The following is a 57,671-nucleotide window of genomic DNA, read 5'->3' on the forward strand; positions in this document are numbered from 1 at the left end:
ATGACAGGGCTCTTTTAGCTTCTTCAAAAATATAGCCTTTTTTTATAGCGAAAATAGTTTGGAAAAAATCCAAAGTATGATAAACATCAACATCCAAAATTATAAAATGAAAAAGGGGCTACCCTTTTGAGACAGCCCCTTTTTTTATTTTATCTTATCAATAGGAAGGTATGGATTCTGAATGATTTGGTACAGTTCCATCAGGAAGATCCAGATTACCTTGAGGAGGATTCGCACTCATTCCAGTAGGATATATTAAATTTATAAGATGCTGATAACAATACCCGTAAGCGTCTCCCGTAAGCAAGCGGGTCAACCAATATAAATATACTAAATTAGGGTAGTAGTAACGGACGCTGTAATAAAAATTACCTGCTTGTTGTCCTCCCTTGCCATAGAAAATATTTTTTGATTTTTCAAAGCTACCAAAACTGGCAAAGGTTCTATATCCTGCAATGTTGGGCGAAAACGAACAAGCCGACCTTTTTAAAGATCCTGCTATGCTAAAATTTAGTATATAAAACGCTCCCCGAAAAAAGAAAAGGAATGCCTACTCACTACTGTTGACCACTTTATTAAAGCAAGCAAGATTTCTTCGATGTAAAAAAAAACGCCAAGCTGTAAGCCTGACGTTATTATTTAATGTAGTTCTTTTAAAGGTGGCGGTCCTTCTTTTTTAACTTTATCAACCGCTTCCAACCAATATTCCCAAAAGGCACTATCAGCAGGTTTATTTACTTCTAACCAATATTCGCCACCACTTAAAATATCTGTCAAGTCATTTGAGCCTGTTGCTTCCAAATACGCTTTAAGCATATACAACATTGCTTCATACCCTTCTTTCTCAGTAATCAATTCATTACTGGAAATTATACCGTCTTCATTTATTTTACCGTCACTTAATAATTTCATTGTTTTTACTTTAGACCATATTTAGCAATCATTTCAGCAGGTGTCATTGTCGCATAACCTGCTCCTTTGACAACCCCATTTTGTGTATAAGTGTAAACTGATTTACCTGCTTGTTGTCCTCCCTTGCCATAGAAAATATTTTTTGATTTTTCAAAGCCACTTAATCGGTGACTTTTGCTTCTCTTATCAAGGGCGTAATCCAAAATGCATTCTCTACTTCGGAATCAATAGTCCAATACTCTATCAAGTCTCTAAAAACTTCTTTTTCTGACTTTAATATTTTTTCAATTTCATACCATCTATAATCTCTGTCTAATTCTTTATCATTTAAAAAATCATCATAAGAAGCAAGTATAATGGACATTATAGCATATTTCATTTCAGCAGACAAATCATTATCATTATAAAAAGAAATAAATTCATCAACTCTATTTTTATCTGCCAATTCCACATCCCAATCCTGTTCAAAACCCATATAGGGCAATGACAACTCCTTGCTTAATTGCTCTATTATTTCCTTTCTTAAAATCATAGTAATAGCATTTAAGGAATTAATGGATAAGCTGTTTTAACCCCGCCACCACCTGGTACTAAACATATATTTGTTGCAGCTTTGAACGCGCCGTCAGGCATAATAATTCTTGCAGGAAAGCCATTAGGTATAGGAATATTCACAGCTCCATTAGCTGTTTTTCCTACATTATCTAAAATAAATTGAGCCGCTTTTTGATTGTCTAAAAATTGACCCTGTGCCATACCTGAGCCTTTTGCTCTATTAACTAAAAAGTTCGTCATATCATCCCCGTAAGCATCCATTGTATCTCAACAAGTGGGTCAACCGATATAAATATACTAAATTTAGGGTCGTAATAGCGGGTGCCGTAATAATAATTACCTGCTTGTTGTTCTATCTTGCCATAGAAAATATTTTTTGATTTTTCAAAGCTACCAAAACTGGCCAAGGTTCTATATCCTGCAATGTTGAGCGAAAACGAACAAGCCGACCTTTTTAAAGATCCTGCTATGCTAAGATTTATTATATAAAACGCTCTCCGAAAAGGAAAGGAATGCCTGCTCACTACCGTTGACCATTTTATTAAAGCAAGCAAGATTTCTTCGATGTAAAAAAACGCCAAACAGAATACTTGGGCTTTTTGATTTATGCAAATTCTTGTGGAATATTTTTAAACTGCTCTTGCATATCCCATTTTTCGGGCTTTTCCTTTGGCTCAAACCAATTTGCACCTTTATTTATCCATTTTTCCCTATATCGTTTTACTGCTTCGATTGTGTAATCTTCGTTTCCAAACTCTACACCACAACAAGGGCAAATTTCATACGTAGGGCAATGACCGTCTTCACCCCAAGGCAAATCGTCAATATATAGTCCACAAACTCTACAATTATGATTACTCATTTGTACGTAGTTCTTTTATTGTCCTAGCCAATACTTCATACCATCAGTAGGCCTAAACATAGTTCTTGGAACACCTGATGCATCCATTGTATGCTCAACAAGTGGGTCAACAGATATAAATATACTAAATTTTGGGTCGTAATAGCGGGCGCTGTAATAATAATTGCCTGTCTCTTCATCAAACTCTTTACCATTATATTTAAACGGGTTGTTAATATAGTTTAAGTGTTCATAAACAAATGTTTCGCCAAACGGCAGGTATTCAATATGCTTATTGAAAATAAAAAAAGTATACAATTAAGTACACCTCTTTCAAATTCTATTTAAATTTTAATTTATTGAAAATCAACGAAAAAAGCACCTTTTATTAACTATCAACTAATTTGAACCATTACCGTTTTTTTCGTATGTAATTAATTTTAAACTTTTTACCAGTTCGAGATATTCTGTTATATTTTCTTCTTTTATATTGAATAAAATAATGTCTATTTTTCCATTAGAATACTTCTTACTTACTCTATTTGTATTTTTTAAAGATAAATATTTTGAATTGTATCTCCTTTCTTCCCAATACCAGAGAAAATGTCTATCCTTATCAATATTATCACAACAATAATCATAAATCATCCAATTTTTCTCTTCTTTAGAGTTTTCATGAGCCGATTTTATCCAGATGATTTGTTTAGAATTATATTCAAAAAAGAAATTGTTATCCGAAGCTCCCCATGTTATAATCTTTTTAGGCAGCTTAATTTTGAAGTGGTTAGGATAATAAATGGCTTTCCCCGAAGTACCATAAACCTTTGAATAATAATAGAATTCATTAAAGTCATTATAGAAATGAAATTTGTAGGAATCCGTAAAATGGCTAGATTGACGAATATCTATATAAGTTTTACACGACATAAGACTTATACAACATAATATAAGAAATATAAATTGTCTCATTTTTATAAGGTTTATATTCATGTTTGTTCATTCTCTTTGCGGCATCTTTGAACTTACTATAGTCTAGCGAAATTATATGTTTATTATTACTTATAAAAAAACCGATTGTAGGGATATATTTATTTTCACGCTATCCACTTGTATACATATTATTAATACTAATATCTAATCCATAATAAATGTACTGTTAAATATTTTATACTATTTAAAATGAAGATACCAATCGCCACCAGATTCTCTTTTTATAGTTTCTTCTGATTCAAATCCTATTTTTACATCATTAATAGAGCATTCCGGATAATCAACATAATAAAATTTTACTCGTAGTAATTTTTTTAATACTTCATTATTCTTTAAATCATCTCTCACTTTATCAGATTGCGTGATTATCCAAATTACCAAATATTTTGGATCAACGTCATAAGCACCATACCTTAATATGGAAATGTGCTCTTTATTATGAATTTGTTGTTTTGTAACAGTGTTAAATTCTTTTTCAATTTTCCTGATCTTGACAGATAATCTGGTTTTGAAAGTAAATATTTTCATAATATCAAGTGAATGTTATATGTTGACTCTTCAATGTATCATGTTTCTCAGTGATCATAATCTATTATAAGAGTATCACTACTGAAAACCAAACCAATTGGTTTAGTTTTTAAAAAGTCAGTAACCTCATTTACACTTAATAAATTTTTCTTGTGTTGTGGTGACTTAAAGTAATGTGTTGAGCTGCCTATCACAATTATATCTCCTTTTTTCTCAAAATAATCTATGGGAATGAAATTATTACGGTCTTTATCCGGAATAGCATAATATAAAATTTGTTTCAATACTTTATTCTGCAGGCTGTGATACAATAGCTGCTTTTTATCTATTAATTTTAATTTAATGATACCCGCAGAAAACGATTGTTCATTTGGATTATACTCAACATCTATTACTGAAAGATTGTCATTTTGCTGATTTGTGAAATCACATGACATTATAGCTATTAAACAAAGTAAAGACATTATCTCTTTCATTTATTTAGTATTAAATGTTTCTCACCTCTTAAAATACAAAATATTTATTGCAGGCCTCTTTATCGTTGTATTCAAAAGGCGAGTTTATAGATTATTTATAGTAGCTCAATATAATTACCGTAAGAATTATTTTTATCTGCGAGCGTTACTTCTCAAACTACTGAATTATGATGAATTATTTAACATATACATCAGGATTCGACAAGCGTTTGTTGTGGTAATACTTTTCACCTTTTCTACGGTTGGTCGCATTTTCCTTCAATAAAAAAATGTATTTATCATTATTGCTTAAAACAATTACATTCTCATTGTAAGATACAACATCCATCACGTTGTAATTTAGTACCATCACACTATCATTATCCCTTAAGTTCCATTCTCTATTGTAATATAAATCACCATCCTTATTTCTAAGTTCGACCTTCCCATCCTCGTCAATATAGTAACGATCATATAAACCGTCTTTTTTAAACTTAAAATAAATTCCATAATATCCTTCCAAAGAATCATAAAAGCACCAATATTCAGAATCCTCCTGATTTAACAAAGTTTGCTTTAAGCTGGTGTCGCAAGAAACTAATAGAATAAACGCCATCAATATAAAAATAAAATTTTTGATCATCTTTTGGTTTTATATAAGTGAAAGGAGTAAAAAGTATGTATATTTATCTATCTTTTTCTCTGTAATATATAGGCACAGGTTTTCTATCTTTTTTTGTCATTGTCATAGTTAGCTGTCCAATACCTGCAGAAAACGATTGTTCGTTTGGATAATAATCAATATCTATCACTTAAAGAATGTCATTTTTTTATTGTAAAAATACATGACATTATAGCTATAAACAGATTGAAGACAACATCTCTTTCATTTATTCAATATAAAATGTTTTTTTACTCCTGAAGTACAAAATATTTATCGTAAGTTCTTCCAATAAATTATTAATCTGCTGATACTCTTTGCCATTTCGACGCTATCGCTAATCTTCCTTCTCCCCAATAACAAATAAATAAAAAAATCCTTATAAAATTGACATTCAATTTCATAAGGATTACAGAAGCAGAGAGGAAGGGATTCGAACCTATCTCTGTACGGCTAGTATATATTGGGCTTTCCAACTTTCAAAGCTTACTGCACCACGAATGCACCACAAACTTTAAAAAAATCTAGCATTGTATCTTAAATGCCATCTGCAAGAAGGCAACTTGATTTCAGTACAAAGAACTACTGGCAAAGGTAGTAAAATCAGAATAAAATTGGCCGGTATAAACTAGATTTTGTATGCTGGAATCATATCATTATGATGAGGAATTTTTAGGACTTGCCTCGGTCATAATCCTTTGCCAAGACAATCCCTGTAAGCAATATTAATTTCAGAAATCGAGTCGTTTTTTAATATTTAAAACATTATTTTTGTAAAATGGGGAATAATACTTCAAAGTAACCGCAAGGATGACCAGTAGGGAAATCGTAAGGTCTATAGGCCTAGATCGGGCTGTTTCAATCAATTCGGAACGTAAAGAACTTTCCGAAAGCCAGTCTATTATCCTTGACCAAGTTCAAGGATTTAATATAGATTCAGTGTATTTCAACACCGATAATACCGGTAACAGTTTCCCTGCAATATTTCTAAAAAAAGTAATTTCCTTTGAGTCTGAAACTTTGCGGGATGTCGCGGATATCCAGCGCAAGATATGGAACTATAAAAAAGTTTTTTTCTTATATGTATATTCAGACCTGGAACTGCGCATCTATAACTGCTCTGAAAAGCCCCTGGTCATCACTCGTGAAAACTTCGATGAAGATAAGGAACTGCAAAAAATCGAGATAACAAGATACCGTTTTTCCGACAAGGAAAGGCTTAAGGAGTTAAATATGCTTTTCTCAACGGTGGCAGTAGATTCGGGAATAATATGGACCCTTGAAGAAGCCGAATTTGTCCGAAAGAAAATCAATCTGCAAAAGCGGGTAGATAAATATTTGGTGGAAAGCCTCATCAACACGTCTAAACAACTGGAGGAACTAGGACTCGAAATCAACTTGATTCATCGACTGATCCTGCGATCCCTTTTCCTTTTATACTTAGAAGACCGAGAAGCCACCGATGAAAATTTTTATTCCAATATAAAGGCTGGGGCAAAGTCGTTTTTCGACATTCTGGAAGATACTACGTCTACATATACCCTTTTCCAAAGGCTCGAAGACCATTTCAATGGAAACGTGTTTACCATCTCCGAGAACGAGATCATAACGGTCGAACACTTACAGCTAATTAAAAAATGCTTTATCAGCGGCAACGATAACACACCTCAAGTAAATCTCTTCGAGGACTGGCGTATATTTGATTTCAGCATCATTCAGATTGAGCTTTTGAGCGAGATTTACGAGAATTTCCTTTTCAAGACCGATCCGGAACTGAAAAAGGAAACGGGAACATATTATACGCCCCCAGCGCTTGTGGAGTTCATCCTCAACGAGCAGCTGCCTGTAAACAACGGCGAGACGGATTATAATCTGAAGATCCTTGACCCAACATGCGGATCGGGCATTTTTTTGGTCGAAAGCTTTAAGCGTCTTGTAAAGCGCTATGAAAACAGCCATAAACAAAAGCTGACCGACTTCAACGAACTGAAAAAATTACTGACCGAACATATTTTCGGGATTGAGCTACACCCACAAGCCATAAAGGTGGCAGCCTTCAGTCTCTACCTTGCCCTTGTGGATAACCTAAACCCGAAGACAATTTGGCAAAGTAAAAATTATAGGCTTCCGTATCTGATCAACAATCCCGAGGACCCTACCTTAGGGCAACAGGGGAACAATCTGTTCTGTAGGGACACGATTAAATCCAACCAAGAGATTGAAGCAATCGAATTTGACCTAGTGGTAGGTAATCCGCCTTTCGGTACTGATATTACATCGGAGTCTATAAGAACCTATTGCGATCAGCACGGATTCGCAAAAGAAATGGTATTGCCATTTCTACACAAGGCAGCAACTTTGGCTCCAAAAGGGAAAATTGCACTTATTTTCAACACAAAAGTCTTAACTAACACAGGTTCGACTTATCAAAATTTTAGAAGATGGCTATTTAATGATTGCTACGTTGAAAAAGTATATAATTTTTCAATATTGCGTAATGCAAAAAAGAACTTTGGCGGACAACTCTTTGGAGATGCTACTGGCCCGATTAGCATAGTATATTATCAAAAAGAAACTCCCGTAGATGCTATTGATAAAATAGCTTACTATGCCCCTAAGACCTACATTAAGTCAAATATTATTGAAGGACTCAGCATTGACTTTACCGATTTGAAATTTCTACCGCGTAAAGAATGCCAAAAGGATGATACCAAAATATGGAAAGTAGCCATGTACGGAACTTCTTCTGATGTAGTACTTATAGACAGGCTTTTGACAAATAGCCTTAATATTGGTAAATATATAAAGCAGAATCATTTGGCGTTCGGTGTAGGGCTTCAACCTCTAAACAAATCGACTGTCAGGCCTCTTGTTGACAATGAGATAGCAGAACTCTTGTTTATAAGACCTGAAAGAATCAATCGGTATACGACAAGCCCTTCTAGTTTCTCAGGTATTAACTCTCTTCTAAAGGATAAAAAAACCATAGAAACATACCTAAAGCATTATGACGTGGAATACGTGCAGGACTTGCCCACAATTAACGTATTTCGACGATTAGGAAAGAAGCAGGTGTATAGCGGACCTATGCTATTGATTAAGGAAGGCTTTTTGCATAATAAACTCTGTAGCAGTTTCATTGATGCGAAAGTAGCTTTCAACAGTACAGTTTTGGGACTGAAATCCAATGATTCAGACCTACTCCGGTTTCTTTCTGCCATACTAAATTCAGAACTGGCAACCTATTTCCTTTTATTGATTTCCAATAGTTGGGGGATAGAGCGTGAGCGAATCAAACCGAATGAAGTTTACAAATTTCCGGTAATACTGAATGAGCAGATTGTCCGTAGAATTGTAACACTCCACAAGGAAATAGAAACTTTGATCCTTTCTTCAATCCTGACTGTTGATTATAGTATCTTGGAAGAACAAATAAATCAATATATCTATGAGCTCTATGAAATTGACCTCATGGAGAGACGTCTGGTAAAAGATTTTATCAACCTGTCATTTGACCTTTTTACAAAACAGGAAAAATCAGTTGCACTGAATCCCGTTTTAAATGAACAAATTACTGCATATTCAACTATCTTAAGTTCAGAAATAAATGAATTTCTGGAAGGGCAACACCTATTTGCCAATGTAACTTTATTCAACATAGGGAGGTATACACCACTGATGGTTATCAAACTTACATTTGAAAAGAGAATAAAAGAAGAGATTCTCTCTCAAGAAAATGTCCATGATGAGCTTCGAACACTGGATAGTTTTTTATGGGAACAAAAAGGCACCAACATATATTTCCGCAAAAAGCTTAACTATAAAAACGGAAAGGACATATATATTATCCGACCAAACCAACGTAGGTTCTGGTCACAGTCAATGGCAGTCGAAGATGCATCCGAATTAATTCTGGAAATATTAAATGGAAATTAGGATGGCATTAGACACAGAAATTTACAAAGGCTTCAAAAATGCTTTCCACGGTAGATGTTTTCAGCTTTTAGTTGATGCCTATCACACCTCGATTACGGCTAAGGCTATCCAGTTGGATTGGAACGAGAACGATATTTCCTCAGAATTACATGAGCGTATGAAGAAAAACCCATTAAGGGTGAAATGGAAGATCTCAACCAATGTAGAAGCTCACCTGCCCGACGATAGAACCAAGATAAAAGGTTTTTCAGCTACCTTTCCAAGAATCGACTTTCGCCTGACCTCCTTTATTTCCGAGTACGAATATGACTATTTTTTCGAGGCTAAAAATCTTAAGGTTAGCGACTCCGCTCTAAAAAGAAGGTATATCGAAACAGGAATAGATAACTTCGTTTCGGGCAAATACTCTGATGGCAGTATTATCGGTTATATCCTGGAGGGTGCAACGGCAGATATTGTGATAGGCATTAATTCATTGCTTACAAAGGATTATAGGGATTCCGAATCTCTCGCATTAAAGCACCATTCCCTTCACGCCGATTACTATGAGTCCGAACATAGTACGATTGGTTCACTTAGACACTTCATGCTAAATTTCACTACCACCTAATTCCAAGCAAACTTTCCGATTATTTATTTACCATATTTTTTACATAGCTAAGAATTTATAGTTTATATCGACATATAGTCAACAATTCTTAGATCAATACCAAACACTTAAGAGCAGAAATTGAGGGTTAATCATGAAAAAACGTAAAATTTACGACCGTAATTTTAAATTTAACGCCGTCAAATTAGGCGTTGAAAGAGGTCTCCATAAAGTTTCAAAAGAGTTAGGTATACCATCTTCAAATATATACAGTTGGCAAAAGGAACTCCAAGAATTTGGAACGGGAAGTTTTTGCGGAAGTGGTTATTTTAAAAACCCCGAGCAAAAAAGAATTTTCGACCTTAAAAAAAAACTGGAAGAATTGAAACTTCAAATTGAAATTTTTAAGAACGCAAATAAGCATATCGCTGCGGGGAAACCTATGATCTTCCACTTTATTGAGGACAATCTGGACAGATACCCATTATGGAAAATGTGTAAAGCATTAGGAATATTGACAGGAACCTATCATAAATGGAAAAGCCAGGCAAAATCTCCAAGGCAACGACAGAGTCTTTTATTGGAACAAGAAGTAACTGCAATATTTTATGAGTACAAACAGCGCTATGGCAATATAAGAATTTCGGAAGAATTAAAAAGCCGGGGCATTAAATTATCACCGGCTCAGGTTACCTTTTACATGAAAAAATTAGGCCTTGTGAGTAAGCTAAGCACCAGCAATAAATCCAAGTATAGTTCACCATTTATTCCTTACAATCCCTGTATTTTTCCTAACATTCTAAACCGGCAATTTAACGCTGAAAAACCTGATCAGGTTTGGGTCTCGGCTATAACGAGCATTCAAACAGTAACAGGACTTTTATTCCTAACAATTATCATGGACTTATATGACCGGAACATTATTGGATGGAGCCTCAGCGACAGACTAACTATAAAAGAAACGTCGATGCCAGCTTGGGAAATGGCCGTTCAGGGTCGTACAATAGAGAAAGAACTACTATTCCATTCAGACAGAGGACCACAGTATGCGAATAAAGCATTTACCCGTAAACTAGCCTCATATAAATGTATTAAGCGCAGTATGAGCCGGAAGGGAAACTATTTAGATAATGCTATACCAAGGAACTTTTTTACCTCCCTTAAGTCTGAACTTGTACAATCAGACGATCCTGTGACAAAAAAACAAATTGAAGAAGCATTGATAGCCTCCCCCAGAAATTGCTCCAAATAAACTTATAGGGTATAAATCAACACCTTTCAGATGATAAAAAAATATGACCGTGCTTTTAAGGAGTATGCTGTTAAATTAAGTTATGAACGAGGCAAGGGACAAATTGTCGTTATTGAACGAGAACTCGGAATTACACCAAGTTGCCTGAACAGATGGCGGCAGGATTTTGAAAAATATGGGACAGGAAGTTTCTGCGGGACAGGTTATTTAAAATTAACACCCAACCAATCTGTAATTACTGAACTCGAAAATAAAATTAAAGACTCAGAAGTTGCTCTGGAAATTTTAAAGCGAGGCACCGGATCTGTTACTCAGGGAAAAATAGCAACCAAACAATTCATTGAAGAAAATAAAGGTAAATTTTCAATTTTAAAAATGTGTACTGTATTGGGCGTGTCGAGAACTACCTATTACCGCAGGAAGAAACAGGAATTATCAGATACAGAATCCCGAATAATTTTACTCAAACAAGAGATTGTCTCCATATTTAATGAACATAAGCAAACTTATGGATGCAGAAAAATTACAAAAGAGCTTCACAAGCGGGGATTTAAGATACAGAGTGCGCAGGTTACCAGTTATATGAGAATGCTTGGCCTACGTTGTAAAACCAAGAGGAAGTATAAGCCGACCACCGATTCAAATCACAACCATTATACATTTCCTAATGTTCTAAACAGACAATTTACAGTTGATGCGCCCGCCAAGGCATGGGTTTCAGACATCACATATATCCAAACGGTAAGAGGTTTCGTATATCTAACTATTATTATGGACTTGTTTGATAGAAAAATTATTGGATGGAATCTAAGTAATGGAATGACAACTAAAGAAACTACTTTGCCAGCTTGGGAAATGGCGGTTAAAAACAGAAAAATTACGAAGGATTTGATTTTTCATTCCGATAAAGGGGTTCAATATGCAAATAAGATTTTCTGTAAGGCTTTAAATGCTCACAAGTTTGTCAGGCAGAGTATGAGCCGCAAACAAAACCATAATGATAATGCGGTCTGCGAAAGTTTTTTCAGGTCTTTTAAGTTGGAATTACTTAATGGAAGTACACTTATGGCAAGAAAACAAATGAAAGCCGAAGTAGATGATTATATCGAAAATTGGTACAATAAAAAAAGAAGGCATTCATTTTTGGGTTACAAGACCATCGAAGAATTTGATCGAATCAATAATGTAATTTAAGCTTAAAAATCTCAATATAATCGAAAGAGCTTTGCCTTGAAAAGATAGCAGAGGGGAAGGGATTTGAACCTGTCTCCGAAAACATGCATAAATGCTAGACATCGTATTTTTTGGGACTGAATTGCCATGAATTTGCCACAAATCTTGTTAGCCTATCAAATTGATTTAAACAGCGTTATAATTACCACACAAAGATACAGAAAAGATACGACTTTGTGCAACGACACAGTACTTTACCAATATTATGCTTTTTTACAACACCCATCTAGGCCATCGTAAGCAACAGGGTCCGCTTTTACTTCATCAGCATCGTAGCCAAGCTTGCTTATCGCGGTTTTTATTTTAGCAAGATCGGTCTTTTTTGAGTTGTAAGTTACTTTAATAGTCATTGCCTTATCATCAAGAACAACCATCTGAACCCCTTTTTCTTTCAAAAGAGCCTGATTGAATTTTGGCCCACATGTTTCGCAAGCCTTGCAATGGTCGCAATAGATAGCCGTTTTAATTGTCGCTGTCTGGATTGTCTTTTTTTCCTGTGCTGACACTGTGCTAGAACAAAGCAATACAGTGAAGATTAGCAGGAAAGATCTTAGAATTGATTTCATAGTTGCCATAATTTGTCTACAAATATATTATTTGATTTTATAATTTATGCTTTTGGATGCGAACGGCGTTCAATATCGCCAGCAAGGCTACGCCGACATCGGCAATAACTGCCTCCCATAGGTTAGCTACGCCACCGGCGCCTAAAGCCAGTACCAGGACTTTAACTGTCATTGCAAGCACGATGTTCTGCCAAACAATACGTTTGGTCACCTTTCCGACCTTTATAGCGGTAACTATCTTTGATGGCTGGTCATTCTGTATTACAATATCCGCGGTTTCAATAGTGGCGTCACTGCCAAGGCCACCCATCGCGATGCCTGCATCGGCAAGTGCTACGACCGGTGCATCATTGACCCCGTCCCCAACAAATGCAATGCGCTTACCCTGGTCTTTCAGCTGCTGCACTTTTTCGACCTTGCCCTCAGGCAATAGATCGCCGTAGGCATCATCAATATTAAGTTCCTTTGCGACCTGCTGGACTACAGCCTGCTTATCCCCTGAAAGCATTACTGTCTGCACACCTAAATGGTGCAGCTCCCCGATAGCCTGCGGAGCATCTTCTTTGATTTTGTCAGCAATAGTAATATGTCCACGATATTTATTGTCTATAGCAATTACGACAATGGTGTACACTATGCTGTCCACTGCTTTAGGGTATTCAATATTGAATTTCTTCATTAGTTTGGTATTGCCTGCAAGAACTATTTTTCCTGCAATTGTACCCTTAAGACCATGCCCGGAAATCTCTTCAACGTCTGAGATTGAAATTCCCTGCAGTTTTTCTTTGCCCGTGTGCTCCACGACAGCAAGGCCAATAGGATGCGTGGACTGGCTCTCCAGCGCAGCTGCTGTAGCTAGCAGTTCTTCCTCCGAAATACCTTGCGCGGCCACTTCCTGTACCTTGAAAATACCTTCAGTAAGCGTGCCCGTTTTGTCCATTACCACTACATTAACCTCTGTCATAACATCCAGGAAGTTAGAGCCTTTAAAAAGGATGCCTTTACGGGAGGCAAGGCCGATACCCCCAAAATAGCCAAGCGGTATGGATACCACCAGGGCGCAGGGACAGCTTATTACAAGGAATACCAAAGCCCTGTAAAACCATACCCTGAAAACATAATCTTCTACAAAAAAGGAAGGAACAAGGCACACGGCAAGAGCCAGGGCAAAGACAATTGGCGTGTATACTTTGGCAAAGCGGCTGATAAAGAGCTGTGTTTGGGATTTGCGGGACGTCGCATCCTGCACCATTTCCAATATTCTGCTAAGTTTGCTGTCCTGGAATAAGGCAGTAACTTTTACTTCAGCTACTGTATTTAGGTTGATCATCCCCGCATAAATTTTTTCGCCCGCAGCTTTTGTATCAGGCTTGCTTTCACCTGTCAGGGCCGCTGTATTGAATGAAGCTTTCTCTGAAAGGAGATCACCGTCAAGGGCAACTTTTTCACCAGGCTTTACCTGTATTACTTCTCCCTCCAATACCTCCTTTGGGTGCATTAGAGCCGGTATCCCATCGCGTATCACCGTGACCTCCTCAGGCCTTACATCCAGCAGGGCCTGGATGCTCCTTTTAGCCCTGTTTACAGCACTGTCCTGAAACCACTCTCCAATCGAATAGAAAGCCATCACCGCCACGCCCTCGCTATAGGATCCAATGGCAAAGGCACCTATGGTCGCCACGCTCATTAGAAAGAACTCATTAAAGAAATCCAAACGCTTCGCTTTACGCCATGCCATATACAACACGTTGTAACCTGACAATAGGTAGGCTACACTGTAGATGATAAGATTGAAAGGAAACTCAGGCTCATATGCTGCTCCATATTCTAGCCCCAGCATTACAAATAATATCGCTATGGCTATAAGCAGGGGTAGATGTTCTTTCCATGCAGCCTTTTCTTCTTGAATATTCGTTGCTTCCATTTTAGTTTGTGTATTTGTCAAATAATTTTTGGATGTCTGCGGGGATTGCCATTGACTTTAGTGGGGGGACGCTTGCTCCACCTGTATTTCCCACCGGCACCGTCCCTACAAAAGATTTGACCCCGCCGAATAGCAAGCGGGGCAGTTGACCAATAATCTCCTTCACATTTTTTATCCTGAAACCGAACTTTAGCATCTGCCAATGTACAACAGTATGCGGAATCGGATATTTTTGACCGAGAATGTGTGCACGCTCCAGATGCAGCCAGCAACTTGCGATGTCATGGCTGCTAAAAAACTTAGCTCTTGTAAGCTCATGCAGGTAAAATGGAACCAGGCCTTTTGGCATTACGGTATAGAATTTCATAATCTACCTATTTATTAATGTTCATGCCCTCCGCCGCCTTCACTCTTTAGCAAATGGCTTTGTATATAATAAGCGCCTTTAAGCACGATTTTAGCGTCGCTATCAATTTCCTGTAAAACTGTAACCTGCACGTAGCCTAACTGATTTGTCCCGGTCTTCACCTCGACACGTTGGAAATGATAGGTTTTGCCTTCCTCCTCCGTATGCTCATGCCCGTCATCGTGAGCGTGGCCTTCTGTTGCATCATGGTCATGGTCGTGGCCATGACCGTCGTCATGGCTGTGCCCTTCCTGCTCATCATGGGAAGCCTCTTCATGTCCTTCCTCCAGCACAAAGATATATTCCCTGCCGTCGGCCCTTATCACCGCATCAGTCGGCAGCGCCTGGACCTGTCGTGTGCCTACATCGATAAGTGCATTGACATACATGCCGGGTATAAGCGATTTTGAAGGATTAAGGATTTCTGCGTGGACGGCAACCGATTTGGTATCATTTTCAAATGATTTGCTTACATTAAATACTTTGCCGATGATTTCACTGTTATCCTGATTGGTCAGTACAAACCTGATATTTTGCCCTGCTTTAACCTTCTGCAGGTCCTTCTCATATACCAGCAGGTCAACATGTAGCTTGGAATTATCGACAATAGTAAATAACGGCTTACCTACCTCTGCATTGCTGGCGAGTTTCACATTCACTTCTGTGACATATCCTGATAGCGGAGAGGTTAGCGCCATTACTGATGTTGCCGATGATTTGCTCAGGTTAAGTACCGACAACTGCCTGTCCAGGGAGGCCAGCCGTGCTTTCTCAATATCGTAATCTGATTTGGTACGCTGGAAAACCTTTTTGGAATTAACATTCTCCTCGCTAAGTATCTTCTGCCTTTCGTATTCCAGCTTAAGAAATTGAAGATTGCTTTTGGACGTCAGGTAGGCTTCTTGCAACTGCGCGAATTCGGGGCTCTCGAGCGTTGCCAGCACCTGACCTTTTTTGACAAACTGGCCTTCAATGACATTAATGGATTTGACAATACCTGTCATGTGCACAGAAACGTCAGCCTGGTTTTGCGGTGGCAGCTTAGTATAGCCATTGGCGTTAACAACCTCACTGAGGTTTTTCATGGAGAAAGTCCCGAGTTCGATCGAGGAAGCTTTGAACTGCGCCTCGTTAAGCTCTACTTCCTTGATGGCGGACGTTTCTTTTTCATCGCTTTGCTCCGTTTTCCCTTCCTGTTCGTGCTCGTGGTTGTGGGCATCGCCCTCCATTGTGTTGCGCAGCAGGAAATAATCGAAGGCAAATACCGCTGCAAGACCTAAGACTATATATAATACATGTTTAAGCTTTATATTTTTCATTATGATGGGAAAATTATTGGTTTAACAGAAATTGAAGGTAGATCACCGCCTGGTTGTAATTGTTCACCGCATTGATGTAATTCGTACGTATATCAAGCGCTGTTTCTAAACCCTGCATGTATTCCACGTAGGATATATCTCCGTTCATATATGCCTTGGTTGAATTATTTACGATAGTATTGGCATTAGGCAATGCAGTTGAATTGTAGTAACTAATCATTGACTCAAAAGTCGAGAGTTGTTCCAGCTGCTGTGTCAGCTCGCCCTGCAATTGCGCCTGAAGATAATCCGCACTCATTTGCTGCACTTCAACATTGGTTTTAGCAGCCCGCATCCTCGCAGAACCGCTCCCGGCAAAAATGGGAATAGCGACACCTACAGAGAATCCTTGAAACTGTAAGGAGCCGTCATAGCTGACCGGTGAACCATTCACATCCTGGATGCCGCGCATGGACTGAATGAAGTAGCCAGCCGTTATATCGGGCATCAGGGCAGAGCGCTCCACTTTCGATCCGGCCTTTGCTACCTCCAGTTCCTGCAAAGCAAGCTGTACATTGGCGTTTCGCATTATTGAAGCCGTATCACGTACCGTAATGGAAACCAGCGGCACAAAGGCTGTATCACTAACGGTAAAATCATCAAGGTTCAGAAGTATACGCATTTTGGAATGCTCAACTTTGACCATCGCTTCATTCTGTCTGATCTTCTGAAGGAGTTCCTGCTGTTTTGCTACCGCAGTTATGTTCTCGAGCGATCCCGTTTCTCCTGTCCTGAACTTCAGGTCGGCAGCACGCACAAATTTCTGCATGTAAGAATTCTGTTCCTGCAGGATTTTGTTGAGTTCCTGGTAGTAAAGCATCGCATTCCAGGACTGGCGTACCCTGTAGGCGAGCTCCTGCCTGGTAACTGCTACCCTCAATTCAGCAGCCTGAGCTGTTTCATTCAGCAGTTTCCTGCGCGCACCGAACTGGAAAGGGCTGAAGGTTTGTGAAATACTAAAATATTTATCATGTGCTGCCGTATTTACCTGGCCGAAGGTTCCTGTAACTTCTGTTTTAGGCAGGTCAAATGCTGTACCCTTCAGCTGTGACTGCATCCGGCTATCCAGCACTGACGCCTGCACGCCTTTATTATTTTGGACAGCAGTACTGATAGCAGCATTCACATCAAGGCTTTTTGCTGTTTGTGCTTTGCCCGACAGAGAAAAGAGCAGCGCCAAGATTGCTGCGCCACCCATTTTAGGCTTATAGCCAAATCCTCTTTCAAAATAGTAGTACAATATCGGTAGCACTACAAGCGTAAGCAATGTCGCTGTGATAAGCCCTCCTATTACAACGGTTGCAAGGGGTTTTTGAACTTCGGCGCCTGCTCCCGTACTGAGTGCCATCGGCAGGAAGCCCAGCGATGCTACCGCTGCCGTCAGTATGACCGGCCTTAATCTTGCTTTTGTACCTTCGTGGATACGTTTAAAAATATCATGCATGCCTTCAGATTTTAGTTGGTTGAAATAGGCTATCAATACAATGCCGTTCAGTACAGCTACCCCGAAGAGGGCTATAAAACCAACGCCCGCAGAAATACTGAAAGGCATATTGCGTAGCCAAAGTGCAAAAACACCACCAATGGCTGAAAGTGGGATTGCTGTAAAGATGAGCAAGGATTGCTTAATGGATTTGAAAGTAAAATAGAGCAGCACAAATATCAGGGCAAGAGCAGCAGGCACCGCAATCATCAGGCGCTTATTGGCTTGTACAAGGTTCTCAAACTGCCCACCGTAGGTAATGTAATATCCTGATGGCAGTTTAAGGTTAGAGGATAGTTTATCCTGTATTTTGTTTACGACGGACTCCACATCGGCGCCACGCACGTTAAAGCCAATCACAATCCTCCTCCTGCCGTCTTCCCTGCTGATCTGCATCGGCCCATCCTCGTATTTAATATCGGCTACCTGCTCTAACGGAATCTGGCTGCCTGAGGGCAGCGTAACATAGAGCGATTTCAGGTTGCTGATATCCTGTCTGCTTTCTTCTTCCAATCGCACGACCAGGTCAAATCGCTTTTCGCCTTCATACACAATTCCTGCGGCCTCACCGGCAAATCCCATACGGATTACCCTGTTCAGCTCACCTACATTCAGTCCATAAAGTGCCAGCTTATCTTTATTATACCGGATGGTTATCTGCGGGAGCCCTGCAACACGCTCGGCTTTTGCATCGGCCACGCCGGGTATGCCTTTTATCATTTCGGTCACCTCTTCGCCTTTGCTGACCAGCATGTCGATATCCTCTCCGAAGATTTTGATTGCTACATCACTCCTGACACCTGTCATCAGTTCATTCATGCGCATCTGCACCGGCTGCGAGAACTCTGTAGTGGCGCCCGGGATCTCCTCCAGCGCTTTTTCCATTTTTTCCATCAGCTCTTCTTTTGTTTCCGCAGAAGTCCATTCATCCTTGTCCTTGAGTATAATGATCATGTCTCCCGCTTCTATAGGCATCGGGTCGGTAGGTATTTCTGCACTTCCAATCTTGGTGACAATCATCTTAATTTCTGGAAACTTAGCGCGCAGGATTTTTTCCGCTTTGGTGGTTGCTTCAATTTCCTGTGAAAGGGAACTGCCTGAGGCAATAATCAGGTGCGTAGCCACATCACCTTCATCCAGCGTGGGAATAAATTCGCCGCCAAGCGAGTTGAATATCAGCAGTGCGATGGCAAACAAGCCCACCGAAAGGCCGATAACAGCGCCTTTAGCTTTAAGGGCTTTGTCAAGCAGGGGGCGGTATACATTGTAGATCGATGCAATTATCTTCTCGCTGTAGTTAGGTTTATGCCCGGTCTCTTTCTTAAGTACCAGAGCGCTCATCATCGGCACGTAAGTGAGCGACAATATGAAGGCACCCAGGATAGCAAAAGATACTGTTTGCGCCATAGGTCCGAACATTTTCCCTTCGACACCGACCAGGGCCAGTATCGGCAGGTAAACAATAAGTATGATTATTTCACCAAAGGCAGCGCTGCTCCGGATTTTGGAAGCTGCGGTGTAAACTTCCTCATTCATTTCAGCAGCGGAAAGCTTTTGTTTCTTCCTGACCTCAAGCCTGTGAATGATAGCTTCGACAATAATTACTGCGCCATCGACTATGATACCGAAGTCGATCGCCCCGAGGCTCATCAGGTTCCCGCTGACTCCGAAGAGCTTCATCATGGAAATTGCGAACAGCAGGGCAAGGGGGATAACAGAAGCAACGACCAATCCCGCACGCCAGTTTCCCAGCAGCAGAACCAGTATGAAAACAACGATCAGGGCCCCCTCAATCAGGTTGGTCTGTACTGTCCCAATTGCATTGTCAACCATTACAGTCCGGTCAATGAAAGGTTCAATTTTAACCCCTTTAGGAAGGCTCTTTTTGATTTGCTCCATTTTTTGTTTGACACGCTCTACAACCTGCCCGCTGTTCTCTCCTTTGAGCATCATTACAAATCCGCTTACCTCTTCACCTTTACCATCTTTTGTTACGGCTCCATAACGGATGCTGCTTCCGATCTGGACCTTTGCTACATCACGTATCAGGATGGGGATGCCATTGACATTCTTGATAACGATCTTGTTGATGTCGTCAATGCTGCTCACCATGCCAATGCCCCTAATAAAGTAAGCATAGGGTTTTTTATCTATATAGGCTCCTCCGGTATTTTCATTATTGGCTTCAAGCGCCTCAAAAATCTCAGCCACTGTTGTATTCATGCTCTTAAGGCGGTCAGGTTGTACTGCAATCTCGTATTGCTTGAGCAGCCCTCCAAGGGTATTTACTTCTGCTACCCCCGGCGTACCTGTAAGCTGCGGCTTTATGATCCAGTCCTGGATCGTACGCAATTCTGTAGCGTCAAATTTATTTTCGTACCCTTTTTCAGGGAAAACAACATATTGATATATTTCCCCAAGGCCGGTACTGATAGGAGACATCTCGGGAGTTCCGAGGCTTTTGGGAATTACATCTTCTGCCTCTTTAATACGCTCTGATATCTGTGCCCTGGCCCAATATATATCTACATCTTCCTCAAAAACTACGGTAACCACGCTAAGCCCAAAACGGCTAATAGAGCGGAGTTCTACTACATTAGGTATCGATTTGACCGATTGTTCTATAGGGTAAGATATGAGCTGCTCGACTTCCTGAGTGGCCAGCGTGGGTGAGCTTGTTATAATTTGTACCTGATTGTTCGTGATATCAGGCAGGGCATCTATTGGCAGGTTGTACAGGGAGATAGACCCTACTACCACAAGTGCCAGGGTGAATAAGCCAACAATAAATTTATTGTTGATGCTAAAATGAATGATCTTATCTAACATTGATTCGCATTAGTCTAATGATTTTACAAAAGAATAGCCGCATATAAGCATGCGGTAAGGACCGGCTCATCGCCGGCAAATCATTAAACTAACTGGGGCGGCTGCCAAATGGAGCCATGGAAATCGGAAACTACCGAGCGGTAGAAATTGGAGATTAGATGATCGAAAAGGGCTTCGGGCTCTAAAAGCTTATATTCAAGCGGGGCTTGAAGCGCAATTGCTGTTACACAGCTGCCACACACGCAGAACGGTGTACAAAGCGCAGTATCATGACTATGCTTATCCTGGGAGTGGGAGGCTGAGTGTTGTTTACGCGCCTCCATCGCATGCGACTCACTGCAAGGCAATACCATAAGACCCAGCAAATAAACTGAGAATAAGATGGTAAGGATGTGCCTTGCATTTTTCATAGTTCTGTAAAGGTATAAAAAAAATTAAATTACTGCTTTTTTATACCATATATCCATAAATTTTCATCGTTTGAACAAGAGGGGACTTATACTCGAACTTTACTTCATATTTTATTATAACAACAACAGCTGCTATTTATAAAAATAATTTTGCCATGAATTTGTCACAAATCCTTATCCTAATGATTTGATTTATAGAGCGTTTAAAATTTTCACTACATAGATACAAAAGTTATCTACGAGGAAAACGGAATGCAGCAATAATAAATTCTACATACGTTATTTTAGCCTGAGGATTTTAATTGCGCCCCTCGCTACGACAGCGAATACCAATACGCCAATAATAAGATCTGGAATACGTGAATTAGTAAGATATACCAAAACACCGGCCAGTATTACTCCTACATTAACAATTATGTCATTTGATGTAAATATTAAACTGGCTTGCATATGAGATTCTTTGCTTTTTGATTTGACTAATAAATAAAGGCTGAGGGCATTCCCTATAAGCGCAAGCAACGAGATAAATATCATCGTTTTAAATAGGGGGAATTCACCATGGCCAATAAACCTACGTATAACTTCTACGAATCCGGTAATTGCCAGGGCAAGCTGAAGGAAGCCGCTAAATTTGGCGACCCTTCCTTTCCGCATAGTTGTACCCCCTACAGCAAATAGCGCTAATGAATAAACCAAAGTGTCGGCAAGCATGTCAAGGCTGTCAGCAACCAGACCCATTGAATGGGAGATGAAGCCTGTTGTTATCTCAACCACAAAGAGTACAAAGTTGATAATTAGTACCTGCCAAAGCAGCTTTCGCTGTGATGGCTCGTCGCCCTTAAAGGGCAGAACTACGCCATCAATTGTACTCTCTATATTACTGCCCAGCCCTAATGTGCCTATAGTTTCTGTGATTGCTGCAGCATCTCCTTCATGGTAGACGTGAAGCGTCCTGTTTGGAATATTGAAGTCCAAATGAGCAATATTATTAATTCCTTCCAGCTTCATACGGATAAGCTGCTCCTCACTTGGACAATCCATCTTAACGATTTTATAGCTTGTCTTTTTCATATTATAACCAAATCTTTAGCCCTGCATTAACAACAAATCCATCCAGTGGAGCATAAATATCCTTGAAAACAGGATTATCCCTCGATCCGGAATAAATACTATCAAACCTTGTCTGCCTTGTATCGGTAAAGTTTTCGAAGTTTACATAGACTGAAAAATTCTCCCATATTTTCTCAGCCATAAACCCAAATATCCAATAATCTTGTCCTGTTGCCCCGTCATTGAGTTGCTGCTTACCATAATAGTAGGCTTCCAGTCCAACCTTCCATTTATCTTCCAGTTCATACATCAACACATTGTTTATCCTATGCTTTGCTGTTAGCGGATGTTGCATAGTATTGTCACCTTCTCTGATTTTGGCATCGGTGTACGTATAACCTACAAACAAATTGAAATCTTCATAACCGATCTTAATATTGGTTTCGGTGCCTTTAGTATCGATAAAGCCATCCGAATTGATGAATTGCAGATTGCTATCAGGCAGGGATTGGAGAATTAGCGGATCGTTTATATACGTATAAAAAAACAATTGATTTATATTAAGTGAGACCACATCAGCAATCCTCGTTTTATAGTTAATGTCAAAATTCGCGCCGTAACTTTTCTCCAATTTATTAAAATCGCTATCAATAGGCAAGACATTCTGATACTGTACCCTCTCACTTTCCTCTGTAAAAATTGTTGGTGCCTTATATCCTAGTCCACCCCCCAGACGTGATGTTATTTTATCTGTGATTGTAAATTGTGCGGATATTCTGGGTAAGAAAACAAAACCATACTCGGCAACATAATCACCTCGCACTCCTGTTTCCAGGCTCAGCCAATCCGACGCTTTAACCGTATTCTGGACAAATAGGCCGTAGGTAGTTTGGTTATAGTCGCGCACCGGAAAAGCTGACGTTGGCTTCTCGGCAAAATCATCAGTCCATAAGTTCAGCCCGGCGATCCAGTCGGAAACCTCCCCATTACGGGAATAGGTTATTTCAGAGAATGTACTGTTCTGCACGCCTTCAAATATATATCCTGGAATGGTGATTACTCTCTTAAAATTATTAAAGCTGTTTTTAACCGATAACCTACTGTTCTCGTTAAAGCGATGCTGGAAGTTCATCTGTGTACTTATGCGGTCCGTTTTGTTTTTCTCAAAATATCCTTCAGCATTGTCATCTTTAATATAGTCGATGTCTCCACCTATTCTGTCCTCAAATGCTGTATTTACACCAACATAGAGATTTGTGTCCTCACTAAAATAGATAAAAACTTTCGGGTTGATATTGATCCTCTCAAATTTTGGTATTGCAGTAAAGTGTGTATCTGAGGGATCATAGGGGGCATTCCTGTTATGGGAAGCAAATAAAGTGACGCCAAACTTATCAAAGCGCTGTGAGTAGAAACCATTAATATCTAAGCCTAAAGCAGAAGTTCCGTTAAGGTGGAATCGCAGTTCTCTTTCATCTGTTGGTGTTTTAGAGATTAAGTTCACAAGCCCTGCAATTGCCCCGCCTCCGTATAATGTGGATGAAGACCCTTTAATGATTTCAACCTGCTTAAGATCTAACGGAGGTGTTTGAAGTAAGCCAAGACCGCTGGACGCCCCAGAATATAATGGGAAACCGTCCTTTAAGATTTGGGTATATCTGCCATCTAAACCCTGTATTCTTATCGAAGCGTTTGCTGAAGTCGCAGACGTTTGCTGTGTCTGTATACCTGTACTCTCACTCAACAGGAGCCTGATATCACCTGGCTTCATATTCGCCTTCTCATCCAGTTCCTCGCCGGAAATAAATTCAACTCTCGTAGGAATGTTTTGGATAGTCCTTGTACTCCGTGTCGAGGAGATAATTACTACCTCTTCAAGTTCCTCTGACTCGCTTACTAGTAGGACATCTATCGGCTGATTTGTGTCAAGGGGAAAAGATACTTTTAAAATATTCTTATTGTAACCTAAGAAAGAAAATTCAATATTATAAATTCCATCTGGAATTTCACTTAATGTAACCTGGCCATTCTCATCGGCTGATGAATGCAGCTGAAGCGAATCAATAGAAGCGCTGGCTCCTGCAAGAACTTCTTTCGTTTCACTGTCCAATATTCTTGCTGAGAAAGTGTTTTGTGAATGTGCTATGCCGGTAATGAGCATAACCATCCACATTAAAATGTATTTTTTCATGTGATTTTGCTTAAAATAAATAATTGTGATTAATATAATCCGGTATTTACTTAAGCAATCTTAGGAGGCTGCCAAATAGCGCCAAAATGATAAGATATTTGTGTAACCTGGTGAGAATCCAAAACCTGATAAGGTATAAATTCTGCGGCTAAAGATATATTTACAGATACAGGGAAAATAAATCCCACGCAAGTCCCGCAGGAGTGAAAAGGGGAGCAGCACAGGGAGCAATCGTCAACCTGTTTAGTTTCTTTCTGGCATCCGTCGGTGTCATTAGGATCAGCACAAATATCGCATGGCAGCGATGATAGGGCTGTGATAAAAAATGCGAGTATTATTGCTGCGAATTTCACAGCACGAATTTATAAATAAATGTTTGATTCCGCTACAACAATAAAATTATAATACAGCCAGCTTTTACGAAGCGAGGATTATGGTAGAATTTTCAATGAATTTAGTACTGCCTTATTGCTTGTAGTATGGGAGGGGAAGGGATTGAAACTTGCCATCTTAAACTCGCAATTTTTGCTAAGCTTTTATGTATACTAAACTTGCTGCGCCATGAATGCGCCACAAATTTAGTATTATCCTTCTATTCCTAATAGTATCTAAATCGTTATCCACAAGATAGCGACCTCTTTATAGTACACAATTCTAATGAACTGATTACAAAGGTACAAAAATATATTCAGTAATCAAGTTAACCTTACATTGAAGAATTGTGATCAGTACTTTTTACAGTTGCGCTTTTCAATACAGCTTTCGTTACTTCCCTTTTCACCCAGCCTTAAATGCCTGTATGCTTCTGTCTCATTTCAGGAGCAAAGGTAACTCCGTGTCCTTAACGCATGCGCAAGGTCAAGCCTTCGGTTTGTCAAAAAATCTCCAGCCCTTCGGGTAGTATTTTATGGCAAAACCCCGCGCCTGCTAAACACTCACCTTTTTATGCTCATGAAACGAAACATAGCATACTCCGGCTCTTTAAACGAATAAAAAAAATGTCAGAAATGAAGATCAATAGTATTACAACCGGCAACAGAGTGAAACAAAACAGCTCCTCCTCTCATTGCCGAATAAATAAAAATTTAAAAAAAGTAAAACTTCAAAATTTCAGAAATCATGAACATCATCGGAAGACTGACAGCAGATGCGCAGGTGCGTACACTGTCAAACAGCAAAGAGGTAGTAAATTTTTCAATAGCGACAAACGAGAGCTACCGCAACAAACAGGGCGAACGTGTAGAGCAAACCACCTACTTCGACTGCGCCTATTGGCTAAGTGCGAAGGTTGCCAAGATACTCACAAAAGGCACGCTCGTGGAACTGACAGGCAGGGTAAGCGCCAAGTCTTGGATAGGCAAAAATGGTGAGGCTCACGCAGGGCTTAATTTTAATACAGCCCGAATAAAACTGCATCTCGGGGTAAAGAAAGCCGAAACGGCAGAGCCTGAACGCGAAGCGGAAAATATCGAAGTCGCAACCTACGAAACCGTAAGCGGTAACGATGACCTACCATTCTAACATTCATCAACATTAAAATTTCAATATCATGGGACATAATTTGAATTTCAACGAGAGGACAGGAAAGTACAGCTTTTTTAGCGTACAGGAAAAAGCATGGCACGGATTGGGGCAAACCGTTCAGGAATATCCGACAAGCGAGGAAGCCATCAGGCACGCAGGACTGGATTACGAAGTAATTAAAGCACCGCTGTACACCACAGGAACGGGTATTATCGAAACTGAAGATACTATGGAAATCAGGGATAAGGAAATCATAGTGCCAAACTATTTTGCTAACATCCGAGGAGACAACAACGCCGTGTTGGGCGTAGTGGGAAAAGACTATCACATCGTCCAGAACCGTGATGCCTTCGCATTTTTTGATGCGATTGTAGGCGGTGGCGATGGCATTCTGTACGAGACTGCAGGAGCTTTGGGAAATGGAGAGCGCATTTTTATAACCGCTAAATTTCCAGACTATATCCGAGTAGGAAAAGGCGAAGACGTTACTGAAAAATACATCTTCCTGACCACCTCGCACGATGGCAGCGGAAGTATAACAGCTGCATTTACACCCATTAGGATTGTATGCCAAAATACCCTGAACGCATCGCTCCGCAGTATGAGCAATGTAGTACGCATCAAGCACACTTCAGGGGCTAAGCAACGTTTGGAGAACGCCCACAAAGTCATGGGTTTGGCGAACAACCTGAGCGACCAATTGCAGGACATTTTCAACAACTGGACAAAAGTAAAAGTATCGGACAGCGAAGTGAAAAAACTGATACAGCTTGCGCTTTGCCCTAATTCGGAAACATTTGACCTGCTCAAAAAAGGGGCTGAAGATGAACTTTCGACTGTCTTTAAAAACACGGTAGAAGATGCTTTTGCCTACGCTATGATGAGCGACACCCAACAAATGGACACTACCAAAGGAACATTGTTTGGGGCATACAATGCCGTGACGGGCTACTATCAGAACGTGAGAAGCTACAAAAGTGATGAAGCCAAACTGCAATCCATTGTGATGGGCGGTACTGCGCAGATGAAATCGCAAAAGGCTTTTGAACTCTGTACCTCATTCCAAAAAATCGGGACGGACGTATTCAATTTCAATTAAGGGTAACCACAGGCGACCGCCTGTAACGGGCGGTTGCCTTTAAATCAAAAGTTATGGCAAATATGTGCAGTAATACGGTTGCTTTTCAGGGGAAACCTGAAACAATCAAAAAAATACAAAAGCTATTTGAAAGGATGGCTGAAAAGGAGGATAAGGAACAGATGGGACAGCTTCCCGACTTTACTACGATTGATACGGGATACTTCTTTGATATCTATTGGAATGAGGGCGATACAGGCGAATTCCAGTATCAAACAAGGTGGTCGCCAAACCTTGAAATATTGGAACAGATTGCCGACCACTATAAAGTCAATTTTGTAGTGGACTACGAAGAAAGTGGCAATCTTGTCTATGGCAGGGCAACCTACGAAGGAGGGGAACTTACCGACATCTATTTGGAAAACGAAGATTTTGACACGTATCAATTTGACGAGGACACCGACACGTATCATTTTGAGGGCGAAACTTATGAAAGCGATTGCGAGATTTTAGAAACCTTGCTTGAGCGAAGGATTAATAAGCACAAATGATGAAAGGTACCGCAATGACAGTAACAGATTTGCACGGTTGCCCAATCGAGGTGACTGACCTTACTGAAGCGATAAGTCAATGCTTCCAATATAAGGAATACTGATACGAAGACTGCATTTACTCTGACTTTGATAAGCGAAGGCGAGCCTATTGGCAGGATTTATATGAGAAACTGGTAGGTATCCAAAATAATAGTAAATAAAAATATCATGGCAACAACTAATTTTTTTAATCAGATAGCACAGATGGAAATCACAGGCGATTTACACCTGACCATTTCAAAAGGGGCAGAAGGTAATTTAATTGTAGCGGTAATGCTTCAAAACGATACCTGCGGGGATAAGGCGAAGAATAGCATTCCGCCCCTTAATCTCCGTGGAACTTCCCAAGAACTTGACGAAGGTTTCTTTGAGAAGATTACCGTACCCATCGAAACCGCATCGGGCTTGATGGTGGATATGGAAGGCTTTATGAAGCAACTGGAAGAAGCCAAAAAGAACTCCGCAATGGAAAAAGAAAAAGCAGATAGGGAAAAGAAAGTTAAAGAAGAAAAGGAAAAGAAATTCAGAGAAGCAATGGCGAAAGCTGACGAGCTTGAAAAAGAAGGAAAATTTCGTGAGGCATGGTCAAAAGTGCCTAACCCTGCCGACTATCCCGAACAGGCAGAAACCATCCGTAAGCGCAAAAAAGAACTTTCAGATAAATTTTCAGGCCCGAGCCTTTTCGGAACCGATCAAGAAACTGTATAACCGTAAACTTCAACATCATGTTATTAGCCACGCAATTAGAACGAGTATTTATACTTAATGATAAAGGGCAGGAAGTCAGGCTATCCGACCCTGAACCAAAATGGAGTGTAGAAGCGGTAATGAATTTTTACGCCACTACCTATCCGATATTGACGACCGCAAAGGTATCTGCACCGCAGATCAAGGATGATACGGTACAGTACCGTTTTGAAAGTGTAATGGGAACGAAAGGTTAACCTTCAATTTAATCCTATGAACTATGCAACGCAACATCATATCGGGCATTATCCAAGCCCGTCAGCAAACCACGCAAATCCAACTGCACCAGCAATTAGGAGGGTTTACAGATTGGATGCAGAGGCCGAAGGATGCCAACGAAATACAAAAAGACAGGTTGAGAGCCGTGCCGATAGCGATGCTACCGATGGTTTTCTAAAATCTGCCTTCCTGCCGAAACTGCAACAGGCAGAAGCTGTACAGGCTGACAGGAAATCCGCAAAAATGGAATGTGATTTTTATAAGTCGTTATCCCAACTGGCGCAACACTACGGTATAGAGCCAATGCCATCACGGCAATACGGCTATCCTTATAATATTGCATTGGCATTGGATGATATTGAACTGCAATTGCGCAATAGTGTCAGGGATTGGGAGCAGATACATCTTATACAGGATAGCGCTAAAACCTATTTTGTAAGCGAGGAACGTTATAATACAGGTTCAACCCTGTACTATATACCTATCCTACCGCTATACCGATTATCCAAGAACCCAAAACGCAAACAGGTTACCGAACTCCTGCAATCGGTATGCGCTTATCTGTACCACATTGCCGATGTACCTTATTACCGACAGGAAAACAGTTACCTGTTTTGGATGTATGAAATGGTAACGGAGTGGGTCACCTGTGATGATGAAAACGAGGATACACCGACTTACTTGGAAGAGATTACGCAAGCACAATGGATTGGCGATACTATGGAGCGTAAAATTTTCAACCATCAAAATTTAAGCAGGTTTAAAGAACGCTTGGATAAATTCAAAAGCGAAGACAGCTTTGAACATGATTGCTTTATGCTCGCATCCGAAGCCTTCGCCCTTTACGAGCAGTACCCAGATATTGCCTTTTACCGAAATGCGCAACCTAATACCGTTGCAGAGGAAGACGATTTTGAAAACATCGTTTCAATGGATAAGTATGTTTCCTTTTGTGCTGAGGCTAAGGGATTATTGTTCCAAACGCTTTTTGACAGCGTGAATAATGAATTGCAGGAATACGGGCAGATGCAAGAGCCTGTGATAGAAAAACGGTTTGATGGTGCAACTGTTACCTGCGATACGCTTGATTTTGAGAACCGTCTGTTTTCGCTTATTGAAGAACTAATTTATATACTGAACAGCTTTTAATTAATTTGTCATGGAAGATATAACGCAAAATTTCGGAACGCTTTACCATCCCGTGTCCGCATTGGTCATCTACCAAACCAAAGGAACCAACAGGGCTACCTATGTTGAGCATTTTGACATGGACAGGAACGGTAATCCAATAAATGCCCATCCGCTTACGGAAAGGGAAGCAAAAGCACTTGCAAAAGCGCTCAATACCGAAAAGGAAAAAAGCAAGGCTTTCCTTAAGTCCGAAGGAATATTACCCACCAATGTTTTGTATATCAATCCTACCGATAAGGGTGCGGTAATGTGGTTTACCAAGTCAAGGAAAACAAAGTTGTTTTTTGCAGATAAACTTGATATGGCAAATGGTACTGCGGAAGTACCCGCTTTGCTTTGGTATGCCAACAAACACAGCCTGACGCTTTTCGCCCTTGCGACGAACCGAAGACCGAACGGGAAAACAGCATTATACCACGCACCCTTTTTCAATGTGTACGAAAGCGGCAACGTCTGTATGGGTACGGTAAACATAAATATTAAAAACTCCGCTTCAGTTGATGAATTTACATCTGCTTGGGAAAGCTACTTTTTTAACAGCTATTTCAGCCATTTAGTAAATGAGCACAATCCTGTTATCGGGAATTGTGTAAGCCTATGGAAAGAACTTATCGCCACAGGGAAAGCCTTCCCCAATGAAGTATTGAAAAAAACCAACAGGACAATAAAAAATATACTGCCATGAATACTGAGAAAATGAAAGTCCATTTTACGGACAACAGCCTTTTAAACCCGACTAATCCAGTAACGGTAAACGTCATTGGTGCGGGAGGCACAGGTTCAAAAGTAATTATCGCACTGCTGGAAATGAACCATAGCCTGATTGAATTGGGCCATGCAGGTCTATTGGTCAGATTATGGGATGATGACACGATAACCCATGCCAATTTGGGAAGGCAACGATTTGCAGAATGTGAGGTAGGATTACACAAATCCGTAGCTATCATTAACCGTGCGAACCGATGGGCAGGTACTAATTGGAAAGCGGAAACATCCAAGTTTGAAATAGCAAGTTTTGACAAGCTGCCTGACCATGCAAGGGCAACTATTTATATTTCCTGCGTAGATACCGTACAAGCCCGTTTTACTATTGCTGAAATAATTCAGAAGGCAAGCAAAGGCAATGCCTATTCAAACCGCCCGCTTTACTGGCTTGATTTCGGAAACAGCCAGAACACAGGGCAGGTAATACTATCTACAATAGGAGCTGTACGTCAGCCCAATTCGGAGAAATACGAGACAGTGGCAAGCCTGCCATTTGTTACAGAGGAATTTGGCGATTTGCTGAAAGCGTCGGAACAGTCGGATGATACGCCAAGTTGCAGTTTAGCCGAGGCACTCGCAAAACAGGATTTATATATCAATTCGTCCTTGGTACAGATGGGTTGCTCCCTGCTGTGGGGCATGTTCCGCAATGGGTTGACACCCTACAGGGGCTTTTTCCATAACCTGAAGGATTTTACCACAAACCCTTTAAAAATAGCCTGATTGCAAAATCCGGCGGCAAAAAGACAGCCCCTGAAAGATCAGGACAGTCTTTTTGCTCATGCAATGAATGCAACCTATTTGATCAAATCCACCGTGCGGTTTTAATCAAAAAAGTTGCGGTCTTGTTTCGTGGGATATTCATTATCCCATGCTGCATTTTAGCGGACTTCTTTTCTTCCAATTGCGGCCAAGAAAAGATTCTGTGTTACAATCCAAAAAATTATAAAAAAATATTTTAATTTGTATTTTAGAATTTGCTTAAATAATAAAGTTAGCTATATTTGCACTATGGATAATATTTCGTGTATAAGACAACAGGCTGACATTAAACAAATCAATCGCTGTAAAAATCGAGTTTCAGAACTCCATGACTCCTTTGACTATTTATCGAATGGACTTGAATTGGCAGGGAATAATGTAAGGCTGAGAATTTTGTTTCTACTTTATGAAGAAAAACGACTTTGTGTTTGTGATTTAAGTGATATTCTTGGTATGACAATTTCAGCAGTTTCCCAGCACTTGCGAAAACTTAAAGACCGAAAGCTCATTGTAACCGAAAGAGAGGCACAAACCATTTTTTACTCATTGACAAAAGAGTATGAAAATATGCTGAACCCATTTTTTAAAATACTCGACGATAACAAAATTGTAGAAGCAATATGAAAACGGATAAGAAACTAATCGGGACCGGACTTTTGACAGCAATTGCAGCTTCATTGTGCTGCATTACACCCGTTTTGGCTATCATCGCAGGAACAAGCGGACTTGCTTCAGCTTTTTCCTGGCTCGAACCTTTCCGGCCATATTTTATCGGTTTAACAATTTTAGTGCTTGGTTTTGCATGGTATCAAAAGTTGAAACCACAAAAGAGAATTGACTGTAATTGTGAAATAACTGAAAAACCAAATTTTATGCAGACAAAATCATTTTTAGGAATTATTACCGTCATGGCGGTTTTACTTTTATCATTTCCAATTTATGCACACATCTTTTTTCCAAAGACTGAAAGTAAAGCAATTATTACCCAAACTTCCAAAATTCAGAAAGTTGAGTTTACAATTAAAGGAATGACTTGTTCAGGCTGCGAACATCACGTTAAAACAGAGATTAGCAAACTAAAAGGAATTGTCGAAGTTGTAGTTTCTTATGAGAAAGGAAACGCTATTGTAAGGTTTGACATCAAACAAACAAGTATAGAAGAAATCGAAAAAGCTATCAATTCGACAGGCTATAAATCACTAAAAAGTAAAACTATATCATAATGGAAATAAAGTTACAATCAATAATAACTTGTCCAAACTGTGGTCACAAAAAAGAGGAGACAATGCCAACAAATGCTTGTCAATATTTTTACGAATGCGAAAAGTGCAAAACAATGTTAAAACCTCTGGAAGGTGACTGTTGTGTCTATTGTAGTTTCGGTTCTGTAAAGTGCCCGCCAATTCAAGAAAATAAAAAATGCTGTTGAGTACCAAAACAGGCATTTTTTATGGCAATTTAAACGGTTTTTTTATGCTTTAAAAAGAATTACTATCAATTAAATAATAGAAATAAAGAGTTAGAGGGCATAGCCAGAAACTAAACCTCTTAAATTGATTACAAAGGGAAATGACTTATAGTTTCCCTTTTTTTATACCGCTGCTTCCTGGAACGGAATAATTTGATATTCGTGTCCTGGATTATAATAAGAATTATTCTTCCATAAGATAAAAGTCAATTCCAGTAATTTTCTTTGGATGGCAACAATAGCCTTCATTTTAATACCATGCCTTGAAACTAATCTTAAGAAAATATATCTGAACCTTTCATCAGTTCTTATTGCAGCCAATGCAGGAAAGTGCATTACCTTCCTTAAATTCCGATTGCCCCGCTTGGATATTCTTGGTTTGGATTTCACTGAGGTTCCAGATGTCTTTTCTTTTACATCTAATCCGGCATAACTGACCAGTTGTTTTTTATTCGTTATTAACTCAAATCCATTGGTTTCCGCGATAATGGTTACAGCCGTTAGATTTCCAATTCCCGGTATAGAAGATATTATCTTCATCTTTTCTACTAAAACTCTATCTCCATTGATAAGCTTAGTAATTTCCTTCTGTATCTCCTTTTCCTGTGCATTAATCAAAGCTATTCTTTTATTAGTTCGTTTTACTGATTTTTCACTTGTTGTTGCAGAAGTACGTTCTGCATGAAGTTGATTCTTCAACATTGTGCGTTCCTGCACTAGCTGCTCACGTTCCCGGCAAAGCTGTCTTAAATCATTGAATATTTTTGAAGGAGGCTGCCATATTTCCAACTGCCTTTCCAATCCAAATCTCGCTATGGCTTGTGAAGCGCTCTTGTCAGTAATAGTCTTTATGTCAAGTGTTCTCGCATAATTACTGATCTTGTTAGGTAAAACGATACTAATTTGTTTTTGAGTACTGCATAGATAATAGGCTAAGGATTCATGATAAACTCCAGTTGCTTCCATTATGTACCGCACTTCTGTCGCAGTTGACGTCTGCTTATTTACCCATGATACAAGGCTTAAAAACCTTTTTTAGTATTGGGAAATACTTTGTAGGCATAAACTTCTATGCTGATCTGCTCATCCATTCGACCAAGCGATACAACTAATTCTTTTTGAGCAACATCAATTCCTACTGTCTGCTTTAATAATACCTTCATCTTATCTGGTTTAGGTAAGTGATAACCTTTTTTTCATCTTTTCTCCTGACTAGATATACTGGCTACGCAACCCATAATTATGATTGAGTTCCTTACATTCTGTTCAGATTCTAAAAGGTTAAAGAAGAGGAGGCAGTCTCTTTTCTTGAATATACCATAAGGCTATTTAAAGCAAAATCTGCTCTCGCCCTTCTTCACTTAGATTATATTATACAAACATAGGAGAAGCAAAAGAATGTCGCACGGTTGATGGTCATCTATTAATTATCCTTCCATTCCTGGAATCCGTCGAACAGGTTCTCAATATTCTCAAATTCTATAAATGCGATAAGCTCTTTTTTCAGCTGGCTCTTAAACCCCCTGAGACAGTTAAATTCTTTTAATGTTATAACCGACAGCTCACCTATGGTATTTACCTCCAATAGCTCGAAAAAACTGTACATTCTTTTGCTAAAGGGAAAATTGCACTCGTTCAGTAGCTTTTCCAAATCCGGGACAGTGGCATTATCATGTTTCCCCATTATTCCACCCTCAGCCTCGCTGCACTTTTTTTTCAGCTCCGTAAGGACTTTTTTGTAATGGTCAATATCATCAAGTACGCCGGTCACATTTTTTACTTTTCTAAAAGTATCTTGATAAATCTGCCTGATCCTCTCGTTGGTCAACCCATAAAGTTCAGACACCTCATTACTCGTCTTTTTTTCGATCAACAACTTATGCATAATTTCATACTCCCGAACTGTCAGAACCTTTCTTGACATTTCGAGGTAAAATTTATTGGTTCGGTCGATAATACGATCGTCAAATTGTTTCATGAGCTTATAGCGTTACTATACTTACATCTTTAGGCTATAGTTTAAAACTGAAGGGATTATTGCAACAACTTACCTTCAGAAAATAAATATTTGATTGCCACATCTTTAACTGCTTCACTAAAATAATATTTCCCTGCTACTAATTGGTCAGCCGCTCGCTTAATCTCCTCGGGATCACAACCCTTTTGAAGGTATCCTTTTGCGCCTGCCGCCACCATCTTTACGACATTCTCCTCATCACCATGTACACTGAAGGCCAATATTTTGACCGTGGGATAGGACTGGGTTAATTGCCGCGCAGTGGCGAATCCATCCATTACAGGCATATTGATGTCCACGATACATAGCTTTGGCTTCTCAGGCAGAAGCGCTATTGCTTCAAGTCCTTCTTTTCCGTCTGCTGCCTGTAAAATAACCGTGTAATTAAAGCTTTCAAGATAATTTGCTACAGCATTGCGAAGCTTGGCATGGTCGTCAATTAAGGCAATCATAATTGGGCTATCGTTTTTCATTTCCTTGCATATTTGGCGAATAGTGCCGGATGAACAGACTTCAGGATTATACAGGTAGTTCGGCCAACAGCATTCAATAGTGTTGAAAGTTTGTGACTCTGTACGAATCAAAATGCCATGCCGGGTTTTGGAGGATGCCTTGTCCCTTCGGACTAATTAGATGGGATGCCATAAAAAAGTATGGCGCAGGCCACAACACTTACCGGCATTGAGGCACTGGTATGCCCGACCACGAATAAGCGAGCGCCCACGCCAATGGCATGAGCGTTCCTACTTATTGTCTCGCGGTCTTTAAAAATTACCAGTTTTCAATGTCGAGACTTAAAGCAAAAACACTTTAAGAGTTTTCTATATTTTACACAAACATAGTGACGTCTTTGATTTTATCCAATGTTTCTGTTAAAGAAAAGGTTATTAAACAAAATACCCCGAAAAGTATTTCGGGGTATATGCTCAACCTAATCGCTGCTATTAAACTGAAAACTGACCTGCCTTTCATTTCCAAAATTATCGGATATCCATACATCAAATGACTGCGACACAACAGATGCAGATGTATAATAAAGCCTGAATTGCAAATCAGGCAATTCATAGAGGTCATTCGGCAGGTAGGGCGGATCGTCAAAATACTGCAAAGTGCCCTGTCCTTCAAACTGGAAATAGCGAATAAAATAACGGGTATTGCTGTAATTTCCTGTGGGCTGGATGGTAAACCGTAACTCTACCGTCTGTTCGTCGGCAATCTCATCCGGAACCGGCATAACAGAAACCCCAAAAGGGAAGTTGTCCTGTATATTAAGTTCCTCTTCTTCACAGGAAGAATTTAAAAAACATCCTGCTGTTACCATTAAGAGTACCAATATTTGTTTACCTGTGTTTAAAATGTTTCTCATCTGCTTAAATATTAGAAATTAAATCGTAATCCTGCGCCAAGGGACGGTCGAAATTGTTCTAATGAAGTCCCCCATAACATCCTGGCGCGACCCTGCAGTATCAATACCATGCTGTCGAACAAATAAACTTCACAAGACAACCTCCCGCCGGCCCCATAGACAAAGCCCTCATCGTTCAGAATTTTAGCCCTATCAAATAACATATCATTTCCGCGATTTATAGTTTCATAACCACCGACACCGGTTATAGCTGCGTAGAATGCCACAGCTTTTTTCCTGTCTGCCAGAAGGCTGAAACTATACCCGGCTTCCCCTAAGAACGTTTCCAAGGGTATATTTGTGCCTTTATAGGAGGCATAGCGATGGGAATACTCGGCTCCATACAATTGGTAATTGCCTCTCTTGGTCATAGCTGCCAGGGCTACTCCGACAAAGTAATTCTTGTGAGGACTGTCTGCTGAGAAGGTTCCAGCCGACACCTCCAATCCCATCTGGCCGGGAAGCATGCGCTGTGCATAGCCTGAAGTGACCAGCCATAAAACCAAAACTGTAAAAATTAACTTTTTCATATCAGCTTGCTTTATCGTTGCTTAATCTTCAGCTGCATGTCCTCAATGCGCCTGGCGCTGACAAGGTCTGAATTGTAAACTTCCAAAACCTGGTGCCTGCCACCGCTTTTCTCAAAAATCTCTATCAGCAGCACTTTATCATCGTCGATTGTAAACTGGTCCAAAAGGAAAACATTCTGCTCCCTGCTTTGCGACGTGATGGGCATAAGCGGCTTGTACATACGCAGAGCCGTGAGGTTTCTTTCCTGTGCAACGGTACGTTTCGCCACCTTTTTGTCAACCACTTTGAAGTTCACGAAGTCAATACGGAATGGGACATTTGTATTGTTGCGCAACTCCGTATGAAAATAAAAGCTGCCACGGTGAATGTATATTCCCTTAAGGAGGAACTGAATGCCGTAACTTTTAGACCCTATATGCCGTATCAGGCGTTTGTCCTTTTGGTATATTGTCTCCAGCAGCAGCCCGGCCACTGATGGGGAACTACTCCCAAGCTCTTCAAAAAGCACGTCGTTACTGGAGTTTCTTTGCAATGTCCTGCCCATTTTCAAAAGGTCGTAACTCAGTACATAAGGATACGGGCTGTAGTACACGTTGAAGCTGTAGAAACATCCGTCCTCAGTAATGACCGAGAAATTCGTTTCTTCCTCGAAGTCCCGAACTGCCGCCTTTACACGGAGCACATTGTCAGCATCCTCTGCCTTCCCCGCGACAAGGTAATCACTGCCCAAATCAATGTAACGGATGGCAGAAGGAAAGATCAGATGGCTGGTCTTATCGAAGGTGACCTCCATTTCATACGGTTCGATTTTTCCGATTTCAAGAAGGTTGGGATTTTGTGCAAATCCCTGCATAGCCGTAAGGCTGGTTAAGGCAATAGCGAATATTGCCACTACTTTTTTGAATAGTGATTTCATCTTTTAAAAAAATTTAGTTTAAACGTTATTTTTTGGAAACAAGGAAGACTTGGTGACCCGCCTTAAGGGCGACTTTTTGGACCCTTACTTTTTTTGAAAAGTAACCGGAGACACCCTGGACGACACCCCTGCTAAGATCGGCAGCAATCTGCTGTCCTGCCGAGCGTGTGAGCATCATATTAGTGCCTGCTGTTTGGCTCATATTAGCTGCCATTTCGCTGGCTGCACCGACTTCAGGCGTTATTGGAACATTTAGCCCAAGTTGCCCGTCTATATCATACACCAGTATTTCTACCGGTATAATGTTGCCCTGATGCTCAATTGAAGAAATTTTTAATTGAAGGCGACCTCCCTGAAATTTAGCCGAGGCCGTCAACAAGGCTCCCTGAGGGATTGTCATGCTTGCAGCATGCGCGGTTTCGAGCAGCCTCAGCTTTACGTTTCCCTCCCCTGCAATGGTTTGGCTTTCGTGTACACAGGCACGGATACCGTTCCTGATTTGAGGTGTCTGCTGCTGCTTGACCGCACTGCGAAATACCGTTTGGTTTCCGGCTTGGTTGCGCGGGGAGGAAAAATTTATAACCGCTTCCTGCGGTAATGCGGAAACGACATTTTTCCTTTCCTGTCGGAACGCTACAAACGATTCTTTTGCGGTAGGCGCCGCAGAATCTTTTTTTGTGGCCGGGCCTGTACCGCCCGGAAAATATTTTGCTGCCATCTCATAGGACTTTTCCATAAGGGCAAGCTGGTTCTGCATCGGATCCTGAACGGCTTTCTTTTGGGAGAGTTCTGCCTTCATCGCTTCAAGCTCCTTTCGCAATGCCTCATTCTCATCATTATTTTGATAAAACGAGCCAAGGGTGCTTTGTACATTGCGATAACTGCTTAATGCATTGCCGCCATTCTGCGGATCCGGCTGCTCCATGACTTCGGGTTCCGGCACCACCTCCTGTTTTGTAGAATCGGAGCTCCAATAATCAGACAGTGTCTGAAGCGATTTTCTTTTTTCCTGATCCCTTTTTTCCAGCAGTTCCTGCTCATAGGCTTTTTGCTTATCGGATTGCAATCCTGCATCGGTGGCCTGTGGTACAGCATCATTTATCCCCACCTTTTCCAAAGGGTTTTCATTTTCGCCCGATGGCGAAAATATCAGGTACATGCAGCCGAGGAATACTGCGCCCATCAGCGCGAATATTAGCGGCTTCCTAAGGCGTTCTGCTTTATTTATGTTCCCATCCGGAAGCTGTGCAGCTTCCTTTCCAGGGTTCCCTTCTGTAACCCTTACGACCTGCTTCTTTTTTTCAGTCTCTTTCATAATTTATCGTTTATAGGTATGTAAAATTGTGTCCTTCATTTTATGTGAAGATTTAGAATTAAGCACCGGATTTTCAATATGCCTGTACTCCATCACCTTACCGGGCGAGCTGACATCGTATAAGTATCCAATGTAAACACCAACGCTGATAGCCAGATAAGCGGCAAAAAGCAAAACAGTAAATTTGCGTTGCCTGTCACGAGGCAGCGCCTGCCAGCGGGCTTCCTGCTTTTCCATCCACCGGCTGATTGAATCCCTCATTTTCATCGTTAAAATCTTAGCGTTCTATGGTTTCAATGTCGTTGTTCTGAAGGACACTGAATTTCTCAATAGTGAAACCTTGCGGGTTGCTGTCGGAACGAACCGAGTTAACAAGGCTGCATGAAGTTATCAGGCTCCGGTTGGTCACATTGCTGCTGCGGATAATGCTTTGCCTCGCATAGGTCGTTACAGCGTATGGATACTTATCAAAATTGCAGACAACACTATCAACTTCTATCCTTTGCTGTATATTCCCGGAAATGATCCTGTTGTAATATCCTTTCTCAGAAAGGTCTTTATAATAATCAAAGGCACTTTTATCTGCCAGGTTGAAAGCCCGTTTCATGTTGCTTTCTATGGCATTTTTTTCCGGCGCAAGGGTAAAGAACAGCTCATGAAAACGTCTTACGTGCTCGCGAGCTTCTACCGGCCTGTTGATTGACGCGTCCTGTGATAGGGCCAGCATCAGAGACTTGCCATTATCAAGGACATAAATTTTCTGTCTTTGTTCCTGTGCAAACTGATACGATTGCCAGACTGCAAATCCTGCTACAAGAATGCAAAGAGCTGCAAAGATTATGGCGTACAGCCTGATTTGCCTGAAGCTGTTTTCTATGTTCCTTAAAATTTTAAATTCCATCTTTTCTATTATTATTTGTTCATTAGCCTTCCGCTGATATTCCCGGCACCCGCCCCTGAGACTGCACCCGCAACGTTCCCTGTTTTTTGCGCAGCCTGGTTAACATTTCGGGTATAATTTCCTGCGCCGCCAGCCTGAATGATCCAGCCTGTAACCGTCGGGATGGTAAAATATCCGATGATGCCGATAATCATAAATATGATATAAACCGTAGATGAGCTGTCAGGAATGTAGTTGGGATCGGAAAGGCTCTCTATATCTTTCTGAAGGATCAGTGTCTGAATCTTTGCAAGCATAGCGCTGAAGAGGTCTGCAACAGGCAGCCACAGATACACGCTGATGTACCGCATCAGCCATTGCGTCAACGTGGACTGAAAACCTTCCCAAACCGATATGGCAAAAGCTATTGGCCCCAGTATCGAAAGCACAATGAGGAAAAATGTACGGATAGTATCAATAACCAGAGCGGCAGCTTTGAAAAGTATCTCAATAAACTCCCTGAACCCGTCCTTAATGCTTTTTTCAAGATTATACATTTCGCGCTCCAAATACATCCCTGACATTGTCATAAGGTCTCCGGGCGACCATCCCAATTCTTCGAGCTTCTTATCAAATTCTTCGTCTGAAACCAAATAAGCGGTCTCAGGATTTCGCATCATTGCTTCACGTTCCAGTTGATCTTTCTGCTGCTGTAGTGTATTAAGGTCAAACACCTGGCCTTCCAATATCCCATGCGTTCCGGTCACTACAGGGCTTAGCACTGCATTGATAGTTCCAAGCACCATAGTAGGAAAGAACATAATGCAAAGGCCTAGAGCGAATGGCCTAAGAAGTGGGAAAACATCTATGGGCTCAGCACGGCTCAGGGCCTGCCACACCTTAAGGGCTACATAAAACAGCGCTCCCAAACCGGCAAGCCCTTTGGCAATTGTCGCCATCTCTGCCGAAAGCGGTACCATTTCATCATAGAGTGACCGCAGTACCTGGTGAAGATTTTCGAATTCCATAACCTTATTAATTACCAGTATTTTTCATTTGGCCTGCCGTACAATTCCAATACCCTCTTTGTATCGTTTGCTTTCTTTGCACGGATAAGGCTTACTGAAATATTCTTATTGGTATAGTAGCGTACCAGGCTATGATACTGCTTTACTTCACCATAAACTTTGTCGATAATATCCATACGCTCTTTATCGTTCAGGGATAAGCTCGACGCAGTGATAATCTGCTTGAGTTCCTTCAGGAGCTCGGCGCTCTCGTTGAGCAGTTTGGAATAACCGAAGCCAATTGCATTGAGTTCCTGCGCATTAAAATTTGGATCGTTCATCATTTTTCCGAAATTCACAACATAAATCTCAGAAATGTCACCAACCATAAGAACTGTCAGCTGCACTTTACGGGCATCCTTCACCAGATTGTTCACTGCCTTAAGTGCGTCGTAGTATTCTTTACCCTGCTGATAGACCTTTTGCACTTCCTTGAAGCTGTCCAAAGTATTGGCAGCAGTGGCGGATGTCTGCACAATCTCCTGAGCGGTGTTGACAATTCCCTGAGCCAGGTTCGTCGGGTCGGAAACCACCCATTGCGCCCTCATCGGTGCGGTGGCAAACAGCGTTGCACCCAGCACCATAAACAAAAATTTTCTCATTGTATTTGATTTTTAAATTATTTGTACACTTATTATTTATCCCTTCTTTCTCCTGCGATCCGCTTTATTGCCAGTTCAACATTGCCTCCAAGTTCTGCGGCCAATTGCATGATTTCCAGTTTTTCAGTCTCTTCGGTAGTGTAAGCCAAGTATTCTTCAAGGCTTACCTCAGTCGCATATACCGCCGAATGTGTCCCGCCAAGGCCAATCCAGACTTCCTTGTAAAGACGGGTTGCATCATTGTTCATGTTTATGGAAAGTACCTGTGCCTTTTCCTTGTCGGTCAAACCAAGCATCGCTTGTATGTCATCGAATTTATTCATGTACTTCCGCTGGTCAAGGAGGATCTTGCAGTCGGAATTATTGATGATGCTTTCCTTTACAATTGGTGACTGGATGATATCATCCACTTCCTGGGTTACCACAATCGCTTCACCGAAGAATTTGCGGACAGTCTTGAAAAGGTACTTTATGTACTCAGCCATACCTTCTTTCGCTATGGCTTTCCATGCTTCTTCAATAAGGATCAGCTTCCGGATACCTTTTAGCCTTCGCATCTTATTGATGAAAACTTCCATAATGATGATGGTCACGATAGGGAAAAGTATCTTGTGGTCTTTGATGGCATCGATTTCAAAAACGATAAAGCGTTTGGAAAGCAGGTCGAGCTGCTTGTCAGAATTTAGCAGGTAGTCGTATTCACCGCCCTTATAATATGGCTCCAGTACGTTAAGGAAATTGGCAAGGTCGAAGTCTTTTTCCCTAACATGCTTTTCTTCCAGTACCTTACGGTAATCTGATTGCACATAATCATAAAAACCATTGAAGGATGGCCGCTCAGAACCATTTTTTATCTTTTCTATATAACCGCTCACGGCATTGGAGAGTGCCACCTCCTCAGAACGTGTCGGCGGCTCATCGTCTCGTTTCCATAGGGTTAGTATAAGCGTTTTGATACTTTCGCGTTTCTCGATGTCAAATACCCCATCATCGGTGTAAAAGGGGTTGAAAGCTATGGGATTGTCCTCAGTGTAGGTGAAATACACACCGTCGTCTCCTTTTGTCTTGCCTTTTATCAGCTCACACAAACCCTGATAACTGTTCCCCGTGTCCACAAGCAGCACATGCGCGCCCTGCTCATAATACTGACGTACCATGTGGTTGGTAAAGAAAGATTTTCCCGATCCTGACGGGCCCAGGATAAACTTATTCCTGTTGGTGATTATACCACGCTTCATAGGAAGATCCGATATGTCAAGATGGATAGGCTTTCCGGTGAGGCGGTCAGCCATCTTTATTCCAAACGGCGATGCAGAATTCTGGTAATTAGTTTCCTCTGTGAAAAAGCATAAGGCGGGCTCGATGAATGTATAAAAACTTTCCTCACTCGGGAAATCACCCGAATTCCCCGGAATACCCGCCCAGTACAGTGTCGCAACATCTGCGGTATTGTGCCTGGGTTTGCATTCCATAAGTGCCAATGCACTGCCTGTATCGTTTTTAAGCTGCTTAAACTCAATGGGGTCATCAGACCATGACATTACATTAAAATGTGCCCGGATAGAAGAAAGCCCGAAAGAGTGCGCTTCATTGAGATAGCGTTCGATCCATTCCTTGTTGATCTGGTTGCTTCGGCTGTAACGCGCGAGCGAATGCATGTTTCGCGCTGACTTTTCAAATTTCCTGAGGTTCTCCTCACTATTATCCAAAAAGATATACTGGTTGTAAATATGGTTGCAGCTGAGCAGCAACCCCACTGGTGCCGCGAAAGACAAGCGGCAATCACTTCGGTCAGTGGAAAGCTTTTCATAGCGCGTATCTGCCGCAACTGTACCGGGAAGGTCACCGGTATCGGATAAAGTGTGCAGGCATAGCCTGTTGTTCCCGATTCTCACTTCTTCAGCGCCCAGGGCTATGTCCTGCATCGGGGTGCCTGCCTCTCTGGACAGGGTGAAATACTGTTCCAGCAATCCCTGGACATCATCAGTACCGGCAATCTCCTCTTCAGTCAGCCGTTCAAGCTTTACAAAACCACTATCATTGATAATCCGCTCGAATTGGGCCACAGCCTCCATAAAGCGGTGCATGGCCTCCTTGTCCTGCATTTCCTTCGGGACGAGAGCTCCTTTGCAAAGGGTCGAAAAATTGCTCTGCATTCTCATGCGGTCCTTGGTAGTTTTGGTAATGAATACATAACAGTAGTGGTTCAGGAACGGCCGTTCGTTAAAATGCTGCTGATACGATTTGCCTAAAAAACTCAGGCCGTCTTCCGCAATGTTTGGAGCGTAGTTCTCTTTTATATACCAGTCCTGTTTATGGATCACAGTGTAGTCGGGCAATGTCTTAATCGCTTTATACCAGGCCGAATGAATTGCTTCATATTCAGCGGATGCTACCGTAAAGAGCTCAGGCAAATGCACCCTGAAGCAGGCAGTGACGTCAGCCTCTTTAGAGACGATGCAATTATTCTCGACGGCTAAAAGTGGAAACTTATATTCCAATGTGGCAGATTTGGAAATATTTTTCATAGTGAAGCTGCTTTAGGAGTTGTTTTTAGATAGCGCGGTATTGCCCTTCGGCAGATGATGTAGCGTGGGTGCCTCTTTCGGGCAGCAATTTTCATCAGGCCATGCTCGCCGTATTTTTTATTAAGGGCGAACGTTTGCCACACAATGAATGATGCCCCACCGGCTCCGATCCCAAGACAGATGTAAGAGCTTATCCCTCCGATATACAGCACCATGACCAATACCAGTATTCCAAGTAAGCCACCAGCGAATATGAACAGGTATTGGGCTTTCAGGCCCTTAAACTCCACTGTCCTGCCAATCCCTTTGTTTATATTATAATTATTCATAGACGCCGGGTTACAGGAAGAATGAGCGCAGTATCGTAGCAGCAACAATCAGGAAAATACAGGCACCAAACCAGCTCGCAGCCGTTTTGCTGGTATCCGGATCTCCACTACTGAACTTATTGTAAACCTTTACGCCTCCTATAAGGCCAACCACAGCGCCTATGGCATAGATCAATTGTGTAGCCGGGTCAAAATAGGACGTAACCATCTGTGTTGCTTCATTGATACCGGCCGACCCGTCGCCCTGAGCAAACACTGCGAATGCCGATAGGAACAGCAAACCTGTCAGCAATACTTTTTTTCTTTCTTTTAGCATGATTAATCACATTTAGAAATTATACTTATCCCGCTTACCGCGAGCTTCGGGACAAAGGTGTGATAGAAATAGAAGCACGAAAGCAAAGTTTCGCCGTAAGGAAATGATTGGCATCGGGAGGCGCTCTTGTGATGGATCTATTAAAAAAAAGCATCGGGATTACTCTCCGATGCTTTATCATACGTTTGCTATTGTCACATCCTTCGACCCTTGTTCCCGGGTTGCTGCGGTTCCTTCATTTGTTGCAATCCTTTTCTTTGCTCTTCCCGTTTCCGCTCTATAGAACGGTTGCTTTTAATGAGATCAACCAAAAAAGTTTCTTTCCACGGCACATGCCTGGCCTCGAATTGCATTGCCAGTCCATTTATCCGAAGCCCATGCTTCATGTCGAAGCCATACTTCCGGTTCCAGCCGATACGGTCCAGTAACCTTTCCGAAGGGAACTCTACGGTAATAATGTCCTTTGGCAGGCCTTTGATATTGCGGTAGTCCGGTTCCTGGAACTCGTGGGTTTTGGGATTGTATGGAATGGTATATGTCCTTTTATCTTCATCATAGTAATTCTCAATCGGAAAATTTAATTCCCCTGGAAAGGAAATCATCTTTGGGGCGCAACATATCCATACGGATATCCACATAGAAAATATGGCCACTTATTGTCAGGGTCGGCAATACCCCTTTATTTACCCTTAAATCAAAAGAGACAGGATCGACCAACAGGTCAAAATCTGTAGTGGCCTTAACCTGGTCAATACTTATACAGAAACGTTTCGCCATCCCTTCCGGATCCAGGACAGTGAATCCGGGCAACGCTATAACTGCATCCGTTCTCTGATAAAAGCCCGGTATATTCTTTCTTTCCTTATTGTAGTCAAAACGGTAGCCATCCCAAAAGTCAGCCATATCCGTGCAGGCGATTACATTCTCCGGGTTACCAACTTCGGTAAGCCGGAAGCTATTTACGTCCACATAAAAATCAGTTCCTTCAATGGTATAAATCGGCAGTTCGCTTTCCATATGAATTGTTTTAGATTAAAAGCAGGGTGTTTCTATCAATACGTTGGTAAAAAGATAAAAGGATTGATTACAAACTATAATCAATCCTTTTTTTGCTTTGGCACTTGTCAGGCAAAATCGCCTATGTCAAAATTCTCTAAATAATTATTCCGCAAAACGGAAGAACCGGATCCCATTTCCGACCCCAGGCTTTTTTCCAGCAGCTTCGCGATTCTCTGCGAAGCGTCCGGCATCGCTTGTTCCAAAAGACTGAAAAGATCGGTTCCCTGAATCTTTTGAACAATATCCACTACTTGTCTTTCCAAGGCGGGCTCCAACGTTTCTTGTTGAAGCAACGCTTGCGTAGCGCTCAGTTCATCGAAGGTAACCCCTGTGGCAAAACCATCTTCGTCATTTGGCGGCCCGTAGCTGCTCCATTCCTCATCTTCTTCTTCATACAGGTCTGGCCCTTTGTCAAAAACTTCATCCAGCTCTTCCTGCGGAATTGCACTAAAACCTTCTTCCTTGGTTTCCATAGCAAAATTATGAGGTTGGGCCACCTGCTTTTCTTTTTGGCCTTCACGGGCGGCAATCGTCACAGAGTGTCTTTCCAATGGTTTCGGGCTACCCATTATTTCATGCTCAATTTTTGTGGATTCCGATGATTCATTCTTGTCGCGTTTCCATCTTATAACTATTTTATCCTGTAACAGTAATCCAATTACAGCCAGCAGGCATAGAATTATAATTGCTTCCATATCTATAAAATTGGTTTATATTTTTCATTAAAGCTTTTGGTTATCTGTTCCCCAAATTCCTGAAAATGATAATCCAACAGATTATCCAAATAGGCATAAATGGTAATTTTGTCTTCTCCGATCACCTGCACTATCCTTGAAAGTTTTTCATGGAAATCCGGCCTGATGTACACCGTCTTGCCATCACGGGCATTAGTTTCAGCCTTTTTAAAGAAAATGCTTTCGTAGTTCCCTTGCGATTTGTTCTTTGTCCTGTCTTTTTCCCTGACAGGTTGTGCCCGGGGCGGACCGATTCGATTTTCTTTGGCAAGGTCTGCCGGTTGCCCAGGTAATGTAAGGCCTTCCTTCTTTACGCCATCGACCATGAGGTTCATCATTGCTTCTTCATCGATATCGGAACCGGCTTTTCTTTTATTATTTTGGTCCATAGCACTACAACTTTATAATCCTTAAAAATTCCTCCATGAATTGGTCCAACTGGGTGGATTTCATCAAACGTTCATCTGCCGGCATTACCGTTGAGCGAAAAATGGCTTTGCTATCCATTTCGCTCTCTTTTCGAAAGCGGGTGCTGTTTTTAATCCGGCTTCGCATAAGGCTTAATCCCAGTTCCGCTATGAGCTTATTGTAAACATCATACAAAGGTGTGCTTTCCCTGCCATCGACCTGATTCCAGAACAGGTTGATGGACTCAATCGAGGTTTCACCTTTTTTCATAATCACTTCCTGAAGCAGCTGTGTAAAGATGAGCGTACTTTCCATTACCAGGCGGTCTGCCATAATTGGGGTAAAAATATGGTTCATGCCGGCTAGGGCCTTCAGGATACCCGGGGTATTGACCGTCCCCGGCAGATCAAAGAAAAGCGCGTCGATGGCCACCGGAGAAGTTTCTATAAAATTAATCGCGGACTCCAATACTTCTTCCGCCCTGCTTTGTATAATGGGATAGGCCTTTTTATTGATTGTGCTGAATTGCCGGAATGCCATTTTTTTCAAAACCTCGTTTTCCATGACCATTGCCAAATCCCTGGATTTCATTTTGACAAGGCTGTGTTGGGGAAAATCTGCATCGAAGACGGCGACATTATAGCCCAGACGGTAGTGCATCACACTTGCGGCAAGGGTTGTAAATGTACTTTTGCCAACGCCTCCCTTTTGTGAAGAAAAGGCGATAAATACTGTTTTATGATTTGTTTCCATATATAAATGATTTTAGAAGTTTACCATACTCACATGCGGCACTACATCCGTAGATAGGTATGTTGGCTACAACCTGCATAGGTGCATATGCAGTGGCAACCGTAAATAAAGATGTATGTGGTTACCTAATCAGCTGCATGCACATCTTCATACGCACTTAATTATTCACATAGGCATATGATAAATTATATAAGTATGTGCTGCGGTAGAGCAGCTTGCACATCTGTGCTTACATATGCAGGTTGGTACGTACATATCTTGCTATGGTGTTATATATGGACAAAGGAATGCAGATGGGTACTTACTTTCTCAGTAATGGTTTTGTTTGTCCACTGATGGCAATACTCGGCGTTGTTGCATTGTGCAATGCTTTCCACTTCCCGCCTTTACTTTGTATTGGCGGTATACCAGCACTATGACTCTTGCCTCCCGACAGGGTTGAACCGTAACCGTTAATGGCTTTTAGGCCATTTATCCTGCTTACTCCAATCCATCCCGAAGGGTGGATTTTCTGTTCTACAGAACAGAGCAAGTTATGTTTTGAGGCACCCGAAACAGGAAGGGTGCCTCAAAACAACTTGCCCTTGCAGGGGGCTGGAAAACGCCCTCCGAAGTCGGGGTTTTGTTAATTATTGAAAATGGATTTATGATGAGTGATGACAACAAAAAACATAACAAAGGCGGCCGTAAGCCAAAGCTTAACCGAAGCTGCCACCGATATGTGTTTCGGCTGACAGATCAGGAAAATGTTCGGTTTTTATCCCTGTATGAAGCCTCGGGCATGAATAATAGGGCCAAATTTATCATTTCGCTTCTCTTCCAGCGTGAGATCCGGATGGTCAAAGTGGATGTGCCTGCGATGGATTACCATACACAATTGACAAAATTGTTTGGGCAATTTCGCGCTGTTGGTGTAAACTACAACCAGATTGTCAAGATACTTTACCGTAATTTCTCTGAGAAGAAAGCCGCAGCTTATCTGTTTAAGCTGGAAAAACAGACTGTCGAGATGGCTTCATTGTGCCGGCAGATAATCGAATTAACCCAGGAATTTGAAAGCAAATATCTTGGTAAAAGACCTGAAAAATGATTGCAAAAATAGGGAAAGGCGAGAATATACTTGGTGCGCTTTCTTACAACCAGCACAAAGTGGATAAGGAAAATGGGAAGGTATTGCTCACTCACAAGATACCTGACACGTTGGATAATCGCTATTCGGTAGCTACAATATGTCGCTATTTTGAGCCCTACCTGCTAGCTAACAATAAAACGGAAAAGCCTGTCCGGCATATTTCGCTCAACCCTGATCCCGAGGACAAGGTTACTGACGACAAGTTTAGGGATATGGCATCGCAGTATATGAAGGAGATGGGTTACGGTAACCAGCCCTATATTGTATATAAGCATACTGACATTGAGCGCACCCATATACATATTGTGACTACGTGTGTTGAATTGGACGGAAAAAAGATCCCTGACAGTTACGACCATCCACGTTCCATGGCTATTTGCAGAAAGCTGGAAGAGCAGTACGGCCTTAAGCCCGCCCTTGAAACAAAGGAATCGCAAAATGAACGATTGTTCAAACCCGTGGAATACGCACGCGGCAATGTTAAGGCCAATATTGCTTCTGTTATACGTCACCTACCAAAGTATTACAGTTACCAAAGCTTTGGCGCTTATAATGCTTTGCTGTCACTTTTCAATATTACTGCTGAAGAGGTAAAAGGGGAATTGGGTGGACAACCCCGCCATGGCCTTGTATATTTTGTACTGAACGAAAACGGAGAAAAAGCAAGCCACCCGTTCAAAGCGTCACTGTTCGGGAAAAATGCAGGACTGGCACAGCTCCAAAGCCATTTTGAACATTCTAAGGAAAGGATGAATGGCAGCAAAGTCAGGCCTATTCTAAAAAACACAATCGAGATCGCCATGCATAGTGCAGGTAATGAGGCCGCTTTCAAACAGCAGCTTAACGAGCAAGGCATTAACGTAGTGATTCGTCGCAACGCGGAAGGACGGATTTACGGCATGACCTTTATTGACCATGAGAGCCGTTCGGTCTGGAACGGTTCCCAATTAAGCAAAAACCTTTCAGCCAATATGTTTAATGATTGGTGGAAAATGGAGCAAAAAAACACATCCGCCAGTCTTTCACAAGAGGAAACTAAAGCACCGCTACATGAGCCTGAACAACAGCCACACCATCTATTTGACTTCGCAAATACCGATAACCGCAATGATGAAGCGAACAATGAATTTTCAAGCCTACTTCCCGAATCTCAGGGCGAAGATTACGAGGAACTTGCTTTTGAAAACCGTATGAAAAAAAGAAAAAGAAAACCAGGATCAAACAGGGCATAATTTAATAATAACGCCAAACTAAGCCATTACTGGACATATAAAGCCATTCATCGATGGGTGCCGTGGCAGTTTCTAAATTCAGCTTTTAAAAATTACAAAGTATGCAAGGGGAAGACGATCTTAGGGGGTTAGCCAAAATTATGGCGTTTATGCGTGCAGTAAGTATAATTTTAGTGCTGATGCATTTTTACTGGTTTTGTTACGGATTCTTTTTGGATCGTGGCTGGACACTCGAAATTGTAAATAAAGTGTTGGGGAACTTTCACCGGACGGCAGGACTATTTTCAAACACCCTCTACACGAAGTTGTTTGCCCTTGTGTTGCTTGCTCTCAGTTGTTTGGGAACCAAGGGTGTAAAAGACGAAAAGATTACATGGCCAAAAATATATAGCGGATTATGCATTGGATTTATACTGTTCTTATTTAATTGGCCCCTGTTAAAACTCACGGCTACGGTAGCCACTTACCTTTATATTCTTACTACATCGGCAGGCTATATAAGCCTAATGGTTGCCGGTGTATGGATGAGCCGCTTATTGCGTAACAATCTTATGGATGATGTTTTCAATAATGAAAACGAAAGTTTCCAACAGGAAATCCTACTGATGCAAAATGAATATTCGGTCAACCTGCCTACAAAATTCTACTACAAAGGAAAATGGAATAATGGCTGGATCAATGTGGTGAATCCCTTCAGGGCGACTATAGTTTTAGGAACGCCCGGCTCCGGTAAATCGTACGCCATCGTTAATAACTACATCAAGCAGCATATTGAGAAGGGTTTCTCGATGTATATCTATGACTTCAAGTTTGATGACCTGTCCACCATCGCATATAACCATCTTTTGAAACACGCCGATAAATATAAGGTCAAGCCCAAATTCTATGTTATAAATTTTGACGACCCCCGTAGGAGCCATCGCTGCAATCCCATAAATCCCGATTTTATGACAGACATATCAGACGCCTATGAATCTGCTTATACCATCATGCTAAACCTGAATAGAAGCTGGATACAGAAACAGGGTGATTTCTTTGTAGAATCGCCAATTATATTGCTGGCTGCTATAATTTGGTTCCTGAAAATCTATGACAATGGGAAGTACTGTACTTTCCCCCATGCTATAGAATTGCTGAATAAAAAATACGCTGATGTCTTTACCATATTAACTTCGTATCCTGAACTGGAGAATTATCTTTCTCCATTTATGGATGCCTGGCAGGGAGGTGCGCAGGATCAGCTTCAGGGACAGATTGCCTCAGCAAAAATCCCACTCTCGCGCATGATTTCGCCACAACTTTATTGGGTGATGACAGGAGATGATTTTTCACTCGATATTAATAATCCGAATGAACCCAAAATTTTATGTGTCGGGAATAACCCCGACCGCCAGAACATATATTCGGCTGCACTGGGACTTTATAATTCGAGAATTGTAAAGCTTATCAACAAGAAGGGGCAGCTTAAAAGTTCAGTTATCATAGACGAACTTCCCACCATTTATTTCAGGGGACTGGATAATCTTATTGCCACAGCTCGAAGCAACAAGGTAGCCGTTTGCTTAGGCTTTCAGGACTATTCTCAATTAACACGGGATTATGGTGACAAAGAAAGTAAAGTCATTCAAAATACGGTCGGTAATATATTCAGTGGCCAGGTCGTGGGAGAAACCGCCAAAAACCTCTCAGAACGCTTTGGTAAAGTGCTACAGAAGCGGCAGAGTATGACCATAAACCGTAATGATAAATCAACCTCAATTTCGACGCAAATGGACAGTCTCATACCGGCATCTAAAATTTCTACCCTCACCCAGGGCATGTTCGTCGGGGCTGTGTCCGATAACTTTGACGAGCGTATAGAACAAAAGATTTTCCATGCCGAGATTGTTGTGGATAACGAGAAGGTGTCAGCTGAAACGAAGAGTTATCAAAAGATTCCTGAAATCCTTTCATTCATAGACGATAATGGTTCTGACAAAATGAAAGAGGATATTGAAGCTAATTACCGACAGGTAAAATTGGATATAGTCCATGTTATTGAGACTGAATTGCAACGCATCCAAAATGATCCTGATCTGCAACATCTGGTTCAGCAGAAAAAATAAAGGGATATCGATTATAATACCCCTTACTTGCTAGTGCGGCAGCTCAGCTACCGTATGCCCTTTTAATCCTTCACTTGCTAAAAAAGCGAGGAAGCGTGCGAAAGGCTCAATATTTTGTCCAACACTGGCATGTTCCAGGGCCTGCATATAGTCATCGCGCTTTTCAACCGGAATAACCGTCCAGGGATAACCGCCGGAAGCCAGCATTGCATTCATTAGAAATCTTCCCATTCTGCCATTGCCATCCATATAGGGATGTATAAACACAAATATAAAATGACCTAATGTTGCCCTTACCGAGGCTTCCGGCTCTTCTTCGAGAAGCTCAAATAAAACTGGCATTGCATCGCGCATGGCTTCAACACCTAATGGTACATGTTTGGAATTGCCAATATACACCTGATGGTTTCTATAGCCTGCCAAATCAGCAGGTTTAAGGAGGCCTGCTACCACACTGGGATCAAACAGCTGCCTGTACCACTTAGAGTGGTCTTTATCCACGGCAGTGCCTGCAGTGTTGCCTTCAAGAATTGCTTTTATGGTTTCTTTTACTGATTGGAAGGCCTGATAATAACCCCTTGCGGCCATAGCATCGCGCTGCTGCCTGTCAGCTTCATTCTCCTTGATGTCCCATTTTCCTGAACTTACCTTTTCAATTAATTCGGGTGTTACCCTATAACGTTCGATGGAAAGGGAGTGGTAAGCATCAGTAATGTAAATATCGTCTACATTTTTCATGAATGCTTCATGATCTTCAGGAATTCCCGGTGCGGGAGGAAAGTGCTTTACTACTATTTCACGCATCTGCATCCACATTAACCTTATACGATTAGCATAGGGTGAACGTTCCCTGGCAGGTAACTTAATGGCAATTTTTTCTTCAAAAGGATCCTCTTCCCTTATAACATAATCCGCCTGCTTGAAAGTTTCGATGATCTGGTCGGCAATCCTGTCCCTGCCGATATTCCTAAAGGCACCGGCTAACCTGCCGGCGAGCTTGGTATGTCCATTTTCAAGCAGGACAGGCAACACCTCAGATGCGTCGCGAATCATTGACAGGATTGTGCGGGCATCAATTGCATTGTGGGTATAAACAGCAGCAGTACAATAAATAAGGGCGGTCTGTAAGTTATAAACCCGAAGGCCATTACTGCGAATTTCTGCATATTCTTTTTCCGGCAGTTCCGTTTTCAGGTTAAAGAGGGAAGTATTGTGCGGTAATGGTGTCGGTTTATTATTCGCGTCCGGTGACCTGACAATAAGCTGTTGCGGCACCGACCAGTTGCCCGCATGAAGCAATAGTGACTGGTCTGCGGAAAGGCACCAATTATCTCCATACTTTTTTGTTATGAATTGGGTAACAAAATCCCAGTAAGAACTATACCATGCAGTAGTTTCTCCGTCTTTTTCGGACGGGTTGGATGCTATATACCAACCTTTAGCAACTTCTTTTATAAAGCCATTCTTAACAAGCAATTGCCTGTGTCTTGGATTGGGAATATCATCTGTGTATATACCAACTTTTCCGCTATCCTGCAACTCTTTCAGGACGGTAAGCGCTTCGACAAATCTTTCTTTTGGTGTTGCCATTTCTTTGTAATTTAGAATGTACTAATCTTAGCAAATACAAATGTACTAAAATTAGCAAACATAAATGCGCTAAAATTAGTAAACGTAAATGCGCTAAAATTAGTAAACGTAAATGCGTTAATATTAGCAAACGTAAACACGCTAATTTTAGTCAATGCAAAAGCACGTCTTAAAGCAAAGCTATTATCCAACACGCAGCACAGAACTTTTGTTGTTTTTATCAGTGCTAACATCATTAGGATATTCTGCGACACCATCTTTATCGGGAACGATTGATACCTGGATTTTTCTTTCTAATGAAGATAGCGACGCTTTTAATTCTGCCAATACACTTTCCTTTGACCATACACCATTAACAACTTCTTCAAGAATTGGCAAATCCTTCTTTAGCCCTGATATTTTCTTTTCTTCCTGCTCAATAAGCCCGGGAATTTTCTCAAGGGCATTCAGGAAATTCATAGAAGCAAGCTTTGCATCTCTTGCCATGATCCCATTATTGTAAGTATATTTAATATTTCCTTCCCCTTGAATAAAAAACCTGTTGTCTTTTTCAAAAGTGTCTTTTTCGGACAGTTCTGTTTTTACCAATAAGGTAAAACCATATAAAGTTCCAATTTCTTCGTACTGGCCCGCCGTCCTGGGTTTTTCCGAAAGCTGATTGAGTTTGGTTCCTATCTGCTTTATGTCTGCGTTTGCAGGCAGGCCTGTAAGCTGTATCAGATTAAGGATAGTCCCGTCCTGCGCTTTTTGTACACGTTTTTGCAGATTAACCCAATCAGTTTCCATACGCTCCAAACGCGAGCCTGCAGCATCAAGCGTTGCTTTAATATCATCAAGCTTATATCTGGAAGAGTATTTGGAACGAATGAAAGATTGCCTTTCGCTTTCAAGGCCTGCGATCTGTTTTTCAAGTTTGGCTTTTTCCAGCAAGTCCGTATTACCCGAAAGTATAGCGACATACTCTGAGAAATTCATCCCTGATTTTTCATCCAGACCACCTTCGTCGATGGTCCGTTTCCCCAAGCTATTATTCTTAAGCTGGTCAATGAAAACCTGTTTATTGTACAGAAGGTTAAACTTATAGCTATCTAAGGACTTTTCGACCGCATAGATTATCACATCCACATTATTTCCGGAAAAGAATTTAGCAATCTCGTTGCCTTTACGTATCGCCCTGCCATCTCTTTGAGCCAGGTCACTTGGGCGCCAGGGTGTATCAAGATGGTGAACAGCAACCGCCCGTTTCTGCGCATTAATGCCTGTTCCAAGCATACTTGTAGAACCGAATAGCACGCGAATTTTTCCGTCGTTCATCGCACCTATAAACTCTTTTCGCATTTTGTCGTTTTTTGCCTCCTGTATAAACCGTATCTCGTGCGAGGGAATGCCATGTTCTTCAACCAGTTTCCGCTTGATTTCAGAATAGGGGTTCCATTCATCGGGCTTATACGTACCTAAGTCGGAAAAGACAAACTGCGTCCCTTTCTGTGCATAAAATTTTTGGTAATACATGGCAATTTGTGCAGCGCAATGGGAGGCCTTATTATCAGGATGGTCACTGTATGTTGGGCTTATCATTCTCATATCAAGAGACATCTTACGGGCATAATCAGTTGCAATCAGCATTTTAGCCTTCTCCTCACTTTGGGATAGCTTTGGCCTTCCCAATAGCGTAGCATCACCTGATTTGGCAAACTGCATTAATTTCTTTATGAATACCTCCTGCTCAGGTGTAGGAGGAATATGATGAAGAATCTCTGTCTTTTCGGGACGGTCGATGCCAATATCTTTAGCCGTACGATAATCAGTTATTTCTGAATAGAACTGCGCCAGCTCCGGAACTTTTATAAAGAAACGGAATCGTTCTTTTGATACGATGTTGTTGGCTACCGAGAATTCATAATCAACGGTTTTACGGGCATAAATTGCAGCCCACGCATCAAAGCAGGTTATGCCCTGCTTTTCCAGAGCTTGGGGGCGCAAATATTTAAATAACAGGTACAGTTCCGTCAGTGAATTGCTTATGGTAGTGCCTGATAAGAAAGTTGCCCCCAAATCCTTGCCATTTCTCTCCTGTATTGTCCTTATGGCAAAAAGAAGGTTCAGCGCTTTCTGGCTTCCCTGCATATTCCCAAGGCCGGCTACGCGCTCATGGCGGGTATTAAACATCAGGTTTTTGAATTGGTGGCTTTCATCAACAAAAATGTGATCAATGCCCATCATTTTAAAATCGACAACATCGTCTTTGCGGTTATCAATGTCGTGTTCCAACGTCTTAAGCTTAACTTCCAGATTTTGTTTGCGTATGATTACACCTTTGAGCATAGCACGCGACACTTCGCCGCCCTGTGATTTAAGGACTTCCAGGTTTTCCTCTACGCTGTCGAGCTCAGCCTGCAGTATTTCTTTTTGGAGTTCAGGTGACTGTGGAATCATGCCAAACTGGTCATGGGTGAGGATAACACAATCCCATTCGTTATTTTTAATATCTCCAAAAATGCGCAGACGCTTTTGAGGGGTAAAATCTTCCTTACCGGGATAGAGGATTTTTGCATGCGGATATGCCTTGCGATACGTTTCCGCAATTTCGTGGACATTAGCTTTCAACCCTATAATCATTGGTTTATGGACTAATCCCAACCGTTTCATCTCTTGAGAAGCTACACACATTATTAGCGTCTTTCCCGCCCCGACCTCATGGTCGCAAATGGCTCCGCCATTGAGCTTTATCATCCACACAGCATCTTTCTGGCTGGGATACAGATCATCTATGCCTAACGCTTTACGATCCAGTCCCGGAAAATCCTGGTGGCTTCCATTATATTGCGGGCGCACAAAGCAATTGAATGTGTCATTATATTTATCGGTCAGGCGCTCCTTAAATTCATCATTTTGCGTATATAGCCAATCTGTAAATGCCTTGCGTATTTCGTCAATCTTGGTGTTGGCCATCTGGATGGCTTCCATATCCCGAACCTTCACTTCATTTCCGGCAATCATTACTTTTTTAGTGATATCCGGTGTGGTGTTGACAAGGGCATGTTTCAGCAATGCTATCCCGTCATATGTACGGCTTTGGGTTTTGAGAGCATATTTATCCCAGATAAGTACATTCTTTTTGTCGCACGCTATTGAAAAATCATCCGTATTCTCTGTATAATATATTCTAACATCTGTATCAAATAGATTGGAAGCGAAATGATTGTATATCCCTAAAGGAATCCAGCGCTCCCCCAAATTAAAATCAAGCTCGTCAAATTCAATCCGATTCGGACGCGCTTCCTCAAGCACCTTTAAGCTCTCGCGGGCCTCCTTATCGCGAGGGTTGGTCTCTAGGTATTGCCTGACTTGCGCAGCTTTATCGACAACATTTCCCGAGATCCACCTCTCAGAAATCTCGTATCCTGTGTCAAGCGGATTATAATTAATACGGCCATGCAGCGCTGCTTTCAGATCGGTTTCATCCATAGTGCTAACAGAAGACATGTATTCCAGCCGGACAGTACCGTACTTATTTAAGGAGGCTGCCAACGCCTCGTCAGGATTGTTAGTAGCTAATTTTGTAATAGAAAAGCTGACAGGCTGATGAAAAATATCAGCTTTATGTACAACGTTTCCAACCATTCGTTCGAGATATGGTATTTCTTTACCTGCGGTATCCGTTTTTATAAGTTTAATATTCTCTGCACTGTTTAGTGTACCATACCTTGTGATATAAGCATCGTATTGCTTGTTCAACGAAGCGCGCTCAACAGTATGCTCTACCATTAGTTCTGCTTCCCGATGGTAAAGCAGGTGGTACGAATCGCGGAGCTCTACGTAAGCTATAGCACGCAACCTTTGTGTCGGCGGCAAATTCAGAGGTTGAAAGATTGCAGATTTACTATAGATATCTACATTTTTTAGATATCCTACAAAACCCTTCTCAGCTACCAGGCAATCCTCTCGATGAAAGTTGTGTAGTTCGCCGGTAAAGGGACCGGGATCAGGAAAGGTATTTTTTATAATTGGAAAATTTGCTGACGGGGTGTTGTCACTCGGGCTATCCTGAGAGAATAAGTTTCCATACTGCAACTCACTGTTTTGCATTTTGAAATCAGGTGCGGCTTTATCCGGCTGGGAAGCAAAATGGTCAAAGAGCCCTGGATGCTTAGTCTTGCTTCTCTTATTATTCCTTTTCGGTAAGGTTTTAGCCTGTACAGACGGAGGTTTTTGCGGCGTGCTCTCGAAAAGATC

Annotated in this window: 57 protein-coding genes (1 of these 57 running past the window's edge); 18 read left to right on the top strand and 39 right to left on the bottom strand. The window is 41.3% G+C overall.

All coding sequences use genetic code 11. From position 1 onward, the window contains the following. Window positions 1-639: 639 nt before the first annotated feature. From KJK34_RS10070 to KJK34_RS10110, 9 genes are all read right to left on the bottom strand, one after another. The gene (locus tag KJK34_RS10070; protein WP_223053755.1) at window positions 640-912 is read right to left on the bottom strand and encodes a hypothetical protein; all 273 of its coding nucleotides are present in this window, start codon (window positions 910-912) and stop codon (window positions 640-642) included. A 160-nt stretch (window positions 913-1,072) separates the two neighbouring features. Then, complete coding sequence (locus KJK34_RS10075; RefSeq protein WP_223053756.1) at window positions 1,073-1,444, bottom strand: hypothetical protein; 372 nt, start codon at window positions 1,442-1,444, stop codon at window positions 1,073-1,075. Window positions 1,445-1,455: 11 nt separating this feature from the next. Further along, the gene (locus tag KJK34_RS10080; RefSeq protein WP_223053757.1) at window positions 1,456-1,707 is read right to left on the bottom strand and encodes a hypothetical protein; all 252 of its coding nucleotides are present in this window, start codon (window positions 1,705-1,707) and stop codon (window positions 1,456-1,458) included. Between the two features lie 364 nt (window positions 1,708-2,071). After that, entirely contained in the window at window positions 2,072-2,329 is a 258-nt protein-coding gene (locus KJK34_RS10085; protein ID WP_223053758.1) for a hypothetical protein, read from the bottom strand. A 15-nt stretch (window positions 2,330-2,344) separates the two neighbouring features. Further along, complete coding sequence (locus KJK34_RS10090) at window positions 2,345-2,626, bottom strand: RHS repeat-associated core domain-containing protein (RefSeq protein ID WP_223053759.1); 282 nt, start codon at window positions 2,624-2,626, stop codon at window positions 2,345-2,347. Between the two features lie 81 nt (window positions 2,627-2,707). Continuing rightward, on the bottom strand, window positions 2,708-3,277 hold the full coding sequence (locus KJK34_RS10095; protein ID WP_223053760.1) for a hypothetical protein: 570 nt from the start codon (window positions 3,275-3,277) through the stop codon (window positions 2,708-2,710). Window positions 3,278-3,478: 201 nt separating this feature from the next. Then, window positions 3,479-3,826 (bottom strand): hypothetical protein, encoded by a 348-nt coding sequence (locus KJK34_RS10100; protein ID WP_223053761.1) that lies wholly within the window; start codon window positions 3,824-3,826, stop codon window positions 3,479-3,481. Window positions 3,827-3,873: 47 nt separating this feature from the next. Next, complete coding sequence (locus KJK34_RS10105; protein ID WP_223053762.1) at window positions 3,874-4,302, bottom strand: hypothetical protein; 429 nt, start codon at window positions 4,300-4,302, stop codon at window positions 3,874-3,876. 175 nt (window positions 4,303-4,477) lie between these two features. Beyond that, entirely contained in the window at window positions 4,478-4,924 is a 447-nt protein-coding gene (locus KJK34_RS10110; protein WP_223053763.1) for a hypothetical protein, read from the bottom strand. Between the two features lie 828 nt (window positions 4,925-5,752). Here KJK34_RS10110 and KJK34_RS10115 point away from each other — a divergent pair. From KJK34_RS10115 to KJK34_RS10130, 4 genes are all read left to right on the top strand, one after another. Beyond that, window positions 5,753-8,878 (top strand): N-6 DNA methylase, encoded by a 3,126-nt coding sequence (locus tag KJK34_RS10115; protein WP_223053764.1) that lies wholly within the window; start codon window positions 5,753-5,755, stop codon window positions 8,876-8,878. 1 nt (window position 8,879) lies between these two features. Next, window positions 8,880-9,488 carry a hypothetical protein gene (locus KJK34_RS10120; RefSeq protein ID WP_223053765.1) on the top strand — a complete coding sequence of 203 codons (609 nt, stop codon included), beginning with the start codon at window positions 8,880-8,882 and terminating at the stop codon, window positions 9,486-9,488. A gap of 133 nt (window positions 9,489-9,621) precedes the next feature. After that, a complete protein-coding gene (locus KJK34_RS10125) occupies window positions 9,622-10,719 on the top strand; it encodes an IS3 family transposase (RefSeq protein WP_223053766.1) in 1,098 nt (365 codons plus the stop codon). Between the two features lie 30 nt (window positions 10,720-10,749). Then, a complete protein-coding gene (locus KJK34_RS10130; RefSeq protein ID WP_223053767.1) occupies window positions 10,750-11,913 on the top strand; it encodes an IS3 family transposase in 1,164 nt (387 codons plus the stop codon). 242 nt (window positions 11,914-12,155) lie between these two features. On the opposite strand, the gene KJK34_RS10135 is transcribed toward KJK34_RS10130, so the two are convergent. The 8 genes from KJK34_RS10135 to KJK34_RS10165 form a co-directional block, all read right to left on the bottom strand. Continuing rightward, window positions 12,156-12,518, bottom strand: coding sequence for a heavy-metal-associated domain-containing protein (locus KJK34_RS10135; RefSeq protein ID WP_223053768.1), 363 nt, complete (start codon window positions 12,516-12,518; stop codon window positions 12,156-12,158). Between the two features lie 37 nt (window positions 12,519-12,555). Next, window positions 12,556-14,442, bottom strand: coding sequence for a heavy metal translocating P-type ATPase (locus tag KJK34_RS10140; protein WP_223053769.1), 1,887 nt, complete (start codon window positions 14,440-14,442; stop codon window positions 12,556-12,558). 1 nt (window position 14,443) lies between these two features. Further along, the gene (locus KJK34_RS10145; protein ID WP_223053770.1) at window positions 14,444-14,809 is read right to left on the bottom strand and encodes a DUF3703 domain-containing protein; all 366 of its coding nucleotides are present in this window, start codon (window positions 14,807-14,809) and stop codon (window positions 14,444-14,446) included. 14 nt (window positions 14,810-14,823) lie between these two features. Beyond that, window positions 14,824-15,933, bottom strand: a complete 1,110-nt coding sequence (locus tag KJK34_RS10150; protein ID WP_236937630.1) for an efflux RND transporter periplasmic adaptor subunit — start codon at window positions 15,931-15,933, stop codon at window positions 14,824-14,826. A gap of 247 nt (window positions 15,934-16,180) precedes the next feature. Beyond that, window positions 16,181-20,518 (bottom strand): CusA/CzcA family heavy metal efflux RND transporter, encoded by a 4,338-nt coding sequence (locus KJK34_RS10155; protein WP_223053771.1) that lies wholly within the window; start codon window positions 20,516-20,518, stop codon window positions 16,181-16,183. An 83-nt stretch (window positions 20,519-20,601) separates the two neighbouring features. After that, complete coding sequence (locus tag KJK34_RS15395) at window positions 20,602-20,928, bottom strand: DUF6660 family protein (protein WP_369075505.1); 327 nt, start codon at window positions 20,926-20,928, stop codon at window positions 20,602-20,604. A 279-nt stretch (window positions 20,929-21,207) separates the two neighbouring features. Further along, on the bottom strand, window positions 21,208-21,999 hold the full coding sequence (locus tag KJK34_RS10160) for a cation efflux transmembrane domain-containing protein (RefSeq protein ID WP_223053772.1): 792 nt from the start codon (window positions 21,997-21,999) through the stop codon (window positions 21,208-21,210). Window position 22,000: 1 nt separating this feature from the next. Beyond that, window positions 22,001-24,169, bottom strand: a complete 2,169-nt coding sequence (locus tag KJK34_RS10165) for a TonB-dependent receptor (protein WP_223053773.1) — start codon at window positions 24,167-24,169, stop codon at window positions 22,001-22,003. 1,119 nt (window positions 24,170-25,288) lie between these two features. Here KJK34_RS10165 and KJK34_RS10170 point away from each other — a divergent pair. The 11 genes from KJK34_RS10170 (at window position 25,289) to KJK34_RS15220 (ending at window position 32,477) form a co-directional block, all read left to right on the top strand. Then, window positions 25,289-25,690 carry a single-stranded DNA-binding protein gene (locus KJK34_RS10170; protein WP_223053774.1) on the top strand — a complete coding sequence of 134 codons (402 nt, stop codon included), beginning with the start codon at window positions 25,289-25,291 and terminating at the stop codon, window positions 25,688-25,690. A 28-nt stretch (window positions 25,691-25,718) separates the two neighbouring features. Beyond that, window positions 25,719-26,792 (top strand): DUF932 domain-containing protein, encoded by a 1,074-nt coding sequence (locus KJK34_RS10175; protein ID WP_223053775.1) that lies wholly within the window; start codon window positions 25,719-25,721, stop codon window positions 26,790-26,792. Window positions 26,793-26,845: 53 nt separating this feature from the next. Continuing rightward, the gene (locus KJK34_RS10180) at window positions 26,846-27,322 is read left to right on the top strand and encodes a DUF1281 family ferredoxin-like fold protein (protein WP_223053776.1); all 477 of its coding nucleotides are present in this window, start codon (window positions 26,846-26,848) and stop codon (window positions 27,320-27,322) included. 210 nt (window positions 27,323-27,532) lie between these two features. Further along, window positions 27,533-28,072: a PRTRC system protein E gene (locus KJK34_RS10185; protein ID WP_223053777.1), complete on the top strand. Its 540-nt coding sequence runs from the start codon at window positions 27,533-27,535 to the stop codon at window positions 28,070-28,072. 17 nt (window positions 28,073-28,089) lie between these two features. Beyond that, complete coding sequence (locus KJK34_RS10190; RefSeq protein WP_223053778.1) at window positions 28,090-28,308, top strand: PRTRC system protein C; 219 nt, start codon at window positions 28,090-28,092, stop codon at window positions 28,306-28,308. 16 nt (window positions 28,309-28,324) lie between these two features. Beyond that, window positions 28,325-29,479, top strand: a complete 1,155-nt coding sequence (locus KJK34_RS10195) for a hypothetical protein (RefSeq protein ID WP_223053779.1) — start codon at window positions 28,325-28,327, stop codon at window positions 29,477-29,479. A gap of 10 nt (window positions 29,480-29,489) precedes the next feature. Further along, window positions 29,490-30,206 carry a prokaryotic E2 ligase family D protein gene (locus KJK34_RS10200; protein WP_223053780.1) on the top strand — a complete coding sequence of 239 codons (717 nt, stop codon included), beginning with the start codon at window positions 29,490-29,492 and terminating at the stop codon, window positions 30,204-30,206. Further along, window positions 30,203-31,009, top strand: coding sequence for a PRTRC system ThiF family protein (locus KJK34_RS10205; protein WP_223053781.1), 807 nt, complete (start codon window positions 30,203-30,205; stop codon window positions 31,007-31,009). Before KJK34_RS10200 ends, KJK34_RS10205 begins: the two co-directional genes overlap by 4 nt. Window positions 31,010-31,297: 288 nt before the next feature. Continuing rightward, window positions 31,298-31,672 (top strand): ArsR/SmtB family transcription factor, encoded by a 375-nt coding sequence (locus KJK34_RS10210; RefSeq protein ID WP_044216709.1) that lies wholly within the window; start codon window positions 31,298-31,300, stop codon window positions 31,670-31,672. Beyond that, complete coding sequence (merTP, locus tag KJK34_RS10215) at window positions 31,669-32,271, top strand: mercuric transport protein MerTP (RefSeq protein ID WP_006801254.1); 603 nt, start codon at window positions 31,669-31,671, stop codon at window positions 32,269-32,271. The genes KJK34_RS10210 and merTP overlap by 4 nt, the downstream gene beginning before the upstream one ends. Then, the gene (locus KJK34_RS15220; RefSeq protein ID WP_083820984.1) at window positions 32,271-32,477 is read left to right on the top strand and encodes a GDCCVxC domain-containing (seleno)protein; all 207 of its coding nucleotides are present in this window, start codon (window positions 32,271-32,273) and stop codon (window positions 32,475-32,477) included. Before merTP ends, KJK34_RS15220 begins: the two co-directional genes overlap by 1 nt. Window positions 32,478-32,639: 162 nt before the next feature. Here KJK34_RS15220 and KJK34_RS10220 read toward each other — a convergent pair whose 3' ends face one another. The 20 genes from KJK34_RS10220 to KJK34_RS10310 all read right to left on the bottom strand — a co-directional run bounded on the left by KJK34_RS10220 (window position 32,640) and on the right by KJK34_RS10310 (window position 47,376). Continuing rightward, window positions 32,640-33,494 (bottom strand): IS110 family RNA-guided transposase, encoded by an 855-nt coding sequence (locus KJK34_RS10220; RefSeq protein WP_317196879.1) that lies wholly within the window; start codon window positions 33,492-33,494, stop codon window positions 32,640-32,642. Window positions 33,495-33,538: 44 nt separating this feature from the next. Next, a complete protein-coding gene (locus KJK34_RS15225) occupies window positions 33,539-33,679 on the bottom strand; it encodes a hypothetical protein (protein ID WP_236937632.1) in 141 nt (46 codons plus the stop codon). Between the two features lie 260 nt (window positions 33,680-33,939). Next, on the bottom strand, window positions 33,940-34,440 hold the full coding sequence (locus tag KJK34_RS10225) for a sigma factor-like helix-turn-helix DNA-binding protein (RefSeq protein ID WP_223053782.1): 501 nt from the start codon (window positions 34,438-34,440) through the stop codon (window positions 33,940-33,942). A 110-nt stretch (window positions 34,441-34,550) separates the two neighbouring features. Continuing rightward, a complete protein-coding gene (locus tag KJK34_RS10230; protein ID WP_223053783.1) occupies window positions 34,551-35,006 on the bottom strand; it encodes a response regulator in 456 nt (151 codons plus the stop codon). Between the two features lie 458 nt (window positions 35,007-35,464). Beyond that, window positions 35,465-35,899, bottom strand: coding sequence for a DUF3872 domain-containing protein (locus KJK34_RS10235; RefSeq protein ID WP_223053784.1), 435 nt, complete (start codon window positions 35,897-35,899; stop codon window positions 35,465-35,467). Window positions 35,900-35,910: 11 nt separating this feature from the next. Continuing rightward, on the bottom strand, window positions 35,911-36,468 hold the full coding sequence (locus KJK34_RS10240; RefSeq protein ID WP_223053785.1) for a conjugal transfer protein TraO: 558 nt from the start codon (window positions 36,466-36,468) through the stop codon (window positions 35,911-35,913). An 11-nt stretch (window positions 36,469-36,479) separates the two neighbouring features. Further along, window positions 36,480-37,385, bottom strand: a complete 906-nt coding sequence (gene traN, locus KJK34_RS10245) for a conjugative transposon protein TraN (protein ID WP_223053786.1) — start codon at window positions 37,383-37,385, stop codon at window positions 36,480-36,482. A gap of 25 nt (window positions 37,386-37,410) precedes the next feature. Further along, complete coding sequence (traM, locus tag KJK34_RS10250; protein ID WP_223053787.1) at window positions 37,411-38,700, bottom strand: conjugative transposon protein TraM; 1,290 nt, start codon at window positions 38,698-38,700, stop codon at window positions 37,411-37,413. Window positions 38,701-38,703: 3 nt separating this feature from the next. Further along, window positions 38,704-38,967 carry a nitrogen regulatory IIA protein gene (locus KJK34_RS10255; RefSeq protein ID WP_223053788.1) on the bottom strand — a complete coding sequence of 88 codons (264 nt, stop codon included), beginning with the start codon at window positions 38,965-38,967 and terminating at the stop codon, window positions 38,704-38,706. 10 nt (window positions 38,968-38,977) lie between these two features. Beyond that, window positions 38,978-39,601 carry a conjugative transposon protein TraK gene (traK, locus tag KJK34_RS10260; protein WP_223053789.1) on the bottom strand — a complete coding sequence of 208 codons (624 nt, stop codon included), beginning with the start codon at window positions 39,599-39,601 and terminating at the stop codon, window positions 38,978-38,980. An 11-nt stretch (window positions 39,602-39,612) separates the two neighbouring features. Next, on the bottom strand, window positions 39,613-40,608 hold the full coding sequence (gene traJ, locus KJK34_RS10265; protein WP_223053790.1) for a conjugative transposon protein TraJ: 996 nt from the start codon (window positions 40,606-40,608) through the stop codon (window positions 39,613-39,615). Window positions 40,609-40,619: 11 nt separating this feature from the next. Further along, window positions 40,620-41,249 carry a DUF4141 domain-containing protein gene (locus KJK34_RS10270; protein ID WP_223053791.1) on the bottom strand — a complete coding sequence of 210 codons (630 nt, stop codon included), beginning with the start codon at window positions 41,247-41,249 and terminating at the stop codon, window positions 40,620-40,622. A 32-nt stretch (window positions 41,250-41,281) separates the two neighbouring features. Beyond that, window positions 41,282-43,777, bottom strand: coding sequence for a TraG family conjugative transposon ATPase (locus tag KJK34_RS10275; protein WP_223053792.1), 2,496 nt, complete (start codon window positions 43,775-43,777; stop codon window positions 41,282-41,284). Further along, on the bottom strand, window positions 43,774-44,106 hold the full coding sequence (locus tag KJK34_RS10280; protein WP_223053793.1) for a DUF4133 domain-containing protein: 333 nt from the start codon (window positions 44,104-44,106) through the stop codon (window positions 43,774-43,776). Before KJK34_RS10280 ends, KJK34_RS10275 begins: the two co-directional genes overlap by 4 nt. Before the next feature lie 10 nt (window positions 44,107-44,116). Then, window positions 44,117-44,422, bottom strand: a complete 306-nt coding sequence (locus KJK34_RS10285; RefSeq protein WP_223053794.1) for a DUF4134 domain-containing protein — start codon at window positions 44,420-44,422, stop codon at window positions 44,117-44,119. Window positions 44,423-44,616: 194 nt separating this feature from the next. Then, complete coding sequence (locus KJK34_RS10290) at window positions 44,617-45,024, bottom strand: hypothetical protein (protein WP_223053795.1); 408 nt, start codon at window positions 45,022-45,024, stop codon at window positions 44,617-44,619. Continuing rightward, window positions 44,987-45,439 carry a hypothetical protein gene (locus KJK34_RS10295; RefSeq protein ID WP_223053796.1) on the bottom strand — a complete coding sequence of 151 codons (453 nt, stop codon included), beginning with the start codon at window positions 45,437-45,439 and terminating at the stop codon, window positions 44,987-44,989. Before KJK34_RS10295 ends, KJK34_RS10290 begins: the two co-directional genes overlap by 38 nt. 107 nt (window positions 45,440-45,546) lie before the next feature. Beyond that, complete coding sequence (locus KJK34_RS10300) at window positions 45,547-46,176, bottom strand: conjugal transfer protein TraD (RefSeq protein ID WP_223053797.1); 630 nt, start codon at window positions 46,174-46,176, stop codon at window positions 45,547-45,549. 2 nt (window positions 46,177-46,178) lie between these two features. Beyond that, window positions 46,179-46,604 (bottom strand): DUF3408 domain-containing protein, encoded by a 426-nt coding sequence (locus KJK34_RS10305; protein WP_223053798.1) that lies wholly within the window; start codon window positions 46,602-46,604, stop codon window positions 46,179-46,181. Between the two features lie 4 nt (window positions 46,605-46,608). Continuing rightward, window positions 46,609-47,376, bottom strand: a complete 768-nt coding sequence (locus KJK34_RS10310; RefSeq protein WP_223053799.1) for a ParA family protein — start codon at window positions 47,374-47,376, stop codon at window positions 46,609-46,611. 646 nt (window positions 47,377-48,022) lie between these two features. Here KJK34_RS10310 and mobA point away from each other — a divergent pair. From mobA to mobC, 3 genes are all read left to right on the top strand, one after another. Next, window positions 48,023-48,466 (top strand): conjugal transfer protein MobA, encoded by a 444-nt coding sequence (gene mobA / locus KJK34_RS10315; protein WP_223053800.1) that lies wholly within the window; start codon window positions 48,023-48,025, stop codon window positions 48,464-48,466. Beyond that, complete coding sequence (mobB, locus tag KJK34_RS10320; RefSeq protein ID WP_223053801.1) at window positions 48,463-49,740, top strand: conjugal transfer protein MobB; 1,278 nt, start codon at window positions 48,463-48,465, stop codon at window positions 49,738-49,740. The genes mobA and mobB overlap by 4 nt, the downstream gene beginning before the upstream one ends. 101 nt (window positions 49,741-49,841) lie before the next feature. Beyond that, a complete protein-coding gene (gene mobC / locus KJK34_RS10325; RefSeq protein WP_223053802.1) occupies window positions 49,842-51,845 on the top strand; it encodes a conjugal transfer protein MobC in 2,004 nt (667 codons plus the stop codon). Window positions 51,846-51,875: 30 nt separating this feature from the next. On the opposite strand, the gene KJK34_RS10330 is transcribed toward mobC, so the two are convergent. Then, a complete protein-coding gene (locus tag KJK34_RS10330; protein ID WP_223053803.1) occupies window positions 51,876-53,435 on the bottom strand; it encodes a Fic family protein in 1,560 nt (519 codons plus the stop codon). Between the two features lie 183 nt (window positions 53,436-53,618). Further along, window positions 53,619-57,671, bottom strand: partial view of a helicase-like domain-containing protein gene (locus KJK34_RS10335; protein WP_223053893.1) — the 3' portion only. Its footprint extends 1,302 nt past the window's final position; only the last 4,053 of its 5,355 coding nucleotides appear in the window; its start codon lies off the right edge, out of view; the stop codon is at window positions 53,619-53,621.

It is taken from the genome of Flavobacterium coralii, assembly GCF_019891545.1.
Taxonomy (GTDB): Bacteria; Bacteroidota; Bacteroidia; order Flavobacteriales; family Flavobacteriaceae; genus Flavobacterium; species Flavobacterium coralii.

Bases quoted from the DNA above. Each gene is read 5' to 3' on its own strand.
- KJK34_RS10205 (WP_223053781.1), top strand. From the start codon at position 30,203: ATGAATACTGAGAAAATGAAAGTCCATTTTACGGACAACAGCCTTTTA.
- KJK34_RS10285 (WP_223053794.1), bottom strand. From the start codon at position 44,422: ATGCTAAAAGAAAGAAAAAAAGTATTGCTGACAGGTTTGCTGTTCCTA.
- KJK34_RS10145 (WP_223053770.1), bottom strand. From the start codon at position 14,809: ATGAAATTCTATACCGTAATGCCAAAAGGCCTGGTTCCATTTTACCTG.
- KJK34_RS10275 (WP_223053792.1), bottom strand. From the start codon at position 43,777: ATGAAAAATATTTCCAAATCTGCCACATTGGAATATAAGTTTCCACTT.
- KJK34_RS10155 (WP_223053771.1), bottom strand. From the start codon at position 20,518: ATGTTAGATAAGATCATTCATTTTAGCATCAACAATAAATTTATTGTT.
- KJK34_RS10175 (WP_223053775.1), top strand. From the start codon at position 25,719: ATGGGACATAATTTGAATTTCAACGAGAGGACAGGAAAGTACAGCTTT.
- KJK34_RS10190 (WP_223053778.1), top strand. From the start codon at position 28,090: ATGTTATTAGCCACGCAATTAGAACGAGTATTTATACTTAATGATAAA.
- KJK34_RS10085 (WP_223053758.1), bottom strand. From the start codon at position 2,329: ATGAGTAATCATAATTGTAGAGTTTGTGGACTATATATTGACGATTTG.
- traN (WP_223053786.1), bottom strand. From the start codon at position 37,385: ATGAAATCACTATTCAAAAAAGTAGTGGCAATATTCGCTATTGCCTTA.
- KJK34_RS10210 (WP_044216709.1), top strand. From the start codon at position 31,298: ATGGATAATATTTCGTGTATAAGACAACAGGCTGACATTAAACAAATC.
- KJK34_RS10295 (WP_223053796.1), bottom strand. From the start codon at position 45,439: ATGGAAAGCGAACTGCCGATTTATACCATTGAAGGAACTGATTTTTAT.
- KJK34_RS10115 (WP_223053764.1), top strand. From the start codon at position 5,753: ATGACCAGTAGGGAAATCGTAAGGTCTATAGGCCTAGATCGGGCTGTT.
- KJK34_RS10075 (WP_223053756.1), bottom strand. From the start codon at position 1,444: ATGATTTTAAGAAAGGAAATAATAGAGCAATTAAGCAAGGAGTTGTCA.
- KJK34_RS10310 (WP_223053799.1), bottom strand. From the start codon at position 47,376: ATGGAAACAAATCATAAAACAGTATTTATCGCCTTTTCTTCACAAAAG.
- KJK34_RS10240 (WP_223053785.1), bottom strand. From the start codon at position 36,468: ATGAAAAAGTTAATTTTTACAGTTTTGGTTTTATGGCTGGTCACTTCA.
- KJK34_RS10330 (WP_223053803.1), bottom strand. From the start codon at position 53,435: ATGGCAACACCAAAAGAAAGATTTGTCGAAGCGCTTACCGTCCTGAAA.
- KJK34_RS10120 (WP_223053765.1), top strand. From the start codon at position 8,880: ATGGCATTAGACACAGAAATTTACAAAGGCTTCAAAAATGCTTTCCAC.
- merTP (WP_006801254.1), top strand. From the start codon at position 31,669: ATGAAAACGGATAAGAAACTAATCGGGACCGGACTTTTGACAGCAATT.
- KJK34_RS10300 (WP_223053797.1), bottom strand. From the start codon at position 46,176: ATGGAAGCAATTATAATTCTATGCCTGCTGGCTGTAATTGGATTACTG.
- KJK34_RS10170 (WP_223053774.1), top strand. From the start codon at position 25,289: ATGAACATCATCGGAAGACTGACAGCAGATGCGCAGGTGCGTACACTG.
- KJK34_RS10270 (WP_223053791.1), bottom strand. From the start codon at position 41,249: ATGAGAAAATTTTTGTTTATGGTGCTGGGTGCAACGCTGTTTGCCACC.
- KJK34_RS10150 (WP_236937630.1), bottom strand. From the start codon at position 15,933: ATGAAAAACCTCAGTGAGGTTGTTAACGCCAATGGCTATACTAAGCTG.
- traK (WP_223053789.1), bottom strand. From the start codon at position 39,601: ATGGAATTTAAAATTTTAAGGAACATAGAAAACAGCTTCAGGCAAATC.
- KJK34_RS10290 (WP_223053795.1), bottom strand. From the start codon at position 45,024: ATGATTTCCTTTCCAGGGGAATTAAATTTTCCGATTGAGAATTACTAT.
- KJK34_RS10165 (WP_223053773.1), bottom strand. From the start codon at position 24,169: ATGAAAAAATACATTTTAATGTGGATGGTTATGCTCATTACCGGCATA.
- KJK34_RS10160 (WP_223053772.1), bottom strand. From the start codon at position 21,999: ATGAAAAAGACAAGCTATAAAATCGTTAAGATGGATTGTCCAAGTGAG.
- traJ (WP_223053790.1), bottom strand. From the start codon at position 40,608: ATGGAATTCGAAAATCTTCACCAGGTACTGCGGTCACTCTATGATGAA.
- KJK34_RS15220 (WP_083820984.1), top strand. From the start codon at position 32,271: ATGGAAATAAAGTTACAATCAATAATAACTTGTCCAAACTGTGGTCAC.
- KJK34_RS15225 (WP_236937632.1), bottom strand. From the start codon at position 33,679: ATGAAGGTATTATTAAAGCAGACAGTAGGAATTGATGTTGCTCAAAAA.
- KJK34_RS10140 (WP_223053769.1), bottom strand. From the start codon at position 14,442: ATGGAAGCAACGAATATTCAAGAAGAAAAGGCTGCATGGAAAGAACAT.
- KJK34_RS10200 (WP_223053780.1), top strand. From the start codon at position 29,490: ATGGAAGATATAACGCAAAATTTCGGAACGCTTTACCATCCCGTGTCC.
- traM (WP_223053787.1), bottom strand. From the start codon at position 38,700: ATGAAAGAGACTGAAAAAAAGAAGCAGGTCGTAAGGGTTACAGAAGGG.
- KJK34_RS10135 (WP_223053768.1), bottom strand. From the start codon at position 12,518: ATGAAATCAATTCTAAGATCTTTCCTGCTAATCTTCACTGTATTGCTT.
- mobA (WP_223053800.1), top strand. From the start codon at position 48,023: ATGATGAGTGATGACAACAAAAAACATAACAAAGGCGGCCGTAAGCCA.
- KJK34_RS10225 (WP_223053782.1), bottom strand. From the start codon at position 34,440: ATGTCAAGAAAGGTTCTGACAGTTCGGGAGTATGAAATTATGCATAAG.
- mobB (WP_223053801.1), top strand. From the start codon at position 48,463: ATGATTGCAAAAATAGGGAAAGGCGAGAATATACTTGGTGCGCTTTCT.
- KJK34_RS10180 (WP_223053776.1), top strand. From the start codon at position 26,846: ATGGCAAATATGTGCAGTAATACGGTTGCTTTTCAGGGGAAACCTGAA.
- KJK34_RS10080 (WP_223053757.1), bottom strand. From the start codon at position 1,707: ATGACGAACTTTTTAGTTAATAGAGCAAAAGGCTCAGGTATGGCACAG.
- KJK34_RS10280 (WP_223053793.1), bottom strand. From the start codon at position 44,106: ATGAATAATTATAATATAAACAAAGGGATTGGCAGGACAGTGGAGTTT.
- KJK34_RS10305 (WP_223053798.1), bottom strand. From the start codon at position 46,604: ATGGACCAAAATAATAAAAGAAAAGCCGGTTCCGATATCGATGAAGAA.
- KJK34_RS10130 (WP_223053767.1), top strand. From the start codon at position 10,750: ATGATAAAAAAATATGACCGTGCTTTTAAGGAGTATGCTGTTAAATTA.
- KJK34_RS10185 (WP_223053777.1), top strand. From the start codon at position 27,533: ATGGCAACAACTAATTTTTTTAATCAGATAGCACAGATGGAAATCACA.
- KJK34_RS10100 (WP_223053761.1), bottom strand. From the start codon at position 3,826: ATGAAAATATTTACTTTCAAAACCAGATTATCTGTCAAGATCAGGAAA.
- KJK34_RS10110 (WP_223053763.1), bottom strand. From the start codon at position 4,924: ATGATCAAAAATTTTATTTTTATATTGATGGCGTTTATTCTATTAGTT.
- KJK34_RS10230 (WP_223053783.1), bottom strand. From the start codon at position 35,006: ATGAAAAACGATAGCCCAATTATGATTGCCTTAATTGACGACCATGCC.
- KJK34_RS10125 (WP_223053766.1), top strand. From the start codon at position 9,622: ATGAAAAAACGTAAAATTTACGACCGTAATTTTAAATTTAACGCCGTC.
- KJK34_RS10255 (WP_223053788.1), bottom strand. From the start codon at position 38,967: ATGAAAATGAGGGATTCAATCAGCCGGTGGATGGAAAAGCAGGAAGCC.
- mobC (WP_223053802.1), top strand. From the start codon at position 49,842: ATGCAAGGGGAAGACGATCTTAGGGGGTTAGCCAAAATTATGGCGTTT.
- KJK34_RS15395 (WP_369075505.1), bottom strand. From the start codon at position 20,928: ATGAAAAATGCAAGGCACATCCTTACCATCTTATTCTCAGTTTATTTG.
- KJK34_RS10235 (WP_223053784.1), bottom strand. From the start codon at position 35,899: ATGAGAAACATTTTAAACACAGGTAAACAAATATTGGTACTCTTAATG.
- KJK34_RS10105 (WP_223053762.1), bottom strand. From the start codon at position 4,302: ATGAAAGAGATAATGTCTTTACTTTGTTTAATAGCTATAATGTCATGT.
- KJK34_RS10195 (WP_223053779.1), top strand. From the start codon at position 28,325: ATGAACTATGCAACGCAACATCATATCGGGCATTATCCAAGCCCGTCA.
- KJK34_RS10095 (WP_223053760.1), bottom strand. From the start codon at position 3,277: ATGAGACAATTTATATTTCTTATATTATGTTGTATAAGTCTTATGTCG.
- KJK34_RS10070 (WP_223053755.1), bottom strand. From the start codon at position 912: ATGAAATTATTAAGTGACGGTAAAATAAATGAAGACGGTATAATTTCC.